This window comes from Curtobacterium sp. BNK-1 (assembly GCF_048685235.1).
Classification (GTDB): Bacteria; Pseudomonadota; Gammaproteobacteria; order Enterobacterales; family Enterobacteriaceae; genus Pantoea; species Pantoea agglomerans.
In genome coordinates this window covers 2521708-2579378 of sequence record NZ_JBLQTJ010000001.1, presented here as the reverse complement: position 1 = coordinate 2579378, position 57671 = coordinate 2521708, and the positions used below count along the sequence as shown (strand labels likewise).

Annotated in this window: 51 protein-coding genes (2 of these 51 only partly in view); 40 read left to right on the top strand and 11 right to left on the bottom strand. The window is 55.0% G+C overall.

The genetic code is table 11. The features are described 5' to 3' along the window. The 14 genes from pdxB to hisP form a co-directional block, all read left to right on the top strand. On the top strand, positions 1 to 675 hold the 3' portion of the coding sequence (gene pdxB / locus ACMGGP_RS12100; RefSeq protein WP_033778724.1) for a 4-phosphoerythronate dehydrogenase PdxB. It extends 459 nt beyond the left edge of the window; 675 of the gene's 1134 nt are visible here — the last part of the coding sequence; its start codon lies beyond the left edge, outside the window; its stop codon occupies positions 673 to 675. A 302-nt stretch (positions 676 to 977) separates the two neighbouring features. Next, positions 978 to 1985, top strand: coding sequence for an aspartate-semialdehyde dehydrogenase (locus ACMGGP_RS12095; RefSeq protein ID WP_022625082.1), 1008 nt, complete (start codon positions 978 to 980; stop codon positions 1983 to 1985). A gap of 2 nt (positions 1986 to 1987) precedes the next feature. Beyond that, positions 1988 to 2791, top strand: coding sequence for a tRNA pseudouridine(38-40) synthase TruA (gene truA / locus ACMGGP_RS12090; RefSeq protein WP_008926481.1), 804 nt, complete (start codon positions 1988 to 1990; stop codon positions 2789 to 2791). A gap of 29 nt (positions 2792 to 2820) precedes the next feature. Continuing rightward, positions 2821 to 3483 (top strand): DedA family protein, encoded by a 663-nt coding sequence (locus tag ACMGGP_RS12085; RefSeq protein WP_010257990.1) that lies wholly within the window; start codon positions 2821 to 2823, stop codon positions 3481 to 3483. Between the two features lie 144 nt (positions 3484 to 3627). Further along, a complete protein-coding gene (accD, locus tag ACMGGP_RS12080) occupies positions 3628 to 4542 on the top strand; it encodes an acetyl-CoA carboxylase, carboxyltransferase subunit beta (protein ID WP_191921455.1) in 915 nt (304 codons plus the stop codon). Positions 4543 to 4672: 130 nt separating this feature from the next. Beyond that, positions 4673 to 5905, top strand: coding sequence for a bifunctional tetrahydrofolate synthase/dihydrofolate synthase (folC, locus tag ACMGGP_RS12075; RefSeq protein WP_498798472.1), 1233 nt, complete (start codon positions 4673 to 4675; stop codon positions 5903 to 5905). Continuing rightward, positions 5895 to 6683: a cell division protein DedD gene (dedD, locus tag ACMGGP_RS12070; RefSeq protein ID WP_187492447.1), complete on the top strand. Its 789-nt coding sequence runs from the start codon at positions 5895 to 5897 to the stop codon at positions 6681 to 6683. Before folC ends, dedD begins: the two co-directional genes overlap by 11 nt. Before the next feature lie 265 nt (positions 6684 to 6948). After that, complete coding sequence (cvpA, locus tag ACMGGP_RS12065; RefSeq protein ID WP_003854265.1) at positions 6949 to 7434, top strand: colicin V production protein; 486 nt, start codon at positions 6949 to 6951, stop codon at positions 7432 to 7434. Positions 7435 to 7471: 37 nt separating this feature from the next. Beyond that, the gene (purF, locus tag ACMGGP_RS12060; RefSeq protein WP_010258001.1) at positions 7472 to 8989 is read left to right on the top strand and encodes an amidophosphoribosyltransferase; all 1518 of its coding nucleotides are present in this window, start codon (positions 7472 to 7474) and stop codon (positions 8987 to 8989) included. Positions 8990 to 9101: 112 nt separating this feature from the next. Further along, on the top strand, positions 9102 to 9671 hold the full coding sequence (locus tag ACMGGP_RS12055; protein WP_010258003.1) for a UbiX family flavin prenyltransferase: 570 nt from the start codon (positions 9102 to 9104) through the stop codon (positions 9669 to 9671). Positions 9672 to 9930: 259 nt separating this feature from the next. Further along, positions 9931 to 10713, top strand: coding sequence for a lysine/arginine/ornithine ABC transporter substrate-binding protein ArgT (gene argT / locus ACMGGP_RS12050; RefSeq protein WP_010258004.1), 783 nt, complete (start codon positions 9931 to 9933; stop codon positions 10711 to 10713). Positions 10714 to 10892: 179 nt separating this feature from the next. After that, the gene (locus tag ACMGGP_RS12045) at positions 10893 to 11582 is read left to right on the top strand and encodes a histidine ABC transporter permease HisQ (protein WP_010258006.1); all 690 of its coding nucleotides are present in this window, start codon (positions 10893 to 10895) and stop codon (positions 11580 to 11582) included. After that, positions 11575 to 12291, top strand: a complete 717-nt coding sequence (locus tag ACMGGP_RS12040; RefSeq protein WP_010258010.1) for an ABC transporter permease — start codon at positions 11575 to 11577, stop codon at positions 12289 to 12291. The genes ACMGGP_RS12045 and ACMGGP_RS12040 overlap by 8 nt, the downstream gene beginning before the upstream one ends. An 8-nt stretch (positions 12292 to 12299) precedes the next feature. Continuing rightward, the gene (hisP, locus tag ACMGGP_RS12035; RefSeq protein ID WP_010258014.1) at positions 12300 to 13073 is read left to right on the top strand and encodes a histidine ABC transporter ATP-binding protein HisP; all 774 of its coding nucleotides are present in this window, start codon (positions 12300 to 12302) and stop codon (positions 13071 to 13073) included. A 135-nt stretch (positions 13074 to 13208) separates the two neighbouring features. On the opposite strand, the gene ACMGGP_RS12030 is transcribed toward hisP, so the two are convergent. After that, positions 13209 to 14156: a sugar-binding transcriptional regulator gene (locus tag ACMGGP_RS12030; protein ID WP_010258017.1), complete on the bottom strand. Its 948-nt coding sequence runs from the start codon at positions 14154 to 14156 to the stop codon at positions 13209 to 13211. Between the two features lie 196 nt (positions 14157 to 14352). Between ACMGGP_RS12030 and dalD the strand changes: the two genes are divergently transcribed. Genes dalD through ACMGGP_RS12015 form a run of 3 tightly spaced genes read left to right on the top strand, consistent with a single transcriptional unit; the run spans position 14353 to position 18521 of the window. Further along, positions 14353 to 15741 (top strand): D-arabinitol 4-dehydrogenase, encoded by a 1389-nt coding sequence (dalD, locus tag ACMGGP_RS12025; protein ID WP_010258020.1) that lies wholly within the window; start codon positions 14353 to 14355, stop codon positions 15739 to 15741. A 2-nt stretch (positions 15742 to 15743) separates the two neighbouring features. Continuing rightward, positions 15744 to 17213 carry a xylulokinase gene (xylB, locus tag ACMGGP_RS12020; RefSeq protein WP_498798471.1) on the top strand — a complete coding sequence of 490 codons (1470 nt, stop codon included), beginning with the start codon at positions 15744 to 15746 and terminating at the stop codon, positions 17211 to 17213. Between the two features lie 27 nt (positions 17214 to 17240). Further along, a complete protein-coding gene (locus ACMGGP_RS12015; RefSeq protein WP_397323691.1) occupies positions 17241 to 18521 on the top strand; it encodes an MFS transporter in 1281 nt (426 codons plus the stop codon). 33 nt (positions 18522 to 18554) lie between these two features. Here the strand turns inward: ACMGGP_RS12015 and ACMGGP_RS12010 are convergent, their stop codons facing one another. After that, positions 18555 to 19451: a TIGR01777 family oxidoreductase gene (locus ACMGGP_RS12010; RefSeq protein WP_010258028.1), complete on the bottom strand. Its 897-nt coding sequence runs from the start codon at positions 19449 to 19451 to the stop codon at positions 18555 to 18557. Positions 19452 to 19633: 182 nt separating this feature from the next. On the opposite strand from ACMGGP_RS12010, the gene yfcF reads away from it, so the two are divergent. Both yfcF and yfcD read left to right on the top strand, forming a co-directional pair. Continuing rightward, on the top strand, positions 19634 to 20275 hold the full coding sequence (yfcF, locus tag ACMGGP_RS12005; RefSeq protein WP_010258032.1) for a glutathione transferase: 642 nt from the start codon (positions 19634 to 19636) through the stop codon (positions 20273 to 20275). 108 nt (positions 20276 to 20383) lie between these two features. After that, a complete protein-coding gene (yfcD, locus tag ACMGGP_RS12000; RefSeq protein ID WP_010258035.1) occupies positions 20384 to 20908 on the top strand; it encodes an NUDIX hydrolase YfcD in 525 nt (174 codons plus the stop codon). Positions 20909 to 21023: 115 nt separating this feature from the next. Here the strand turns inward: yfcD and pta are convergent, their stop codons facing one another. Then, positions 21024 to 23171, bottom strand: a complete 2148-nt coding sequence (gene pta, locus ACMGGP_RS11995; RefSeq protein WP_010258038.1) for a phosphate acetyltransferase — start codon at positions 23169 to 23171, stop codon at positions 21024 to 21026. Positions 23172 to 23241: 70 nt separating this feature from the next. After that, positions 23242 to 24444: an acetate kinase gene (gene ackA / locus ACMGGP_RS11990; protein ID WP_010258040.1), complete on the bottom strand. Its 1203-nt coding sequence runs from the start codon at positions 24442 to 24444 to the stop codon at positions 23242 to 23244. Between the two features lie 337 nt (positions 24445 to 24781). On the opposite strand from ackA, the gene yfbV reads away from it, so the two are divergent. The 3 genes from yfbV to ACMGGP_RS11975 all read left to right on the top strand — a co-directional run bounded on the left by yfbV (position 24782) and on the right by ACMGGP_RS11975 (position 26547). Beyond that, entirely contained in the window at positions 24782 to 25234 is a 453-nt protein-coding gene (gene yfbV / locus ACMGGP_RS11985; RefSeq protein WP_045139796.1) for a terminus macrodomain insulation protein YfbV, read from the top strand. Between the two features lie 142 nt (positions 25235 to 25376). After that, on the top strand, positions 25377 to 25874 hold the full coding sequence (locus ACMGGP_RS11980; RefSeq protein WP_250488630.1) for a YfbU family protein: 498 nt from the start codon (positions 25377 to 25379) through the stop codon (positions 25872 to 25874). Positions 25875 to 25887: 13 nt separating this feature from the next. Then, positions 25888 to 26547, top strand: coding sequence for a sugar phosphatase (locus tag ACMGGP_RS11975; RefSeq protein WP_498798470.1), 660 nt, complete (start codon positions 25888 to 25890; stop codon positions 26545 to 26547). Between the two features lie 29 nt (positions 26548 to 26576). On the opposite strand, the gene yfbR is transcribed toward ACMGGP_RS11975, so the two are convergent. Then, positions 26577 to 27176, bottom strand: a complete 600-nt coding sequence (yfbR, locus tag ACMGGP_RS11970) for a 5'-deoxynucleotidase (protein WP_010258048.1) — start codon at positions 27174 to 27176, stop codon at positions 26577 to 26579. Positions 27177 to 27251: 75 nt separating this feature from the next. Next, positions 27252 to 28469 (bottom strand): pyridoxal phosphate-dependent aminotransferase, encoded by a 1218-nt coding sequence (locus tag ACMGGP_RS11965; protein WP_010258051.1) that lies wholly within the window; start codon positions 28467 to 28469, stop codon positions 27252 to 27254. 960 nt (positions 28470 to 29429) lie between these two features. On the opposite strand from ACMGGP_RS11965, the gene lrhA reads away from it, so the two are divergent. From lrhA to ACMGGP_RS11890, 15 genes are all read left to right on the top strand, one after another. Further along, entirely contained in the window at positions 29430 to 30353 is a 924-nt protein-coding gene (gene lrhA, locus ACMGGP_RS11960; protein WP_010258055.1) for a transcriptional regulator LrhA, read from the top strand. A 638-nt stretch (positions 30354 to 30991) separates the two neighbouring features. After that, complete coding sequence (locus tag ACMGGP_RS11955) at positions 30992 to 31435, top strand: NADH-quinone oxidoreductase subunit A (protein WP_010258058.1); 444 nt, start codon at positions 30992 to 30994, stop codon at positions 31433 to 31435. Between the two features lie 15 nt (positions 31436 to 31450). Next, positions 31451 to 32128, top strand: a complete 678-nt coding sequence (locus tag ACMGGP_RS11950) for a NuoB/complex I 20 kDa subunit family protein (RefSeq protein WP_003854245.1) — start codon at positions 31451 to 31453, stop codon at positions 32126 to 32128. 113 nt (positions 32129 to 32241) lie between these two features. After that, a complete protein-coding gene (nuoC, locus tag ACMGGP_RS11945) occupies positions 32242 to 34041 on the top strand; it encodes an NADH-quinone oxidoreductase subunit C/D (RefSeq protein ID WP_010258063.1) in 1800 nt (599 codons plus the stop codon). Positions 34042 to 34043: 2 nt separating this feature from the next. Beyond that, on the top strand, positions 34044 to 34559 hold the full coding sequence (gene nuoE / locus ACMGGP_RS11940; protein WP_010258066.1) for an NADH-quinone oxidoreductase subunit NuoE: 516 nt from the start codon (positions 34044 to 34046) through the stop codon (positions 34557 to 34559). Then, a complete protein-coding gene (gene nuoF / locus ACMGGP_RS11935; RefSeq protein ID WP_010258069.1) occupies positions 34556 to 35902 on the top strand; it encodes an NADH-quinone oxidoreductase subunit NuoF in 1347 nt (448 codons plus the stop codon). The genes nuoE and nuoF overlap by 4 nt, the downstream gene beginning before the upstream one ends. A gap of 112 nt (positions 35903 to 36014) precedes the next feature. After that, positions 36015 to 38738 (top strand): NADH-quinone oxidoreductase subunit NuoG, encoded by a 2724-nt coding sequence (gene nuoG, locus ACMGGP_RS11930; RefSeq protein WP_022625073.1) that lies wholly within the window; start codon positions 36015 to 36017, stop codon positions 38736 to 38738. Further along, positions 38735 to 39712, top strand: a complete 978-nt coding sequence (nuoH, locus tag ACMGGP_RS11925) for an NADH-quinone oxidoreductase subunit NuoH (RefSeq protein WP_003854240.1) — start codon at positions 38735 to 38737, stop codon at positions 39710 to 39712. The genes nuoG and nuoH overlap by 4 nt, the downstream gene beginning before the upstream one ends. 11 nt (positions 39713 to 39723) lie before the next feature. Continuing rightward, positions 39724 to 40266, top strand: a complete 543-nt coding sequence (gene nuoI / locus ACMGGP_RS11920; protein ID WP_003854239.1) for an NADH-quinone oxidoreductase subunit NuoI — start codon at positions 39724 to 39726, stop codon at positions 40264 to 40266. Positions 40267 to 40276: 10 nt separating this feature from the next. After that, complete coding sequence (gene nuoJ, locus ACMGGP_RS11915) at positions 40277 to 40828, top strand: NADH-quinone oxidoreductase subunit J (protein WP_010258075.1); 552 nt, start codon at positions 40277 to 40279, stop codon at positions 40826 to 40828. Next, positions 40825 to 41127 (top strand): NADH-quinone oxidoreductase subunit NuoK, encoded by a 303-nt coding sequence (gene nuoK / locus ACMGGP_RS11910; RefSeq protein WP_003854236.1) that lies wholly within the window; start codon positions 40825 to 40827, stop codon positions 41125 to 41127. The genes nuoJ and nuoK overlap by 4 nt, the downstream gene beginning before the upstream one ends. Continuing rightward, positions 41124 to 42959 (top strand): NADH-quinone oxidoreductase subunit L, encoded by a 1836-nt coding sequence (gene nuoL / locus ACMGGP_RS11905; RefSeq protein WP_010258078.1) that lies wholly within the window; start codon positions 41124 to 41126, stop codon positions 42957 to 42959. Before nuoK ends, nuoL begins: the two co-directional genes overlap by 4 nt. A gap of 210 nt (positions 42960 to 43169) precedes the next feature. Beyond that, on the top strand, positions 43170 to 44690 hold the full coding sequence (gene nuoM, locus ACMGGP_RS11900) for an NADH-quinone oxidoreductase subunit M (RefSeq protein ID WP_010258081.1): 1521 nt from the start codon (positions 43170 to 43172) through the stop codon (positions 44688 to 44690). Between the two features lie 6 nt (positions 44691 to 44696). Next, a complete protein-coding gene (gene nuoN / locus ACMGGP_RS11895; RefSeq protein WP_010258083.1) occupies positions 44697 to 46154 on the top strand; it encodes an NADH-quinone oxidoreductase subunit NuoN in 1458 nt (485 codons plus the stop codon). Positions 46155 to 46278: 124 nt separating this feature from the next. Then, a complete protein-coding gene (locus ACMGGP_RS11890) occupies positions 46279 to 46737 on the top strand; it encodes a GNAT family N-acetyltransferase (protein ID WP_498798469.1) in 459 nt (152 codons plus the stop codon). Positions 46738 to 46770: 33 nt separating this feature from the next. Here ACMGGP_RS11890 and ACMGGP_RS11885 read toward each other — a convergent pair whose 3' ends face one another. Continuing rightward, complete coding sequence (locus ACMGGP_RS11885) at positions 46771 to 48429, bottom strand: glucan biosynthesis protein D (protein WP_022625071.1); 1659 nt, start codon at positions 48427 to 48429, stop codon at positions 46771 to 46773. A gap of 335 nt (positions 48430 to 48764) precedes the next feature. On the opposite strand from ACMGGP_RS11885, the gene elaB reads away from it, so the two are divergent. Together elaB and ACMGGP_RS11875 are read left to right on the top strand one after the other, a co-directional pair. Continuing rightward, on the top strand, positions 48765 to 49076 hold the full coding sequence (elaB, locus tag ACMGGP_RS11880) for a stress response protein ElaB (RefSeq protein WP_010258091.1): 312 nt from the start codon (positions 48765 to 48767) through the stop codon (positions 49074 to 49076). A 239-nt stretch (positions 49077 to 49315) separates the two neighbouring features. Beyond that, positions 49316 to 50512, top strand: a complete 1197-nt coding sequence (locus ACMGGP_RS11875) for a nicotinamide mononucleotide deamidase-related protein YfaY (RefSeq protein WP_301250178.1) — start codon at positions 49316 to 49318, stop codon at positions 50510 to 50512. Between the two features lie 350 nt (positions 50513 to 50862). On the opposite strand, the gene yfaE is transcribed toward ACMGGP_RS11875, so the two are convergent. The 4 genes from yfaE to ubiG all read right to left on the bottom strand — a co-directional run bounded on the left by yfaE (position 50863) and on the right by ubiG (position 55866). Then, positions 50863 to 51126: a class I ribonucleotide reductase maintenance protein YfaE gene (yfaE, locus tag ACMGGP_RS11870; protein WP_498798468.1), complete on the bottom strand. Its 264-nt coding sequence runs from the start codon at positions 51124 to 51126 to the stop codon at positions 50863 to 50865. Next, positions 51126 to 52256: a class Ia ribonucleoside-diphosphate reductase subunit beta gene (gene nrdB / locus ACMGGP_RS11865; RefSeq protein ID WP_010258096.1), complete on the bottom strand. Its 1131-nt coding sequence runs from the start codon at positions 52254 to 52256 to the stop codon at positions 51126 to 51128. The genes yfaE and nrdB overlap by 1 nt, the downstream gene beginning before the upstream one ends. 72 nt (positions 52257 to 52328) lie before the next feature. Next, positions 52329 to 54614 (bottom strand): class 1a ribonucleoside-diphosphate reductase subunit alpha, encoded by a 2286-nt coding sequence (gene nrdA / locus ACMGGP_RS11860; protein WP_010258098.1) that lies wholly within the window; start codon positions 54612 to 54614, stop codon positions 52329 to 52331. Between the two features lie 526 nt (positions 54615 to 55140). Continuing rightward, positions 55141 to 55866: a bifunctional 2-polyprenyl-6-hydroxyphenol methylase/3-demethylubiquinol 3-O-methyltransferase UbiG gene (gene ubiG, locus ACMGGP_RS11855; RefSeq protein ID WP_010671459.1), complete on the bottom strand. Its 726-nt coding sequence runs from the start codon at positions 55864 to 55866 to the stop codon at positions 55141 to 55143. 177 nt (positions 55867 to 56043) lie between these two features. On the opposite strand from ubiG, the gene gyrA reads away from it, so the two are divergent. After that, a protein-coding gene (gene gyrA, locus ACMGGP_RS11850) for a DNA topoisomerase (ATP-hydrolyzing) subunit A (protein ID WP_498798467.1) crosses the window boundary here: on the top strand, positions 56044 to 57671 show its 5' portion. The gene runs 1045 nt beyond the window's last position; the window shows 1628 of its 2673 coding nt (coding positions 1–1628); it begins with the start codon at positions 56044 to 56046; its stop codon lies off the right edge, out of view.

The following is a 57671-nucleotide window of genomic DNA, read 5'->3' as shown; positions in this document are numbered from 1 at the left end:
GACGAGGGGGATTTCCTGTCGCTGGAGGCTGTGACAGAGCAGGCTGATATTCTGACGTTCCATACGCCGCTGTTTAAAGAGGGCCCGTATAAAAGCTGGCATCTGGCGGATGCGGCGCTGCTGATGGCGCTAAAGCCTAATACTATTCTGATCAACGCCTGTCGCGGCCCGGTGGTGGACAACAGCGCGCTGCTGGAGGTGCTGAAAATGCGGCACGATCTTAGCGTCGTGCTGGATGTCTGGGAGCCGGAGCCGGATCTGTCGCTGGCGCTGCTGGATAAGGTCGATATCGCCACGCCGCACATCGCGGGCTACACGCTGGAAGGCAAAGCGCGCGGCACCACCCAGGTGTTTGAAGCCTGGTGCGACTTTATTGGTCAGCCGCAGCAGGTGCCGCTCAGCACCTTACTGCCGGTGCCGGAATTCAGTGAAATCACCCTGAATGGCCCGCTGGATCAGCCAACGCTGAAACGCCTGGCGCATCTGGTGTATGATGTGCGCCGCGATGATGCCCCCCTGCGTAAAGTGGCGGCGAAACCCGGCGAGTTTGATCGCCTGCGCAAGCAGTATCAGGAGCGCCGCGAGTGGTCATCGCTGCAGGTGAACTGCGATGACGCCACAACCGCTGAGCTGCTGAACCAGCTGGGCTTTAACGCAATCATCTCCCCGGAATAGCGGGCGCTGCAGGTCAGGCGCCCTGGCGCGGTTTCCGCACTGAATTAATCAGTGAACGGAAGGCGGGCGCTGCTGGCATGTCTGCATGACGGCGGGTTCTGGGGGGATATACCCAATGGATTTCGGGTTGCATTGAGGCGGCAAGAGAACGAATCCCGATGCGCTTACTCAGGTAAGTGATTCGGGTGAGTGAACGCAGCCAACAAAGATGCAACGTGAAAGACGACGGGGATAAATCTGAATCCCTGGGCGGTGAATATCACCGCCTTCTGTTTTTATGTCATTGTCTGGAGTAAACCAACATGTCTGACGGCTGGAATATTGCGCTACTTGGCGCGACAGGCGCAGTAGGGAACGCTGTACTGGAACTGCTGGCGGAACGCCAGTTCCCGGTTGGTGAATTATATTTGCTGGCCAGCGAAAACAGCGCGGGCGAAATCAAACGTTTCGAAGGCCGCTCGGTGCGGGTCGAAAATGCGGAGACGTTCGACTGGTCACAGGCGCAGCTGGCCTTTTTCGTGGCGGGACGTGACGCCTCGGCGCGCTTTGCCGATGAAGCGGCCAATGCCGGTTGTCTGGTGATCGACAGCAGCGAGCTGTTTGCGCTGGAACCCGATGTGCCGCTGGTGGTGCCAGATGTGAATCCGCAGGTGCTGGCAGATTATCGCAATCGCAACATCATCAGCGTGGCGGACAACCTGGTAAGCCAGCTGCTGACCGCAATTAAACCGCTGGTGGATGCGGCCGGATTGAGTCGTTTACAGGTGACTAACCTGATCTCAGTCTCCAGCTACGGCAAAGTGGCTGTCGATGCGCTGGCCGGGGAAAGTGCCCGCCTGCTGAACGGTATTCCGGCCGATGAACACCATTTTGGTCGTCAGCTGGCGTTTAACCTGATGCCACAACAGGCCGACGCAGAAGGCAGCGTGGAGAGTGAGCGTCGCCTGATTGATCAGGTGCGTAAGGTATTGCAGGACGAAGGCTTACCGATTGCGGTCAGCAGCGTACAGGCTCCGGTGTTCTACGGTAATGCGCAGATTGTGCATATCGAAAACCTGCGCCCGCTCTCTGCGGAAGAAGCGCGTGCCGAACTGGCGCTGGCGTCAGATATTCGTCTGAGCGAAGAGGATGAAGTGCCGACGCCGGTCACGGATGCCTCAGGCAACGGCGAACTGAGCATCGGCGCTGTGCGCAACGACTACGGTATCCCGGAGCTGCTGCAGTTCTGGTCAGTAGCGGACAACATTCGTTTTGGCGGCGCGCTGATGGCGGTGAAAACCGCTGAGAAACTGGTTCAGGAGTATCTGTAACCATGTCCGATGGTCAGACGCAAAAACTGGCGCTCGGCATCGAGTATGACGGTAGCCGTTACTACGGCTGGCAGCGTCAGAATGAAGTCCGCAGCGTGCAGGAGAAGGTAGAACGCGCGCTGTCGAAAGTCGCCGATCATCCGGTCAGCATTTTTTGTGCTGGCCGCACCGATGCAGGCGTACACGGGACGGGGCAGGTGGTCCATTTCGAGACCACCTCGCAGCGGCCTGATGGCGCCTGGACGCTGGGCGTCAACGCTAATCTGCCGCCGGATATTGCGGTGCGCTGGGTGAAAGCGGTGCCGGATGAATTTCATGCCCGCTTCAGCGCCACGGCCCGACGCTATCGCTACCTGATCTACAATCAGCGTCTGCGTCCGGCGGTGCTGGCGCAGGGCGTGACGCACTTTTACCATCCTCTGGATGCAGAGAAAATGCAGCGCGCCGGGCAATGTTTGTTAGGCGAGAATGATTTCACCTCATTCCGCGCGGTGCAGTGCCAGTCGCGTACCCCGTGGCGCAACGTGATTCACCTCAACGTGACGCGTCAGGGTCCCTACGTGATTGTGGATATCAAAGCCAATGCCTTTGTGCATCACATGGTGCGCAATATCGTGGGCAGCCTGATGGAGATAGGCTGCGGCAATAAGCCGGAGTCATGGATGGCAACGCTGCTGGCGGCGAAGGATCGGACATTAGCCGCAGCCACAGCCCGGGCAGAGGGGTTGTATCTGGTGGCGGTGGATTACCCATCCCACTTTGCGTTACCACAGCCGTCGATGGGACCGTTGTTCCTCGCGGATTAATTCACTTTCAGGACTTAAAAGGGCGCGCCATGGAGTTTCTCCATTTTCTGGTTGATTTTATTCTGCACATTGATGTGCATCTTGCCGAACTGGTTGCACAGTACGGTATCTGGATTTACGCTATTTTGTTCCTGATTTTGTTCTGCGAAACCGGTCTGGTGGTGACGCCCTTCCTGCCGGGTGACTCGTTGCTGTTTGTGGCGGGCGCACTGGCGGCGTTGCCGGGTAACGATCTTAATGTGCATGTGATGGTGGCATTATTAGTGGTGGCCGCGGTTCTGGGCGACGCAGTGAACTACACCATTGGCCGCCTGTTTGGCGAAAGGTTGTTCAGTAACCCGAACTCGAAGATTTTCCGTCGCAGCCATCTGGATAAAACCCATGCGTTTTATGCCCGTCATGGTGGAAAAACCATTATCCTGGCGCGCTTCGTGCCGATCGTGCGAACCTTTGCGCCGTTTGTTGCCGGTATGGGCCATATGTCCTATCGCCACTTCGCGCTGTTCAACGTAACGGGTGCGCTGCTCTGGGTGCTGCTGTTCTCCTATGCCGGCTACCTGTTTGGCGATCTGCCGGTGGTGCAGGAAAACCTGAAGCTGCTGATTGTGGGCATTATCCTGGTCTCGATTCTGCCAGGTGTGATTGAAGTCTGGCGTCATCGCCGTCAGGCTAAGCAGCAGAAGCAGCCGTAAGGCTGCGCTCAGGGGTAAGACCAGATTTTTATCCACAGTCTGAACAGGTTGTGGTTTAATGAGCGACATTTACCGTCTGCTGAAGCGGTTTTCAGCAGTATCAAGACGACTGGACCAGGTCAGTTTTAAACAGAAAGGTCATCAATGAGCTGGATTGAACGCATTCTTAATAAAAGCACCGGAACGCCTGTGCGCAAAGCCAGTATCCCGGAAGGGGTCTGGACCAAGTGTGACAGCTGTGGTCAGGTGCTCTACCGCGCCGAGCTGGAGCGTAATCTTGAGGTCTGCCCGAAGTGTGACCATCACATGCGGATGCACGCCCGTGAGCGCCTCGGCAGTGTCCTCGATCAGGGCACGATGGTTGAGCTGGGTAGTGAACTTGAACCTAAAGATCTGCTCAAGTTCCGTGACTCCAAAAAGTACAAAGATCGTCTGATCGCGGCCCAGAAAGACACCGGTGAGAAAGATGCGCTGGTGGTCATGAAAGGTCAGCTGCACAGCATGCCGGTTGTTGCGGCGGCCTTTGAATTTGCCTTTATGGGCGGTTCAATGGGCTCTGTGGTCGGTGCGCGTTTTGTACGTGCGGTTGAGCAGGCGTTAGAAGATAACTGCCCGCTGATCTGCTTCTCCGCCAGCGGCGGGGCGCGTATGCAGGAAGCGCTGCAGTCGCTGATGCAGATGGCGAAAACCAGTGCGGCACTGGCAAAAATGCGTGAGCGCGGTCTGCCTTATATTTCCGTGCTGACTGACCCGACTATGGGTGGTGTTTCGGCCAGTTTTGCCATGCTGGGCGACCTCAATATCGCGGAACCTAAAGCACTGATCGGCTTTGCCGGCCCACGCGTTATTGAGCAGACCGTGCGTGAAAAACTGCCGCCGGGCTTCCAGCGCAGTGAGTTCCTGATTGAAAAGGGCGCGATTGATATGATCATTCGCCGTCCGGAAATGCGCTACAAACTGGCAAGCCTGCTGGCAAAAATGATGAACCTGCCGGCACCGCTGCTTGACGGTGAACAGTCCGCTCCGGCGACGACTGAATCGGAAAGCAACGAGGCCTGACAGGAGATAGAGAGGTGCGTCCAAAGCACCTCTTACCAATGCACCGTATACCGCAGCAGCAGCCTGCCAGGTATAAATAAGCAAAACGGGACATATGGACAATCTTCACCTTCCCCAAGCCACGTCGCCTTTGGCCACGTGGCTTTATTATCTTGAGCACCTGCATACTCAGGCCATTGAACTGGGTCTGGACCGTATTCGTCAGGTAGCGCTTCGTCTCGACCTGCTGAAACCCGCTCCTTTTGTCTTTACCGTGGCCGGTACCAATGGCAAAGGCACCACCTGTCGCACCCTGGAAACGCTGCTGATCGCCGCGGGCTACCGCGTTGGCGTGTACAGCTCACCGCATCTGGTGCGCTATACCGAGCGCGTGCGGGTTCAGGGAGAGGAGCTGAGTGAAGCGCAGCACTGCGCCAGTTTTGCGGAGATTGAAGCCGGACGTGCAGATATTTCGCTGACCTATTTTGAATTTGGCACGCTCTCTGCGTTGAATCTGTTCCGCCAGGCGCAGCTGGATGTCGTGATCCTCGAAGTCGGCCTAGGCGGACGGCTGGATGCGACAAACATTGTGGATGCCGATGTCGCGGTGGTCACCAGCATTGCACTCGATCACACCGACTGGCTTGGCCCGGATCGCGAAAGCATTGGGCGTGAAAAAGCCGGTGTGTTCCGGGCGGGGAAACCTGCGGTAGTGGGTGAACCGGATATGCCGCAGAGTATTGCCGTGGTCGCACAGGAAAAAGGTGCGCAGCTGTTGCAGCGCAACCGTGACTGGTCGTGGCATGCGCAGGCAGAAAGCTGGTCACTGCGTGATGCGACGGGTGAGCTGAACGATCTGCCGCTGCCGCAGGTGCCGCTGCCTAACGCGGCGACCGCGCTGGTGGCGCTGCGGGTCTCCGGGCTTGAGGTCAGTGAGGCGCAGATTCGCGCCAGCCTGCCGCTGGCGATGCTGCCAGGCCGTTTTCAGACCCTCAGCGAATCACCGCGCGTTATTCTGGATGTCGCCCATAATCCGCATGCGGCAGCGTATCTGGCGTCGCGGCTGGCGGCACTGCCGAAACGCGGCAAAGTGCATGCCGTGGTGGGCATGCTGCATGATAAAGATATCGCCGGAACGCTGGCGGCGCTGGCACCGGTGGTCGATGCCTGGTACTGCGCGCCCCTTGAGGGTCCGCGCGGCGCCAGTGCTGAGCAACTGCTGAACAACCTGCCGCAGGGCGAGGCTTTTAGTTCGGTTGAGCTCGCCTGGCAGCAGGCACGCCAGCGGGCAGCGCCGCAGGACATTGTGCTGGTCTGTGGTTCATTCCACACCGTTGCACAGGTCATGGAATCGATTGAAACGGAGAAAGGACGTGGCAAGTAAGTTTCAGAACCGTTTAGTCGGCACCGTTATTCTGGTCGCCGTTGGCGTGATTGTGCTGCCAGGGCTGCTGGATGGTCAGAAAAAGCATTACAAAGAGGAGTTCGCCGCCATTCCGCTGGTGCCGAAACCTGACGATCAGCAGGACAGCGAAATGGTGCCGCCGGTAACCCAGTCGCTGCCGGCACAGCCGCCGGAAGGCGCGGGCAATGCGGTCAGCAGCAGCAATGGCAATGGCAACGGTAAAACCAACGCTACGGCAGAGCAGGGTCGGACTCAACCGGAAGACGAGAGCGATCCGGTAGTGGTCTCGCCGCCGCCGGTTCATCAGTCTGTGCCCGCACAGACGGTGACGAAGCCGAAGGTCGTTGAGCAGCAGAAACCGAAAGTAACAGAGCAGCCTAAGCAGAAGCCGGTCGAACAGCAGAAGCCAAAAGCCGTGGAGCAGCCTAAACCTAAACCGGTTGAACAGCCTAAAGTGGTCGAACAGCCGAAGCAGGAAGAGCCGCCGAAAACGGCAGAGACGACAGCGCCGGCAGGGCAGGCTTATGTGGTGCAGTTAGGTGCGCTGAAAAACGCCAGCAAAGTGAATGAGATTGTCGCGCAGCTGCGGCTGTCGGGCTATCGCGCCTTTACCGTGCCTTCAACGCCGGTACAGGGTCAGATCACCCGCATTTACGTTGGGCCTGATGCGTCGAAAGCCAAAATGCAGAGTGCGGTTGGCGAGCTGAAAAGTATCTCAGGACTGGGCGGTGTCGTGAAACCCTACAGCGCCCGCTAAAACGGGCGATTGGCGCTGCCGATAGCAGTAACAGGCAGCGTCTTTTACCCCTCAGACAGCGCGTTTAATGCGCGCTGCCGCGAAAAAAATTGACGATTTTCAACGGCCTGTCCGGCCGAGAATCACCCGGGCGATAGCGTTTTTTTTCATCGCCTTTTTTATGGATGCAGAAAAAGAAAACCGCTACGCAAACGTTTTCTTTTTCTGTTAGAATGCGCCCCGAACTGTATGCAGGGGTGCAATTGCACTGGCGCTGGAAGAGTTCATGATCTGGATTGATTACGTCATTATTGCGGTAGTTGGTTTTTCGGCTCTGGTCAGCCTGGTCCGTGGGTTTGTCCGTGAAGCCTTATCTCTTGTTACCTGGGGATGCGCGTTTTTTGTCGCCAGTCATTACTACGCCTACCTTGCAGTCTGGTTTACAGGTTTTGACGACGAACTGGTTCGTAACGGTATCGCTATCGGTGTGCTGTTTGTGGCGACCCTGATTGTGGGGGCCATTGTGAACTACGTTATCGGCACGCTGGTGGAAAAAACCGGCCTGTCGGGAACCGACCGGGTGTTGGGCGTCTGTTTCGGGGCATTGCGTGGTGTGCTGATCGTAGCCGCTTTGCTGTTCTTCCTCGATACATTCACTGGGTTTTCCAAAAGTCCGGACTGGCAACAGTCTCAACTCATTCCCGAGTTCAGTTATATAATCAGGTGGTTTTTTGATTACCTGAAAAGCACGTCGAGTTTTTTACCCCGGTGATGTGACCGGGAGTGCGGCTTAATGAGGAAATGACAACATGTGCGGTATTGTCGGTATCACCGGTTTCATGCCGGTCAACCAGTCGATCTATGACGCGTTAACGGTGCTCCAGCACCGCGGGCAGGATGCCGCAGGCATTTGTACTATCGATGCGCTGAAATGTTTTCGCCTGCGAAAGGCAAACGGCCTGGTCAGCGACGTTTTCGAAGCACGCCACATGCAGCGTCTGCAGGGCAATATGGGGATCGGTCACGCGCGTTATCCAACCGCGGGAAGCTCCAGTGCCTCTGAAGCGCAGCCATTCTATGTAAACTCCCCGTATGGCATCACCCTGGCGCACAACGGTAACCTGACCAACGCCCATGTGCTGCGTAAGCACCTGTTTGAAAAGGGCCGCCGTCACGTTAATACCACCTCAGATTCTGAAATCCTGCTGAACATCTTTGCGCAGGAGTTAGATCGTTTCCAAAACGATCCGCTGACAGCCGACAACATCTTTGCTGCGGTTGCTGCCGTGCATCAGCAGGTGCGCGGAGCCTATGCGGTAGTGTCGATGATTATCGGCCACGGCATGGTCGCCTTCCGTGATCCTAACGGTATCCGTCCGCTGGTGCTGGGCAAGCGCGTTATCGCTGATGGCCGCACCGAATATATGGTCGCCTCCGAGAGCGTGGCGCTGGATACGCTGGGCTTTGAGTTCATCCGTGACGTTGCACCGGGTGAAGCGGTTTATGTGACTGAGGCGGGCCAGCTGTCTACCCGCCAGTGCGCTGAAAATCCGAAAAGCAATCCGTGCCTGTTCGAGTATGTCTATTTTGCACGTCCCGACTCCTTCCTCGACAAAATCTCGGTCTACAGCGCCCGTGTCCGTATGGGCACCAAGCTGGGTGAGAAAATTGCGCGCGAGTGGGAAGATCTCGATATCGACGTTGTGATTCCGATTCCTGAAACCTCCACCGATATCGCGCTGGAAATTGCACGTATTCTCGACAAACCCTATCGTCAGGGCTTCGTGAAGAACCGGTACGTTGGACGTACTTTTATCATGCCGGGCCAGCAGTTACGTCGCAGCGCGGTGCGCCGCAAGCTCAACGCTAACCGCGCCGAATTCCGTGATAAAAATGTGCTGCTGGTGGATGACTCTATTGTTCGCGGTACCACCTCAGAGCAGATCATTGAGATGGCGCGTGAAGCGGGCGCAAAAAGGGTTTATCTGGCGTCAGCGGCGCCGGAAATTCGTTTCCCGAACGTCTACGGTATCGATATGCCCAGCGCCACGGAACTGATTGCGCATGGCCGTGAAGTGGAAGAGATTCGCCAGCTGATTAAAGCCGATGCGCTGATCTTCCAGGATCTTGACGATCTGATCGAAGCGGTTCGCGAAGAGAATCCGGACATTGCACAATTTGAGTGCTCGGTGTTCAACGGCATTTACGTGACGAAAGATGTCGATCAGCAATATCTGGAGTATCTCGAGTCGCTGCGTAATGATGATGCCAAAGCGCTTCAGCGGCAGAACGAAGTCGAAAACCTCGAGCTGCACAACGAAGGCTGATACCTTCAGCAGGCGGGCAGCATAAAACAGGGCGGGAGCAATCCCGCCCTGTTTGTTTTCAGAAACCCGCAGGCCGCGTATGATGGCCCATTGGCTGAAATAAGGTTGGAATATGAAACGACTCATCATTGGCATCTCTGGCGCAAGCGGGGTGATCTATGGCGTGCGCATGCTGCAGGTGTTGCAGCAGGTGGAAGAAGTAGAAACGCATCTGGTCATGAGTCAGGCGGCGCGTCAGACGCTGGGACTGGAGAGCGATTATTCGCTGCGTGACGTGCAGGCGCTGGCCGATGTGGTGCATGACGTGCGCGATATTGCAGCAAATATCTCATCTGGATCGTTTAAAACGCTGGGCATGGCGATTTTACCCTGCTCAATGAAAACGCTCTCTGGCATCGTCCACAGTTACAGTGACTCGTTGCTGACCCGTGCGGCTGACGTGGTGTTAAAAGAGCAGCGTAAGCTGGTGCTGTGCGTGCGCGAAACCCCGCTGCATGTTGGCCATCTGCGAATGATGACCACCGCCGCAGAGCTGGGTGCCATTATCATGCCACCCGTGCCGGCATTTTATCATCGGCCTGAAACGATCGATCAGCTGATCGATCAGACCGTTAACCGAGTTATCGACCAGTTTGATATCGAATTATCGGAAGATCTCTTCACGCGCTGGCAGGGTGCATAAAGTTCCGCTGGCGCACTTATTTAGTGCATAAGCGCGCCTCGGATCACTCTTCGTGCATTTGACGCACCAAAAGTTAACAACGTCGCTTTTTCTCTTTTACTTCACTGCTATATTCCCCTCACAAACACAGCGTTTTCGCCTGTCTCACATCACGCTAACAGCGTGGTTAACTTGCAGAACTGGCATGAAACATGCAAATTACTTTGCGCAAACACATCACGAACCACATAACAAAAAGCACTTCACTTGAGGGTAATCTATGAAAAAGCGTGTTCTGGCTCTTTCCCTGATGCTGGGCTTATCCAGTGCTGCCAGCGTTTTCGCGGCGGTTCCGGGTTCAATCCGTATCGGCACAGATCCAACTTACCCACCGTTTGAGTCGAAAAACGCGCAAGGCAAGTTAGTGGGCTTCGATATCGACCTCGCTAACGAAATCTGTAAACGTATTCATACCCAATGTACCTATGTTGAGAGCGACTTTGATGCGCTGATCCCTTCGCTGAAAGCGAAGAAAATTGATGCCATCATCTCCTCACTTTCCATCACAGCGAAACGTCAGGAAGAGATCGCCTTCTCGGAAAAACTCTACGCCGCGAACGCGCGTTTAGTCGCGCCGAAGGGATCGAAAATTGAGCCGACCATTGAGTCCCTGAAAGGCAAAAACATCGGTCTGCTGCAGGGCACCACCCAGGAAACTTACGCCAATCAGAACTGGCGGCCAAAAGGGGTGAACGTCACACCTTATGCAAACCAGGATCTGGTCTATCAGGATCTGAATGCCGGTCGTATTGATGCTGCCTTCCAGGATGAAGTGCAGGCCAGCGAAGGGTTCCTGAAGCAGCCGGTCGGTAAAAATTACGCCTTCGCCGGTCCGGCCGTGAAAGATGACAAGATTTTTGGCGTCGGTACCGGCATGGGACTGCGTAAAGATGACAGCGAACTGAAAGCCGCCATCGACAAAGCCTTTGCTGACATGCGTAAAGATGGCACCTACGACAAGATTGCGAAGAAATACTTCGATTTCAACGTGTACGGCGACTAACCATCCTGTCGCTTTACCCTCTGTGTCCGTTTTGCCGGGTCTGAGCCGGTTCTGCCAGGTGCAGAATCGGGTTCTTTTCCGCTAATAGCGGATGGCATCTGCAACAGAGAGGTAAAGCTAAACTGCCCGTCTCGCTTGCGGGCAGCGTTTCGTTTTCACCCCACGACAGGACCCTCTCGATGCTGTATGGCTATTCTGATGTAATTCTTCGGGGCACGCTGGTGACGCTGGAACTGGCGCTCACTTCCGTCGTGCTGGCAGTGCTGCTGGGCCTGATTGGCGCAGGCGCGAAACTGTCGCGCAGCCGGCCACTGGCGATGATTTTTGAAGGCTACACCACGCTGATTCGTGGCGTGCCAGACCTTGTACTGATGCTGCTGATCTTCTACGGTCTGCAGATTGTCCTCAACCAGATAACCGATGCGCTGGGCATGGCGCAGTTTGATATCGACCCGATGGTCGCCGGTATCATCACGCTCGGCTTTATCTATGGTGCCTACTTCACCGAAACGTTCCGCGGCGCCTTTATGGCCGTGCCTCAGGGGCAGATTGAAGCAGCAACCGCGTTTGGCTTTACCGGCGCGCAGGTGTTCCGCCGCATTCTGTTTCCGGCCATGATGCGCTACGCGCTGCCAGGCATCGGCAACAACTGGCAGGTGATTCTGAAAGCCACCGCGCTGGTCTCGCTGCTGGGGCTGGAAGATGTGGTGAAGGCGACGCAGCTGGCAGGAAAAAGTACCTGGCAGCCGTTCTACTTCGCCATTGTGGCCGGTGTGATTTATCTGGTATTCACCACGCTGTCAAACGGTGTGCTGTGGTGGCTGAACCGGCGCTATACGGTGGGTGTGAAGAGGGCGAGTTATGATTGATATTATTCAGGAATACTGGAAATCGCTGCTCTGGACTGACGGTTATCGTTTTACCGGTGTAGCTATCACCCTGTGGCTGCTGATCCTCTCGGTCACCATTGGCGGATGTCTGGCAATCCTGCTGGCGATAGCGCGGGTTTCCCCTAACCGGTTTATCAGCTTTCCGGTCTGGCTCTTCACCTACGTCTTTCGCGGCACGCCGCTCTATGTGCAGCTGCTGGTGTTCTACTCCGGCATGTACACGCTGGAGATTGTGAAAGGCACTGAACTGCTGAATGCCTTTTTCCGCAGTGGTCTGAACTGTACGCTGCTCGCCTTTACCCTCAACACCTGCGCCTACACCACGGAAATTTTTGCCGGTGCGATTCGCTCGGTGCCACACGGTGAAATTGAGGCGGCACGGGCGTACGGCTTCTCTACTTTTAAACTTTATCGCTGCATTATCCTGCCATCGGCGCTGCGTACGGCACTGCCGGCCTACAGCAACGAAGTGATTCTGATGCTGCACTCCACGGCGCTGGCCTTCACCGCCACCGTGCCGGATCTGCTGAAAATCGCGCGGGATATTAACTCGGCGACCTATCAGCCGTTTACCGCCTTTGGTCTGGCGGCTGTGTTGTACCTGATTATCTCTTACGTGTTGATCAGCCTGTTCCGCCTGGCGGAACGTCGCTGGCTGGCCCACGTGAAACCCTCTTCATCGCATTGAGTAGAACTATGGCTGACAATAAATTAAGCGTCACCGAATTGCATAAGCGTTACGGTGAACATGAAGTGCTGAAAGGGGTCTCGTTAACTGCTAAAGCGGGCGATGTGATCAGTATTATTGGATCGTCCGGCTCAGGGAAAAGTACCTTTTTACGCTGCATCAACTTCCTCGAAAAACCGAGTGAAGGCAGCATCATGGTGAATAACCAACAAATCACCTTAGTCCGTGACAAAGATGGTCAGCTCAAAGTGGCTGACAAAGAGCAGCTGCGCGCGTTACGTACCAGCCTGACCATGGTGTTCCAGCACTTTAATCTGTGGAGTCACATGACCGTGCTGGAAAACGTGATGGAAGCGCCGATTCAGGTGCTGGGGCTGAGTAAAGCGGCGGCGCGTGAGCGTGCCATCAAATACCTCGATAAAGTCGGAATTGATGCGCGGGCGCAGGCAAAATATCCGGTTCACCTCTCCGGCGGTCAGCAGCAGCGTGTGTCGATTGCGCGCGCGCTGGCAATGGAGCCAGAAGTGTTGCTGTTTGACGAACCCACTTCGGCGCTTGATCCGGAGCTGGTCGGGGAAGTACTGCGCATCATGCAGAAGCTGGCGGAGGAGGGCAAAACCATGGTGGTCGTGACTCACGAGATGGAGTTTGCCCGTCACGTCTCCAGTCATGTCATTTTCCTGCATCAGGGTAAAATCGAAGAGCAGGGGCCGCCTGCGGAACTGTTCGGCAGCCCGAAAAGCCCACGTTTACAGCAGTTCCTCAAGGGATCGCTGAAGTAACGGTTAGATGTTAGTTAAGGTGAGGGAATCAGGGCACCGGCGTAACGTGCCCTGCGCAGAATAAGTGCGAGCCGCGTTTGAGATTTTGCGTCATCTCTGCGTTCTGCCCTCGCACTCTGCATCCATGCTGAGATATCACTTTTGCAGTAGCTTCAGCGCCGTATCCTCATCGGTCACCAGTCCCGATACCCAGCCGCCCTGTAATGCGGCACGGATTGCTGGATACTTGCGCTCGCTACCCGCAAAGCCAATAATTTTACGCTGAGTCCGGCTTTCCAGTCGCACGCTGGTCAGTAGCTCATCCGTTTCGCCCCATACCCGCTCACCCTGCTGATTGAAAAAGTGACCGAGCATTTCGCCCACCACGCCGCGCCCATTTAGCGCCTCGACCTGCGCATCTGTGATGAATCCCTCGGCATTCAAAGGACAGCCCGGCATCACTTCGCCAATACCCACAAAAGCCACGTCCGCCTGTAATGCGCGATCAATGACGCGCTGGTAAACCTTATGCTGAACCCACATCGCTTTATCCTCTGGGGTGTCGGCGTATAAGGGCGCAGGGATAAAGAAATACTTACCTTGCATCTTTTCGGCCATCTTCAACGGTACGTCATAGCGTGTACCGGAATCATCCCGCGCGATTGCACCAATCATGGAAACGCAATGATGCTGCGGGCGATCAACCCAGGGTAGCGCATCGATCATTGAGCGCAGGGTTTTACCGGAACCAATACCGAACACCTGAGGCGTTTCCTCATTGATGAATTGTGTCATCACCGCCGCGCCTTCAACTGCCAGCATTTGTTGAATAGCCTCATCATTCAGACTGGCAGATGGCACAACGCGGCACAAATCCAGACCAAACTTCGCCTGTACCTCACGCGCCAGCTGCAGACAGTGTGTGACGGGATGATCAATTTTTACGTTCACCATGCCCATTTCACGTGCACTGGATACCAGCCGCTGCGCTACCTGTCGTGACAATCCCAATGCCTGCGCAATCTCCTGCTGTGTCACGCCTGCGACGTAATACATCCATGCGGCACGTGCGGCCAGCTCCTGCTTTTTTTCTTCTCTGCTCATCACGATGTTCCGTCGAATTTGAGGGGACATCTTAACGCCGTGCGGGTCGAAAAGCACTAACTGAGCAAAAGCCCAGGATGGGAGCAAAAGTATTATTTGTGACTCGGCTCGCAGAAGGATCTTAGTAATAGGCACTATGCTACAGTTCATCGGGCAAATGCCCTTAGGTGTGGCAAATGTTTAAATTGAGGCGATTATGAACAACCAATCAGTGTGGATGCACATCGGCGCGGGATCTTTTCATCGGGCACATCAGGCGTGGTATCTGCATAAACTGCGTGAGCAGGGTGATGAAAGCTGGAGCATCGCGCTCGGCAATATACGTAATGACGCAGTGCCGCTGCTCAATCAGCTCGCGGCGCAGCAGGGAGAATATGTGCTGGAAACCGTGACGCCTGCAGGTAAGCGCGACTACGAAACCATCACTTCGCTGCGCAAAATTTTGCCCTGGGACAGTGATATCAGTGCGTTGATCGAGCAGGGGGCCAGCGCGGAAACACGTGTGATTAGCTTTACCGTGACCGAAGCGGGTTACTACCTGACGCCCGCGTTTACCCTGGATCTCAATCAGGCAGATGTGAAAGCCGATCTGGGTGGAGATATCCGCACCCTCTACGGCGCACTCAGCCATATTCTGACACAGCGTGTTGCGCAAGGCGGTCCGCCTGTTACGCTGTTGAACTGCGACAATCTGCGGCACAATGGTGAGCGTTTCCGTGACGCCTTCCTGGCGTTTCTTACGGCCAAAGGCGATACCGCGCTGGCCGACTGGGTGCGCACGCAAACCCGTTCACCGAATACCATGGTTGATCGCATTACACCCCGTCCTACTCCGGAGGTGGCAGAACGCGTGCAGGCGGCGACCGGCAAACAGGATGGCGCAGCAGTAATGGCCGAATCTTTTATTCAGTGGGTCATTGAGGATGATTTTATTGCCGGGCGCCCGGCGCTGGAAAAGGTCGGTGTTGAACTGGTGGAATCGGTACTGCCGTGGGAAGAGGCAAAAATTCGCATCCTCAATGCGACACATGCTGCGATTGCCTGGGCGGGCACACTGATTGGTCTGAACTATATCGATGAGAGCACCAGCCATCCGGCGATTTATCAACTGGCTCACGACTATGTGACCCAGGATGTCATTCCTTCTCTGTCTCCCAGCCCGCTTGATTTAGCGGATTATCGTGACGTGGTGCTGGCCCGCTTCAGTAATCCTTACATTAAAGATACCAATCAGCGCGTCGGTGCCGATGGTTTATCCAAAATTCCCGGCATGGTGACGCCAACCCTGCAACAGTGCTACCAGCGCGGTGCGCAGCCCACCGCAACGGCGGTGATTCCGGCACTGTTCTTCCTGTTTATGCAGCGATGGGCCGATGACAATTTACCCTATTGCTATCAGGACGGTGCGCTACAGGTCGATACGCTACGTAAGCAGTTCGCCAGCGCCGATCCGCTCCATGCATACCTGAGTGATAGCGCGCTGTTTGCGGAACTGGCATCTGATAAGGCGTTTCATGAGTTAGTCACCCGCCGTGTTGCGAGTTTGCAGCAGTGGCTGAAACAGCCTGAACTGGCGGCGGTGTAATTATGTATCTCGGCATTGATATTGGTACCTCAGAGCTTAAAGCGCTGATCATTAATACGCACGGTGAGATTGTGGCGGCTCAGCACGACACGCTGAGCGTGCAGCGTCCCCATCCCCACTGGGCTGAACAGGATCCTGAATGCTGGTGGCAAGCCTGCAGCGAGGTTCTGGCGGGATTACGTCATCAGTTTCCTCTGGCATGGGCCGCGATTCGCGCTATTGGATTATCGGGACAGATGCACGGGGCCGTGTTGCTGGATGCCGGGGGGAAGGTGCTGCGTCCGTGTATCCTCTGGAACGACACGCGCAGTGCACCGCAGTGTGAAAGGCTACGGAAGAGCAATCCCCGGATAATGGAAATTAGCGGCAATATGATTATGCCCGGCTTCACTTTGCCGAAACTGCACTGGGTCGCGGAAAATGAGCCAGAAATTTTCAGCCGCATCGATAAGATCCTGCTGCCGAAAGATTACCTGCGCTGGCGTCTTACCGGGCGCTTTGTCAGTGAGCCTTCGGATGCTGCCGGAACGCTGTGGCTCGATGTCTCCCGGCGTGACTGGTCGGAAGAACTGCTGGCCATCACCGGACTGAAGCGTGCCCAAATGCCTGAACTGGTAGAAGGCAGTGCCATAAGTGGACGCCTGCAGCCGACGCTGGCGAGCGAGTGGGGTTTATCTACTGCGGTTACTGTCGCGGGAGGCGGCGGTGACAATGCCGCATCGGCAGTCGGTGTGGGGGCGGTGAATCCCGGTGATGCGTTTATCTCATTGGGTACCTCCGGTGTGATTTTTGTCGTAAACGACCGCTTACGGGCTGACCCTCAATGCGGGGTGCACGCCTTTTGCCATGCGTTACCGGGCCGCTGGCACCAGATGAGTGTGATGCTTAGCGCCGCCAGTTGTCTGCGCTGGTTGTGCAATCTGCTGTCGGTCAGTGAAAGCCAGCTGATGGAGGAGATGGTCCAGCTCAGTGATGAGCAAGTGCGTAGCGCCCCGGTTTTCCTGCCCTATCTGTCTGGTGAACGCACACCACATAACGATCCTGACGCATCCGGTTCTTTCTTCAATCTGCGCCATGAAACCCCGCGCGCCTTGCTGGGCTATGCGGTGGTTGAAGGCGTGGCATTTGGGCTGGCTGATGGGTTGAGTGTGCTCGGCGATGCCAGGCATCACATTCAGCAGTGCAGCCTGACCGGTGGTGGCGCACGTAGCACATTGTGGGCTCAATTGATTGCCGATGTGCTGCAACTGCCCATTGTTACCCATCCCGCCAGCGCATCTGGCGCGCTGGGTGCGGCACGTTTAGCGTGGCTGGCTGATGGCGGCCTTGAGCATGAGGTGTGTCTGAAGCCGGCTGTGCAGGCACGCTACCAACCGGACGAGACGCGCGGTGCCGTGCTGCAAAAGCGGCTATGTCTGTTCCGGGAACTCTACATCCAGCAACAACAGGTGCGCAGTTTGCTGCCTGCATAACGACTAACCAGACAGAAGGTAATTGTGATGCAATCGAACGAATACTGGTTTGGCTTACCGAAAAAGATGTTCTGGGGTTTCCTCGCTATCGCAATCTTTATGGCGGGTGATGGCTTTGAAATGGCGTTTCTGTCGCGCCATATCACCGATATGGGCTTTACGCCCGCGCAGTCTGCAGTCGTATTCACCTTCTATGGCTTAGCGGCAGCCCTGGCGGCCTGGGCATCTGGCGTGGTAGCCGAGTTGATCACACCGCAGCGCGCGATGATGATTGGCTTTGTGTTATGGATCGTGATGCATACGCTGTTTATGTCGCTGGGGCTTGGCCTGCGCAACTATCCGCTGATGGTGCTGTTCTACGGCATTCGCGGGCTGGCTTATCCGCTGTTTATCTACTCTTTCATGATGATGCTGGTGCAGGTCTTACCGCGCGAAAAACTGCCGGCGGCGACCGGCTGGTTCTGGGCGATGTATTCTGTCGGCATCGGGGTGATTGGCAGCTATCTGCCAAGTCTCACCATTCCGATGCTGGGGGAAACGGGGACGCTGTGGCTGGCTATTATCTGGGTGGCCTGTGGTGGGATCCTCGCATACTTCAGCCTGCGCAAGGTACCGGTGGATCGCTCTCGTGTGAATTTGCCGATGCGTGACAAGATGACAGAGATGGCGCGTGCCGTGACCATCCTGTTCACCAATCAGAATGTGTTTTATGCCTGCCTGATTCGCATCATCAACACGCTGTCGCTGTTTGGTTTCGCCATTATCATGCCACTGCTGTTTGTCGATCGTCTCGGCTTTACCATCTCTGAATGGCTACAAATCTGGGCGGTGTTCTTCTTTGTCACTATATTTACGAATATCTTCTGGGGCCTCACGGGAGAGAAGCTGGGCTGGATCCGTCAGGTGCGCTGGTTTGGTTGCCTGGGGATGGCCATCTCCAGCCTGACCTTTTATTATCTGCCGCTGTATGCGGGTCATAACTTCTGGGTCGCATTAATCCCTGCGGTAATGCTGGGAATTTTTGTCGCGGCGTTTGTACCGATGACCGCTGTATTTCCCACGCTGGAACCGCATCATAAAGGCGCTGCGGTCTCTATTTACAACCTCTCCGCTGGACTCAGTAACTTTGTGGCACCGGCTATCGCCTCAGTCATGCTGCCGTTCTTCGACATTGTCGGTGTGGTATGGGCCTATACCGGGCTATACGTGTTCGCTGGCGTGCTGACCTTTATTATTCGTGTGCCACAACCGGGGCATACGCGTGAAGAGAAGGTAGTGAAGTCGCGTGTAGCAGAGCAGCGTAACTAACGAAACATACGGCGGCCCAGGGCCGCCGTATGTTTATCCTGCGACATCCTGCAACGCTTCCTGCAAATCGTACCAGCGGAAGCCAAAGCCTGAGGCTTCCAGCCGTTTTGGCAGCACATGCTGTCCTCCCAGCACCAGTACCGACGATTCGCCCATCATCAGTTTAATGGCGCTGGCAGGCGTGCGCATAAAGGCCGGACGATGCATCACCCGGCCCAGCGTGGCGGCAAACTGCTCGTTACGCACCGCGTAGGGAGCGACCATATTGAACGGACCCCGCAGATCATCATGCTCCAGCAGCCAGATAATGGCGTTTAGCATGTCATCAATGTGAATCCACGGCATGTACTGTTTACCACTGCCAATCGGCCCGCCGATGCCGAGTTTAAAGGGCAGCTTCATTTTGCTGAGTGCGCCGCCCTCAGACGCCAGCACCACGCCGGTTCGCAGCAGGCAGACGCGGGTGCGTTCGCTTTCAGCCGCGAGCGCCAGCTGCTCCCAGCGGGCGCAGAGCTGATGAGTAAACTCATCCTGACCCTGATCCTCTTCAGTCAGTACCAGATCGCCGGTGTTACCATAAAAGCCGGTTGCCGAACCTGAGATCAACACGGACGGTGGTGTGGCGCTGGCGTTGATCAGTGAGACGATCTGCTCGGTTATCTGCCAGCGGCTTTCACACAGCTGCTGTTTATGCGGCTCCGTCCAGCGTTTGTCGGCAATAGGTTCTCCCGCCAGATTAATGACCGCATCGATCGTATCCAGGTTCGACTGTTGCGCCAGCCCTGACCAGAGCGCGACCTCTTCGCCCAGTTTTTCACGTGCGCTGACCACGTCACGCGTCACCACACTGATCTGATGCCCCAGCTGTTGCAGGCGCGGAATCAGGTGACGGCCAATCAGTCCCGTGCCACCGGTAATAAGAATGTGCATGTTGCGGCTCCCTTGATTTTTTTGTTATTTGCATCTTTCAGCATAGAAGAGTCGAGCCACTCTATCGTGAGTCGCGTCGCGCTTTCTTATTCCGGAGGCAGAGATCGGATCAGCTCAGCGTTGCCTTCCCAAATAAAAATCGGTAAACATGATGCAACCCTGACAGCCAATTGAGGTAACCGATGAATTATCCGTCCATCACCCTGTGGTCAGATTCATCATTTTTCAGTCCTTACGCCATGTCGGCCTATGTTGCTCTTACCGAAAAAGGGATCCCTTTCCAGCTGAAGCGCGTCGATTTGTCGCAGAATCAGCAATACGCCGCGGCTTACCGCGAGCTGTCGCTGACCTGCCGGGTCCCGACCCTGCAGATTGATGCGTTCCTGTTAAGCGAATCCTCGGCGATTACCGAATATCTTGAAGAGCGCTTTCCGGCGCCCGAATTTGAGCGCCTCTATCCCCGCGACCGCGAGAAGCGTGCCCGCGCCAGAGAGATCCAGGCCTGGCTGCGCAGTGACTTCCTGTGGATACGCCAGGAGCGTCCCACAGAAGTGCTGTTTGCCGGTGAGCGCTTTGCGCCGCTGACCGCATCAGCGCAGCAGGCGGTGGATAAACTGGTTATGGCCGTCGATCGCCTGCTGCCGGACGGGCAACAGAACCTGTTTGGCGAGTGGTCAATTGCGGATACCGATCTGGCGGTGATGCTTAACCGGCTGGTATTGCATGGCGATCCTTTGCCCGCGCGTCTGCGGGATTATGCTGAGTTTCAGTGGCAGCGAGCCTCAGTACAGCTGTGGTTAGCAGAAAGTGGTAAAAATCGGTAACAGCCAGGGCTTGCTCAGGCTGCCGGAAGTGATTACCTTACGCCACATAAAAATAAAGACGTGGCAAACTGCGTACCCAAGTGTACGCCAAACAGGAAAGGGTTACGGATGGTGGATCAAACTGCGGGTGACGGCATCGAGTGGGTCGATATCGTAAACGAAGAGAATGAAGTTGTTGCTCAGGCAACACGTGCGCAGATGCGCGCTGAGTGCCTGCGTCACCGCGCTACCTATATTGTGGTTCATGACGGTATGGGCAAGATTCTGGTGCAGCGTCGCACAGAGATAAAAGATTTTATGCCGGGCAAACTGGACGCAACCGCAGGCGGCGTGGTGCAGAGCGGTGAAGATATGCTGGAGTCTGCGCGACGTGAAGCGGAAGAGGAGTTAGGGATTGCCGCGGTGCCGTTTGCTGAGCATGGCAAATTCTACTTCGAAGATCAGCACTGTCGCGTCTGGGGCGGTCTGTTCAGTTGTGTGTCACATGGGCCATTCGCCATGCAGGAATCGGAAGTCGATGAGATTATCTGGATGACGCCCGATGAGATCACCGCACGTTGTGATGAGTTCACTGACGATTCGCTTAAAGCGCTCTCTCTGTGGATGAGCCGCAACGGCGATAACCGGGCCTGAACCTGAAAACGGGCGCTTTAACGCGTCTCAGCGATCCGCATTAAAGCCTCCGGCTCTGTTACCGGCAAAAAAAAGGCATGCCCTGGGGCATGCCTTTTGCGTTCTTACCTGACGCTTAGCCTTGTTCAGCCTGCTGAGACTGAATAGCGGTTAAGGCGATGGTATAGACGATGTCATCAACCAGCGCACCGCGCGACAGGTCGTTAACCGGCTTACGCATACCCTGCAGCATCGGCCCGATTGAGATCAGATCGGCTGAACGCTGTACCGCTTTATACGTGGTGTTACCGGTGTTCAGATCCGGGAAGATAAAGACGGTGGCGCGACCGGCAACCTGTGAATCTGGCGCTTTCGACTTCGCCACATCTTCCATGATCGCGGCGTCATACTGCAGCGGACCATCAATGACCAGATCAGGACGTTTTTCCTGCGCGATACGCGTTGCTTCACGCACTTTTTCAACGTCGCTGCCTGCACCTGACGTGCCGGTAGAGTAGGAGATCATCGCAACACGTGGATCGATACCAAAGGCTTTAGCAGAGTCGGCTGACTGAATAGCGATCTCAGCCAGCTGCTCAGCGGTGGGATCCGGGTTAATCGCGCAGTCACCGTAAACCAGCACCTGCTCCGGCAGCAGCATAAAGAACACCGATGAAACCAGTGAGCTGTTAGGCGCAGTTTTGATCAGCTGCAGAGGCGGACGAATGGTGTTGGCGGTGGTGTGAACCGCACCTGAAACCAGGCCATCCACTTCGCCACTTTCCAGCATCATGGTGCCCAGCACCACGTTATCTTCCAGTTGTTCCTGGGCGACCACTTCGGTCATCCCTTTGCTCTTACGCAGCTCAACCAGACGCGGCACGTAGTTTTCACGCACCTGTTCCGGATCAACAATCTCAACCCCTTTGCCCAGTTCGACACCCTGAGCCGCAGCAACACGCTGAATCTCATCCGGGTTGCCTAACAGTACGCAGGTGGCGATACCGCGTTCAGCACAGATAGCAGCCGCTTTAACCGTACGCGGCTCGTCACCCTCTGGCAGCACGACGCGTTTGCCCGCTTTACGCGCCAGCTCAGTCAGCTGATAGCGGAAGGCCGGTGGCGACAGGCGACGGCTGCGCTCTGACGTGGCGGTCAGTGACTCAATCCAGTCGGCATTAATGTAGCTGGCAACATATTCCTGCACTTTCTCGATGCGCTGCGTATCGTCAGCGGGCACTTCAAGATTAAAGCTCTGCAGGCTCAGAGAGGTCTGCCAGGTATTGGTTTTCACCATGAACACCGGCAGGCCGGTCTGGAAGGCACGGTCACAGAGGCGCGCGATGCGATCGTCAATCTCGTAGTTACCGGTCAGCAGGATAGCGCCAATCTCAATGCCGTTCATGGCGGCCAGACAGGCGGCGACCAGTACATCCGGGCGGTCTGCGGAAGTCACCAGCAGTGAGCCTGGACGGAAATGCTCCAGCATGTGCGGGATACTACGGGCGCAGAAGGTGACCGATTTAACCCGGCGGGTCTGAATCTCACCTTCGTTGATGATGCGCGCATCCAGGTGGCGGCACATATCGATTGCGCGGGTGGCGATCAGATCAAAGCTCCACGGCACGCAGCCCAGCACCGGCAGCGGGCTGTCTGAGAACAGCTGCTTAGGATCGATATTGGCGATGCTGGCTTTTGACGAGTCATCAAAAATTTCTGACAGATCAGGGCGGGTACGCCCCTGATCATCGACCGGCGCGTTGAGTTTATTGATGATCACGCCAGTGATATTTTTATTCTTCTGACCGCCGAAGCTGCTTTGCGTCAGTTCAATGCGCTCTTTCAGCTGTGCCGGAGAGTCATTGCCCAGCGCCATCACGAAGACGATTTCCGCATTCAGGGTTTTCGCGATTTCATAGTTCAGCGCGTTGGCGAACTGATGCTTACGGGTAGGGACCAGACCTTCAACCAGCACTACTTCCGCATTCTGCGTGTTGGCATGGTAACGGGAGATGATCTCTTCCATCAGCACATCCTGCTGGTTCGATCCCAGCAGTGATTCAACACGTGACATCTGCAGCGGTTCAGCGGCAGGAATCGAAGAGTTCTTACGGATAATAGTGGTGGTTTGATCCGGCGTATCGCCGCCGGTACGCGGCTGAGCAATCGGCTTAAAGACGCTAAGTCGAACGCCTTTGCGCTCCATGGCGCGGATAACGCCGAGGCTGACGCTGGTCAGGCCGACGCTGGTGCCGGTCGGAATGAGCATAATTGTACGTGACACGTTTGAACCTCTCAGTAATGGCAGGGTGTCAAAAACAACTCCGTCAGCCTGAGCTGACGGAGAGAAGTGTTTACGCAGTCAGACGCGCGGCGTCCTGGGCGATGACCAGCTCTTCGTTGGTCGGGATCACCAGCGCCGGGCGGGTGCCTTCTTTATTGATATAACCAGACTTGCCGAAACGGGCCGCCAGGTTGCGATCGTGATCGACGTCAAAGCCCAGCAGTGCCAGTTTTTTCAGTGAGAGTTCACGAACCATCGCGGCGTTTTCACCGATGCCGCCAGTAAATACCACGGCGTCCAGGCGGCCATCCATCAGCGCAGTGTAGCTGCCGATATATTTCGCCAGGCGATGACAGAAGACATCCATTGCGCGCTTCGCATCTTCTTTGGTGGTGTAGTTATCTTCCACGTAGCGGCAGTCGCTGGTGACTTCAGTCAGACCTAACAGGCCAGACTCTTTGGTCAGCAGTTTATTGATGGCATCGACGCTCATACCCAGCGTATCGTGCAGGAAGAAGATAATTGCCGGGTCGATGTCGCCACTGCGGGTACCCATCACCAGGCCTTCCAGTGGGGTCAGGCCCATTGAGGTGTCCACACACTCGCCGTTGCGAATGGCAGAGACAGAACCGCCGTTACCGAGGTGGCAGGTAATAATATTCAGTGACTCAAGCGGCTTGTTGAGCATTTTGGCCGCTTCATGGGTCACATAGAAGTGGCTGGTACCATGCGCGCCATAGCGACGAACGCCATGCTCTTTATACAATTTGTACGGCAGCGCATAGAGATAAGACTCTTCCGGCATTGTCTGATGGAAAGCGGTGTCAAATACCGCGACATTCTTATCTGACAGGTGCGGGAAGTTTTTCATCGCTTCATCAATACCGATCAGATGAGCCGGATTGTGCAGCGGTGCAAAAGAAGAGGCGTCTTTGATGCCCTGTACCACTTCTTCAGTGATGATGACTGACTGAGTCAGCTTCTCGCCGCCATGAACGATACGATGGCCGATTGCAGCAATTTGTGCCGAAAGCTCAGGTTTTTGTGCCAGAATGGTTTTAACGATAAAGTTCAGCGCTTCACTATGCGCTGCGCCAGCACCCAGAGGCGCTTCCTGTTTTTCGCCTTCCAGCTTCCATTTGATGCGGGCTTCAGGAAGGTGGAAACATTCCGCCAGGCCAGACAGGAATTCTTCACCGCTGGCAGGGTTGAGGATGGCAAACTTAAGGGAAGAGCTGCCACAGTTCAGAACCAGAACTAACTTACTCGACATGGAAGTACCTATTTTTTGAGAGTGGCTAAATAAAACGCAATCAGACTAACAGCGTAGCCCATGAAAGCTGGTAGATTAATGACAAACATCATGCGGTAGACAGAATTCTGCATTTCCGCAAAAAATTTCGGCAATCTTACGCGAAAATTTGAAGATTGCCTCGTCTGAACCTGGCTCAGGCCTCTTCCCAAAAGCGCAATCCGCTTCCGGAAAGGGGGTAAAACGGCGTCAGAATAGCTGGAGTCACCTTTAAAGACAAAAATAATTGAAGGATGTCACGTAAAGTTGTGTAGTTATAACTATTTTTTAATTTTTACAGTATTAGTTGAGGTGAGCCATGGCGAATGAATCTGGCAGTACCAATTGGTTTCGGATGTTTCAGCGCGGCCAACACTATATGAAGACCTGGCCGGCTGATAAGCGCCTGGCACCTATGTTCCCGGAAAACCGTGTTTCATCGGCAACGCGTTTTGCTATTCGCTTTATGCCCCCTTTGGCGATTTTTACGCTGACCTGGCAGATCGCGATGGGCGGTCAGTTAGGCCCGGCCGTGGCGACCGCGCTGTTTGCCTGTACCCTGCCGATGCAGGGATTATGGTGGCTGGGAAAGCGTTCTGTGACGCCGCTGCCGCCGACGCTGCTTAACTGGTTTCATGAAGTTCGTGCCCGGCTGGAAGAAGCGGGGCAGGCGATAGCGCCAGTAGAAGGCAAGCCGACCTATCAGGCGCTGGCCGATCTGCTAAAGCGGGCGTTCAAACAACTCGACCGCACTTTCCTCGACGATCTCTGACCTATCCCGGGCTGGCGGTAAAATATTTACCGCTAACCTGCGGCCAAATCAAAGAATGGTGATACGGCGATTTCCGTGTCGCTAACGCTGTGCAATGATTTCTCCATTGTCGATTAACTGAGCGGTCTCTGACCGGGAGTAAATGATGGAAATGACCCATGCGCAGCGTTTGATTCTCACTAATCAGTACAAAATGATGGCCATGCTTGAGCCGGAAAATGCGGAGCGTTTTCGCCGTTACCAGACCATCATCGAGCGCGGTTATGCGCTGCAGATGCGGGAGCTGGACAAAGAGTTTGGCGAACTCAGCGAAGCGATCTGCCGGACGGTGATCGATATTATGGAAATGCATCACGCTCTCCACGTCTCCTGGTCGAACCTTAAAGAGAAAGGTGAGCTTGAAGAGCGGCGTCTGGCCTTTCTGGGCTTCGATGCGGCAACGGAAGCGCGCCTGCTGGGTTATGTCCGTTTTATGGTCAATACAGAAGGGCGTTATACCCACTTCGATTCCGGCACCCATGGTTTTAATGCGCAGACCCCAATGTGGGAAAAGTATCAACGGATGTTAGCTTTGTGGCAGACTTGTCCGCGCCAGTACCATTTAAGTGCAAACGAAATTGCGCAAGTGATTAATGCCTGATGAGGAGGAGCGCGTGACCTACAGAGGTTTTCTATTTGATTTAGACGGCACGCTGGTGGATTCACTGCCAGCGGTTGAACGAGCCTGGAGCCAGTGGGGTGCCCGTCATGGCATCGCGGCTGATGAGATTCTGGATTTCATTCATGGCAAACAGGCGATCACCTCTCTGCGTCATTTCATGTCAGGCCAGTCGGAAGAGGCTATTCAGGCAGAGTTTGTTGCGCTGGAGCAGGCTGAAGCGGCGGACACCGACGGTGTGCAGGCGCTGCCAGGGGCCAACGCGTTGCTGAACCGGCTGAACGAACTGCAGATTCCCTGGGCGATTGTCACTTCCGGTTCAGTGCCGGTCGCACATGCACGTCATAAAGCCGCAGGCTTACCGAAGCCTGCCGTGTTTATTACCGCTGAACAGGTGGCTAAGGGCAAACCGGAGCCCGATCCCTACCTGCTTGGCGCGGAGAAGCTGGGATTAGCGGCGACATCGTGCGTGGTTGCAGAAGATGCACCTGCCGGAATCTTATCCGGCCTGAATGCTGGCTGTGCGGTGATTGCCATCAATGCGCCGGCGGAGACACCCCGGCTGGATGAGGTAGCGCTTCAGCTCGACTCACTGGCGTCACTGGTGATAACCCGCGAGTCTGACGGCAGCTTTACCTTCCGTCAGCAGGCTTAAGGGCTGGCCCGGCGGCCAGACCGCCGGGCTTAGAGTGGCGTATCCTGCGAGATTTCATCCAGTGACAGGCTGAAGCTCGGAATAAACACCTCAACGAAGTAATCCATCTCCGGTGAACGCCGAAGTGCCAGGGTCTTTTCCAGCCGCGCTTTGGCCAGTAAAAATTCGTTGTTCCCGGCAGACAACTCCTCAAGACATTTTACATATGCACAGAGCGCATCCGCCTGTTTCACAACAGCCTGCTCCTCTTCGCTGTGCAGATGCTCATCGATCAGCGGGCGATAGATCGCCTGAAACTCTTCAGGCAGCATCTCAATCAGCTTCTGCTGAGCAATCTTCTCGATTTTCTTATATTCGTGGGCGATCTGCGCGTTGTAATACTTTACCGGAGTCGGTAAATCGCCGGTGAGCACTTCACTGGCATCGTGGTAAAGCGCCAGCATGGCAATGTGATCGGCATTAAGCGACCCGTTGAATTTAAGGTTTTTGATCACGGCCAGGGCATGCGCCACCATGGCGACCTGCAGACTGTGTTCGGAGACATTTTCGGTGCGCACATTGCGCATCAGCGGCCAGCGGTTGATCAGCTTAAGACGGGAGAGATGAGCAAAGAAGTGACTTTGTGTCATGAGCGTTCCTGTTGGCTGGCGGGGGAGAGACAGGTTCTGGCTCTCCCCAAATAGCGTCAGTATACGCGGGCCTGATTATTGACGATAGCCTTGCAGGAAGCGGCCAAACTTATTGATCGCCATCTCAAGATCATCCACACGAGGCAGCGTAACAATGCGCAGGTGATCGGGCCATGGCCAGTTAAAGGCACTGCCCTGAACCAGTAGCACCTTCTCCTGTAACAGAAAATCCAGCACCATCTTCTGATCGTCGAAAATGTTGAATTTTTTGGCATCGATTTTCGGGAACATATAAAGCGCGCCCTGCGGCTTCACACAGCTGACGCCTGGAATATCGTTGATCAACTCCCAGGCGCGCTGCCGCTGCTCGTAGAGACGACCACCCGGCATGATAAATTCGCTAATGCTCTGGTAGCCGCCCAGCGCCGTCTGAATCGCATGCTGCGCCGGTACGTTGGCACACAGGCGCATCGAGGCGAGCATCTCCAGTCCTTCTATATAGCCTTTAGCATGTTTCTTCGGCCCGTTCAGTACCATCCAGCCCTGACGGAAACCGGCAACGCGATAGGTTTTAGAAAGGCCATTAAAGGTAACAGTCAGCAGATCGGGTGCCAGCGCTGCGATGCAGTGATGCTGTGCATCGTCATAGAGGATCTTGTCGTAGATCTCATCGGCGAAAATAATCAGGTTATGCTGACGCGCAATTTCAACCACCTCTAACAGCAGCTCTTTGCTGTAGACCGCGCCAGTGGGGTTATTCGGGTTGATAATCACGATGCCGCGGGTACGAGGCGTTATCTTGCTGCGGATATCATCGAGGTCAGGGAACCAGCCTGCTGATTCGTCACAGAGATAGTGCACTGCTTTACCGCTGGAGAGGGAAACCGCAGCCGTCCATAACGGATAGTCGGGGGCCGGCACCAGCATTTCGTCGCCGCTGTTCAGTAACGCCTGCATCGCCTGCACGATGAGTTCTGAAACACCGTTGCCAATGTAGATATCTTCTACGGTGACATCGCGCATGTCGCGCGCCTGGTAGTGCTGCATGATCGCTTTACGGGCGGAATAGAGCCCCTTGGAGTCACAATAGCCCTGAGAGCTGGGAAGGTTACGAATAACATCGACCAGTATCTCATCCGGTGCTTCAAAACCAAACGGCGCCGGGTTGCCAATGTTCAGCTTCAGAACTTTGTTACCTTCTTCTTCGAGGCGCTTAGCCTCTTTCAGTACCGGGCCACGGATGTCATAGCAGACGTTATCGAGTTTTCCGGATTTATCAATTTGAAAAGTCATTGTTACCGCCTTAATGGGCAGAATCCTTTTGGCTGCCACAGAAATCCAACCAGCACAATGTACTCTCCTGACAGTCACAAAAGAAGGGTGCCGCCCCGTTTTGGCGGGTTCAACAACTTTTTGCCCGGTGCGCAGCGTAAAAAATATTTGTTGTCGCGTAAACTGGTTAATAAAACCATAAATTTGCATTAATGCAGGATTTTAACTTGTCCAAAGCGCTGCTGAACCGACATATGGCTTTAGCATCATGAACGCTATCTGGAAGTTATTGAAATGGAACTTTTCTTTGCACCTGAAATATACACTTAGAGAAATAGTTAAAGGATATTTTATAAATGTTCAAATTATGGACGATTTTATAACGTGCCTGAAGATTACGCCTTAACGCTGCTTAAGAGTGGCGTGTTTAAGGCCTTGTGTTCGCCGGAAAAGTGCCAAAAGCAGAGCTTCATATGGCACCTTTATTGCAGGATTGTGAGCCGTACTTAACACTTCCTCACTAAATTTCAGAACGCTGAAGGCTTAAAAAGTGATCAATAATGTGGCATAAGGGTCTGGAAATGCCTTTAGCACAAAATTTACAGCGCTTTTCACAAAATCATTTCCATTTTGAAGTCAAAAATGATTAAGTATAATTTATTATTTAGTGCACTTTGCCGCTTCGCTTTGATAGCCAGTAAAGTGCGCTTTCTATCCCACACGATTCTTTCTGATGGGAATAAGACAACTACGCAGCTTCCTGCATTTGCGCACCCAGCGCCATCGGTTCAGAAGTTGTATCTGTCTTGAATAGCACTATGACCCTTCAGAGGACTCAACAGTGCAGGATCCACATAAACTTTTTTTGTGTCAGTCTTCACACAGGACTGTCATTGAGCACCATTACTGCTTATCACTTTGATAAGCTTGTGATAACACCAGGGTAGTAGTTCGTAAAAATCTTATAAGTGAAGAAAAAACATGACTAATGCAAATCGTCCGATACTGAATCTCGACCTCGATCTGCTGAGAACCTTCGTTGCCGTTGCGGATTTGAATACCTTTGCAGCTGCTGCTGCAGCGGTCTGCAGAACCCAGTCAGCAGTCAGTCAGCAGATGCAGCGTCTGGAACAATTGGTAGGTAAAGAGCTGTTTGCCAGACATGGACGTAATAAGCTTCTGACAGAGCACGGTATCCAGCTTTTAGGCTATGCGAGAAAAATTCTTCGTTTTAACGACGAAGCCTGCACATCTCTGATGTACAGCAACATTCAGGGCGTGCTGACTATTGGCGCCTCTGATGACACCTCTGACACTATTCTGCCGTTCCTGCTAAACCGGGTGACCTCGGTGTATCCGAAACTGGCAATCGATGTGCGGGTTAAACGTAATCCGTTTATGATGGAAATGCTCAATCAGGGTGAAGTGGACCTGGTTGTGACGACTTCCAGCCCGGGCAATTTTACCTATCAGGTACTGCGTACTTCACCTACCTTGTGGTACTGCGCAGCGGATTATATCTTCCAGCGTGGCGAAGCCATTCCACTGGTATTGCTGGATGAGCCAAGTCCTTATCGTGATATGGCTATCGATCATCTCAACGAAGCGGGCATCCCGTGGCGTATCTCTTATGTCGCTTCCACACTGGCTGCAGTACGCGCAGCGGTGAAAGCGGGACTGGGCGTGACGGCACGTCCGGTCGAGATGATGAGCCCGGAACTGCGTGTTATGGGTGCAGCTGAAGGACTGCCGGTACTGCCGGATACGCAATATCTGCTGTGCCGTAATCCAGACAGCGATAATGAACTGGCGCTGGCTATCTTCAATGCCATGCAGTCCACCAATGATCCTTATAACCTGAGCAATAATCCCGACGGTTCACTGTTGCTGGATGACGAAGAGTAATTTCGCTAACGTGTTGTACTCAATACCTGCGTGATTGCCTTAATAAACGCTTATAAATAAGCCTCTCCTTCCCTGAAAAGAACGAGAGGCTTTTTTGTGCCTGACCCTCGTCCGATGTTCCTTACTGCTCATCTGCCTCTCCTGACCCGACTAAAAAAGTTTCACCACCTGCTTAATTGAAACATCCAGACCAAAAAACCGAACGCTTTGTTCCGAATTACCGTTTCAGGTGGGGAAAATTAACGCATAAAGGGCAAAAGTGTGTTCTGGATCAAAAAAATAGCCCTGGAAAGGGGAGGGAAAATTCAGTGATACCTGTCAAAATATGTTTGTTAAATGCACGATCCATGCATGTGAATACCCGCTACACTAAAATTAACCCTACAGACTGAAGCGATTTAGCTGGAAAGCGGGGCATCATTTGTTAATAATATGATGCAGGTGTGAAATAATGTTTGGATACTTTTGTCAAAGTTGACAAAAGGTTATAGAAAGGAGTAAAAAACCCCATAAAATAGCTGCTTATTACGTAATAACAGCGACATTTGAAAGGTTTTTATCCTTCCCTTGAATCGATGTGGTCAGTTTGCTGCGGGAAACGCGTGCAGGATGCCAGCGCCACTTTTGATGAGTAAGCAATGAGTATGTCAACTACCACCGAAATCATCGCTCAGCACTGGGCGTTTATCGTATTTATCGTTATTGCCTTTGGCCTGTGTGCTTTCATGCTGACCGGAGGATGGCTGCTTGGCGGCAGAGCGCGCGCCCGCTACAAAGACACGCCATTCGAATCGGGCATTGAATCCGTTGGTGATACCCATATCCGCCTGTCGGCGAAATTTTATCTGGTTGCGATGTTTTTCGTCATCTTCGACGTCGAAGCCCTCTTTTTATACGCATGGGCGACTTCAATCCGTGAAAGCGGTTGGATCGGCTTTGTGGAAGCCGCAATTTTCATTTTGGTGCTCCTGGCGGGTCTGGTCTATCTGGTACGCATTGGCGCACTGGACTGGGCTCCAGCTCGCCGTCGCGTGGTGGTCAAAACCACTACGGTCAGCCACACCAATCCTCATAAGCAGTAAAAGAGAGGCAATAAGATGGACTATACGCTCACCCGCATAGACCCGAACGGTGGTGAGAACGACCGTTATCCTCTGCAAAAGCAGGAAATCGTCAGCGATCCGCTGGAGCAGCACGTTCATCGCAGCGTTTATATGGGCAAACTCGAAAATGCCCTGCATGACATGGTGAACTGGGGGCGTAAAAACTCCCTCTGGCCTTATAACTTTGGCCTGTCCTGTTGTTACGTTGAGATGACAACATCGTTCACCGCGGTCCACGACGTGGCACGTTTTGGCGCCGAAGTTATGCGCGCTTCGCCACGTCAGGCCGATTTCATGGTCATTGCCGGTACGCCGTTCACCAAAATGGCCCCGGTTATTCAGCGTTTGTACGATCAGATGCTGGAACCAAAATGGGTGATCTCCATGGGTGCCTGCGCTAACTCTGGCGGCATGTATGACATCTATTCCGTGGTGCAGGGTGTCGATAAATTCCTGCCGGTCGATGTTTATATTCCTGGCTGTCCGCCACGTCCTGAAGCGTATATGCAGGCACTGCTGCTATTGCAGGAGTCGATCGGCAAAGAGCGCCGTCCGCTCTCATGGGTGGTTGGCGATCAGGGCGTTTATCGCGCCAACATGCCATCTGAGCGTGAAAGAAAACGCGGCGAGCGCATCGCAGTCACAAACCTGCGCAGCCCGGACGAAGTTTAAAACCGTATGGATGGAAAACAGCGCCTGCAGCAGAACATCACAATTTAATGCATGGCCCCATCCTGACGCCTTCATTTGAGTGCCTGAGACCAGGCCGGAATGGTGAGTAACGTATGACAGATTTGACCACGCAAGATCTCGCTCAGCCTTCATGGCAAACCCGTGATCACCTTGATGACCCGGTGATCGGCGAGTTGCGTAACCGTTTTGGGCCGGATGCCTTCACTGTTCAGCCAACCCGTACCGGTATTCCGGTGGTGTGGGTGAAGCGTGAACAGATACTGGAAATTATCGAGTTCCTGCGTAAATTACCCAAGCCTTACGTCATGCTGTATGACCTGCATGGCGTGGATGAGCGTTTACGTACCCACCGTGCAGGCCTGCCTGCGGCGGATTTTTCCGTTTTCTACCACCTGCTGTCGATTGAACGCAACCGCGACATCATGCTCAAGGTGGCACTCTCTGAAAACGATATGCATCTGCCGACCATCACCCGCCTTTTCCCGAATGCCAACTGGTATGAGCGTGAAACCTGGGAGATGTTTGGTATCACCTTTGATGGTCACCCGCATCTGACGCGCATCATGATGCCGTCGACCTGGGAAGGCCATCCGCTGCGTAAAGATTACCCGGCGCGCGCCACCGAATTCGATCCGTTTACGCTGACCAAACAGAAAGAAGATCTGGAGATGGAAGCGCTGACCTTTAAGCCTGAAGACTGGGGCATGAAGCGCAGCACCACCAACGAAGACTTCATGTTCCTGAACCTCGGGCCTAACCACCCGTCGGCGCACGGGGCATTCCGCATCATTCTGCAGCTGGATGGTGAAGAGATTGTCGACTGCGTGCCTGACATCGGCTATCACCACCGTGGTGCCGAAAAGATGGGCGAGCGTCAGTCGTGGCACAGCTACATTCCTTACACTGACCGCATCGAATACCTCGGCGGCTGCGTAAACGAAATGCCGTACGTACTGGCGGTGGAGAAACTGGCCGGTATCGTGGTGCCCGATCGCGTTAATGTGATCCGCGTGATGCTCTCTGAGCTGTTCCGCATCAACAGCCACCTGCTTTATATCTCCACCTTTATTCAGGACGTCGGGGCCATGACGCCGGTGTTCTTTGCCTTTACCGACCGTCAGAAAATCTATGACGTGGTTGAGGCGATTACCGGTTTCCGTATGCACCCGGCGTGGTTCCGCATCGGTGGTGTCGCGCATGACCTGCCGCGAGGCTGGGAACGTCTGCTGCGTGACTTCCTCGACTGGATGCCAAAACGTCTTAAAGAGTATGACAAAGCGGCACTGCGCAACAGCGTACTGATTGGCCGTTCCAAAGGCGTTGCCGCTTACAATATGGAAGAGGCGCTGGCATGGGGCACTACCGGTGCTGGTCTGCGTGCTACCGGTCTCGACTTTGACGTACGTAAATGGCGTCCCTACTCCGGCTACGAAAACTTCGATTTTGAAATCCCGGTCGGCGACGGCATCAGCGATGCATACAGCCGCGTCATGCTGAAAATGGAAGAGATGTGGCAGTCGCTGCGCATTCTTGAGCAGTGTCTCAACAACATGCCAGAGGGTCCGTTTAAAGCGGATCATCCGCTGACAACGCCGCCACCGAAAGAGCGCACGTTGCAGCACATTGAAACGCTGATTACGCACTTCCTGCAGGTTTCGTGGGGGCCGGTGATGCCAGCCAATGAGTCGTTCCAGATGATTGAAGCGACGAAAGGGATCAACAGCTACTACCTGACCAGCGATGGCAGCACCATGAGCTACCGCACCCGCGTGCGTACGCCGAGCTTCCCGCATCTGCAGCAGATTCCTTCAGTAATCCGTGGCAGCCTGGTATCCGACCTGATCGTATATCTGGGTAGTATCGATTTTGTTATGTCAGACGTGGACCGCTAATTATGCACGATCAACACATTGCCATTAAAACGATCGACCCTAACGAGGTCTTCGTGCTGAGCGCGGAAGAGCATCACGCCATTGAGCACGAAAAACACCACTATGAAGATGCGCGTGCAGCCTCGATTGAAGCGCTGAAGATCGTGCAGAAACAGCGCGGATGGGTGCCGGACGGCGCCATCAATGCGATTGCCGAGGTACTGGGTATCCCGGCGAGTGATGTTGAAGGTGTGGCGACATTTTACAGCCAGATCTTCCGTCAGCCGGTTGGCCGTCATGTGATCCGTTACTGTGACAGCGTGGTCTGTCATATCACCGGTTATCAGGGCATCCAGTCAGCACTGGAACAGCAACTGAATATCAAACCGGGTCAGACCACTGCCGATGGCCGCTTTACACTGCTGCCAACCTGCTGTCTGGGTAACTGCGATAAGGGGCCAACGATGATGGTGGATGAAGACACGCATGTGCATCTGACGCCGGAAGGCATCCCTGGTTTGCTGGAGCAGTATCAATGACAATTAAACAGATCATTCGCACTGCAGAAACCCATCCGCTGACCTGGCGGATGCGTGACGACAAGCAACCTGTCTGGCTTGACGAATATCGCAGTAAAAACGGCTATGCCGGTGCGGAAAAAGCGCTGAAAAGCATGTCGCAGGATGAAATCGTTGCGGCAGTCAAAGATTCAGGCCTGAAAGGGCGCGGCGGTGCGGGCTTCTCCACCGGGCTGAAGTGGAGCCTGATGCCGAAAGATGAGTCGATGAATATCCGTTACCTGCTGTGTAACGCCGATGAGATGGAGCCGGGCACCTATAAAGACCGCCTGCTGATGGAGCAGATGCCTCACCAGCTGGTGGAAGGAATGCTGATCAGCGCCTTTGCGCTGAAGGCTTACCGTGGCTATATCTTCTTACGTGGCGAATACATTGAAGCCGCGGTGCATCTGCGTCGTGCGATTGCTGAAGCGACGGAAGCGGGCTATATCGGTAAAAATATTCTCGGTACCGGCTTCGACTTTGAGTTGATCGTCCACACCGGCGCAGGTCGTTATATCTGCGGCGAAGAGACGGCACTGATTAACTCACTGGAAGGCCGTCGTGCAAATCCGCGTTCGAAACCGCCATTCCCGGCGAGTGCGGGCGCGTGGGGCAAACCGACCTGCGTGAACAACGTGGAAACCCTCTCCAACGTTCCGGCGATTCTGGCCAACGGCGTGGAGTGGTACAAAAACATCTCTAAAAGCGAAGATGCCGGTACCAAAATGATGGGCTTCTCCGGACGGGTTAAAAATCCCGGCGTCTGGGAGCTGCCATTCGGTATCACCGCACGTGAAATTCTTGAAGATTATGCGGGCGGTATGCGTGACGGACTGAAGTTCAAAGCCTGGCAGCCCGGCGGGGCAGGGACTGACTTCCTGACCGACCAGCACCTGGATCTGCCCATGGAGTTTGCCAGCATCGGCAAAGCGGGCAGTCGTCTGGGTACGGCGCTGGCGATGGCGGTCGATCACGAGATCAACATGGTCTCGCTGGTGCGTAACCTGGAAGAGTTCTTTGCCCGCGAGTCGTGCGGCTGGTGTACACCGTGTCGCGATGGCCTGCCGTGGAGCGTCAAAATTCTGCGCGCGCTGGAGCAGAAGCAGGGTCAGCCAGGCGATATCGAAACCTTACTGCAACTCTGCCGTCAGCTTGGCCCGGGTAAAACCTTCTGTGCGCACGCGCCGGGTGCGGTTGAGCCCCTGCAGAGTGCGATTAAATATTTCCGTGAAGAGTTTGAAGCCGGCATGGCACCGCAGGTGTTTGGCAATACCCGCGCCATTGGCGGGATCCAGCCAAACCTGCTGAAAGCGCGCTGGTAATTCGCCGAAGAACACGGAACAGGCCTGGTGCCGCCGCCCCGACAATGTCGTGCGTCGGGGCAAGAATATGATTAACGCTCGTCTCTGACGAGCCTTACGGAAGCATGTCACTATGGCTACAATTCATGTAGACGGTAAAGAGTATGATGTGAACGGAGCGGACAACCTGCTACAGGCATGTCTCTCTCTGGGCCTTGATATTCCTTACTTTTGCTGGCATCCGGCGCTGGGAAGCGTTGGGGCCTGCCGCCAGTGTGCGGTAAAGCAATTCCAGAATGCCGAAGATACCCGCGGCCGTCTTGTCATGTCCTGCATGACGCCGGCCTCTGACGGCACATTCATCTCCATCGATGATGGCGAAGCGAAAGAGTTCCGCGAAAGCGTGGTGGAGTGGCTGATGACCAACCACCCGCACGACTGTCCGGTGTGTGAAGAGGGCGGTAACTGTCACCTGCAGGATATGACAGTAATGACCGGCCACAGCTTCCGCCGCTATCGCTTCACCAAACGTACCCACCGTAATCAGGATCTCGGCCCGTTCATCTCCCATGAGATGAACCGCTGTATCGCCTGTTACCGCTGCGTGCGTTACTACAAAGATTATGCCGATGGCAAGGATCTGGGTGTCTACGGCGCACACGACAACGTCTACTTCGGTCGTCCGGAAGATGGCACGCTGGAGAGCGAATTCTCCGGTAACCTGGTTGAAATCTGCCCGACCGGCGTCTTCACCGATAAAACGCACTCCGAACGCTATAACCGTAAATGGGATATGCAGTTTGCGCCGAGCATCTGCCAGCAGTGCAGTGTGGGCTGTAACACCAGCCCGGGTGAGCGTTATGGTGAGTTACGCCGTATCGAAAACCGTTATAACGGCACCGTAAACCACTATTTCCTGTGTGACCGTGGCCGCTTTGGCTATGGCTACGTGAACCGTAAAGATCGCCCACGCCAGCCGATGCTGCTGCGCGGCAACGACTGGGTGACGCTGAACGCAGAGCAGGCGGTCAATGCCGGTGCAGATTTGCTGCGTCAGGCGAAAAAAGTGATCGGTATCGGCTCGCCGCGCGCCAGCATCGAAAGTAACTTTGCGCTGCGTGAACTGGTCGGTGCAGAGAACTTCTCTACCGGCATGCCAGCGGGCGAGCAGGCCCGGCTTGAACTGATGCTGAAAATTCTGCGTGAGGGCGGTATCTATACGCCATCGCTGCGTGAAATTGAAAGCTACGATGCGGTGCTGGTGCTGGGCGAAGATCTGACCCAGGTTGGCGCACGCGTGGCGCTGTCAGTGCGTCAGGCCGTGAAAGGCAAAGCGCGCGACATGGCTGCCGCTCAGAAAGTAGCAGACTGGCAGATCGCCGCGATCCTGAACATCGGACAGAATGCGAAACATCCGCTGTTTATCACCAACGTCGATGAAACCCGTCTGGATGATATCGCGGCATGGAGCTATCGCGCACCGGTTGAAGATCAGGCGCGTCTCGGTTTCGCTATCGCCAGTGCGCTGGATGAAACCGCTCCGGCGGTGACCGATTTCGACAGCAAACTGAACGGCAAAATGGATGTCATCGTGCAGGCGCTGGCCGGCGCGAAAAAACCGTTAATTATTTCCGGGACCCATTCCGGCAGCAGCGCGATGATCGAAGCGGCTGCCAACGTGGCCAAAGCGCTCAAAGCGCGCGGTGCCGACGTCGGGATTACGCTGCTGGCGGGACACGCCAACAGCGTGGGTCTTGGCCTGATGGGCGGCAATCCTCTGGAGAGCGCGCTGGAGCAACTGAGCAACGGTGAAGCCGATGCGCTGGTGGTACTGGAAAATGACCTCTATCGCCATGCACCGAAAGCGCTTGTTGATGCGGCGCTGGCCCAGACCACTAACGTGATTGTGGTTGATCATCAGCGCACCGCGACGCTGGAGAAAGCGGGTCTGGTGTTATCAACCGCCAGCTTCGCCGAAAGTGATGGCACCTCGATCAACCATGAAGGCCGCGCACAGCGTTTCTTCCAGGTTTACGATCCTTCCTATTATGACAACAACGTAGTGATGCTGGAGAGCTGGCGCTGGCTGCATTCGCTGCACAGCACGCTGGAAAGCCGTCACGTCGACTGGACGCAGCTGGACCACGTGATCGATGCGGTGGTCAGTCATCTGCCACAGCTGGCCGGAATCAAGGATGCGGCACCGGATGCCAGCTTCCGTATTCGTGGACAGAAACTGTCGCGTTCACCGCACCGTGCCAGTGGCCGTACCGCGGCGCGCGCCAATATCAGCGTGCACGAACCGCGTCAGCCGCAGGATCAGGACACGATGTTCGCCTTCTCAATGGAAGGGAACAACCAGCCAGGCGCACCGCGTTCGCAGATTCCGTTTGCCTGGGCACCGGGCTGGAACTCACCGCAGGCGTGGAACAAGTTCCAGGTTGAAGTGGGCGGCAAACTGCGTAATGGCGATCCGGGTGTACGGCTGTTTGAAGCCAGCGCAGCCAGTCTGCCCTGGTTCAGCAACGTTCCGGCGGCATTCGTCAGTGAAGCGCAGTGGCGCGTGGCCCCTCTCTACCAGCTGTTTGGTAGTGAAGAGATGTCACAGCGTTCACCGGTCTTCCAGCAGCGTATGGCACCGCCTGCACTGGTGATTAACCCGGAAGATGCAGCGAAGCTGGGCGTCAACAATGGCGCGGCGGTTGAGTTCATCTGTGCCGGTGAGACAGTGCGTCTGCCGGTCCGTTTCTCGGCGTCACTGCAGGCGGGACAGATTGGTCTGCCGCTGGGCATGCCGGGCGTTCCGCCATTCCTGGCGAACGGTAAAATCGACACTCTGCAGGAGGCGGCGCAATGAGCTGGTTAACACCGGACGTTATCGACATTCTGCTGGCCATTGTTAAAGCCATCGTGATTCTGCTGGTGGTTGTGGCCTGCGGCGCGTTCATGAGCTTCGCCGAGCGTCGTCTGCTCGGCCTGTTCCAGAACCGTTACGGACCAAACCGCGTAGGCTGGGGCGGCTCGCTCCAGCTGGTAGCGGACATGATCAAAATGTTCTTTAAAGAGGACTGGGTTCCGCCGTTTACCGACCGCTTTATCTTTACTCTTGCGCCGGTTATCGCCTTTGTTTCACTGCTGCTGGCCTTTGCTATCGTGCCGGTTTCGCCAACCTGGATGGTGACAGACCTGAATATCGGTCTGCTGTTCTTCCTGATGATGGCGGGCCTTGCGGTCTACGCGGTGCTGTTTGCCGGCTGGTCGAGTAATAACAAATACTCGCTGCTGGGTGCGATGCGCGCCTCGGCGCAGACCCTGAGCTACGAAGTGTTCCTGGGTCTGTCGCTGATGGGCGTGGTAGCGCAGGCGGGCTCGTTCAATATGAACGATATCGTCAACAGCCAGACGCACCTGTGGAACATCATTCCGCAGTTCTTTGGTTTCGTGACCTTCTGTATTGCTGGCGTGGCGGTGTGTCACCGTCATCCGTTTGACCAGCCAGAAGCGGAGCAGGAACTGGCGGACGGTTATCACATCGAATATGCCGGTATGAAGTTCGGCCTGTTCTTTGTCGGCGAATATGTGGCGATCACCACCGTTTCAGCGCTGATCGTAACGCTGTTCTTTGGTGGCTGGCACGGCCCATTCCTGCCGCCGTTCATCTGGTTCGCCCTGAAAACGGCGTTCTTTATGATGATGTTCATCCTGATTCGTGCTGCGCTTCCGCGTCCGCGCTACGACCAGGTGCTGTCATTCGGCTGGAAAGTGTGTCTGCCGTTGACGCTGTTGAACCTGCTGGCGACTGCCGCAGTGATTCTCTACACAGCGCCGTAAGGGGTTAACAAATGACTTTGAAAGATATTGTCGTAGGCTTTGGCACGACAGTTCGCAGTATCTGGCTGATCGGGCTGCACGCCTTTGCCAAACGTGAAACTCAGATGTATCCGGAAGAGCCGGTTTATCTGCCACCACGCTATCGTGGCCGTATCGTGTTAACCCGCGATCCGGATGGTCAGGAGCGTTGCGTCGCCTGTAACCTGTGTGCGGTTGCCTGTCCGGTTGGCTGTATCTCGCTGCAGAAAGCTGAAACCAAAGATGGCCGCTGGTATCCGGAGTTCTTCCGCATCAACTTCTCACGCTGCATCTTCTGCGGCATGTGTGAGGAAGCCTGTCCAACCACGGCGATTCAGCTGACCCCCGATTTCGAACTGGGTGAGTTTAAGCGTCAGGATCTGGTGTATGAGAAGGACGATCTGCTGATTTCGGGGCCGGGTAAATATCCGGAGTACAACTTCTACCGCATGGCAGGTATGGCGATTGACGGTAAAGATAAGGGCGAAGCAGAAAACGAAGCGAAGCCTATCGACGTCAAAGGCTTATTACCTTAAGGAGCAAGGCATGGAATTTGCGTTTTATCTTTGCGGGCTGGTGGCGGTGCTGACGACGTTGCGCGTCATTACCCACACTAATCCGGTACATGCGTTGCTGTACCTGATCGTTTCGCTGTTATCGATCGCGGGCGTCTTCTTCTCTATGGGAGCCTATTTTGCCGGTGCGCTGGAGATCATCGTCTACGCCGGTGCCATCATGGTGCTGTTCGTCTTCGTGGTCATGATGCTGAACCTGGGCAAACAGACCGAGAAGCAGGAGCGTGAGTGGCTCAGCCCGTCACTGTGGATTGGTCCGGGTATCGTCTCGTTGCTGCTGCTGGTCGTAATGGTCTACGCCATCCTGACCGCCAACGATCAGGGCATCGATGGCACCATCATCGACGCCAAAGCGGTCGGCATCAGCCTGTTTGGTCCTTACGTACTGGCGGTTGAACTGGCCTCAATGCTGCTGCTGGCGGGTCTGGTCGTGGCGTTCCATATCGGTCGCGAAGAGCGTCAGGGCGAAGTCCTGAGTAACCGTAATGCTGACGCCGCTCAGGTGAAAAAGGAGAACGCATGATCCCGTTACAACATGGATTGATTCTTGCTGCCGTGCTGTTTGTCCTTGGACTGACGTCGCTGGTAATACGCCGCAATCTGCTGTTTATGCTGATCGGCCTTGAAATCATGATCAACGCCGCCGCCTTAGCCCTGGTGGTTGCCGGGAGCTATTGGGGTCAGGCCGATGGACAGGTGATGTATATCCTGGCGATCAGCCTGGCGGCAGCGGAAGCCAGTATTGGTCTGGCACTGCTGCTTCAGCTCTATCGTCGTCGTCAGACGCTGAACATTGATACTGTGAGCGAGATGCGCGGATGAATCTTCTCTATTTAACTGTCTTGTTTCCGCTGATCGGCTTTCTGCTGTTAGCGTTTTCGCGCGGTCGCTGGTCAGAGAACCTGTCGGCCACGATTGGTATGGGATCCGTGGGTCTGGCGGCCCTGACCACGGCGATGGTCGGTTTTGACTTCTTCGCCAACGGTCAGCAAGCCTACACGCAGGCGCTCTGGACCTGGATGCATGTCGGCAACTTCGACATGAAGGTGAACCTGACGCTGGATGGCCTGTCGCTGACCATGCTGTCTGTCGTGACCGGTGTCGGTTTCTTCATTCACATGTTCGCCTCCTGGTACATGCGTGGAGAAGAGGGCTACTCCCGCTTCTTCGCCTACACCAACCTGTTTATCGCCAGCATGGTTGTTCTGGTGCTGGCCGATAACCTGATGCTGATGTATCTGGGCTGGGAAGGGGTAGGCCTCTGCTCTTATCTGCTGATCGGTTTCTACTACAGCAATCCGGAAAACGGCAAAGCGGCGATGAAAGCGTTCATCATTACCCGCGTGGGCGACGTCTTCCTGGCATTTGGTCTGTTCATCCTCTACAACGAGCTGGGCACGCTGAACTTCCGCGAGATGATGGAGCTGGCACCTGCGCACTTTGCCGCAGATAACCATATGCTGCAGTGGGCAACGCTGATGCTGCTGGGTGGCGCGGTCGGTAAATCGGCTCAGCTGCCGTTACAGACCTGGCTGGCAGATGCGATGGCTGGTCCGACACCGGTTTCGGCACTGATCCACGCCGCGACCATGGTGACAGCAGGTGTCTACCTGATTGCCCGTAGCCACGGTCTCTTCCTGCTGACGCCGGAAGTGCTGCATCTGGTCGGGATTATCGGGGCGATTACCCTGGTGCTGGCAGGCTTTGCCGCGCTGGTACAGACCGATATTAAACGTGTTCTCGCTTACTCCACCATGAGCCAGATTGGCTACATGTTCCTGGCGCTGGGTGTTCAGGCGTGGGATGCAGCGATTTTCCATCTGATGACGCACGCCTTCTTTAAAGCGTTGCTGTTCCTCTCTTCGGGTTCAGTGATTCTGGCCTGCCATCACGAGCAGAACATTTTCAAAATGGGTGGCCTGCGTAAGAGCATTCCGCTGGTCTACACCTGCTTCCTGGTGGGCGGCGCGGCGCTGGCGGCACTGCCGCTGATTACGGCGGGCTTCTACAGTAAAGATGAGATCCTGTTTGGCGCACTGGCTAACGGTCACATCAACCTGATGGTTGCGGGTCTGGTGGGGGCGTTCCTGACCTCTATCTATACCTTCCGTATGATCTTCATCGTGTTCCACGGCGAAGAGAAAATTCATGCGCACGCCGGTAAGGGTATTACCCATCATCTGCCGCTGATTGTGCTGCTGCTGCTCTCCACCTTTATTGGTGCGCTGATCACGCCGCCGCTGGCAGGTGTACTGCCAGCCAATGAGTTCGGTGAAGCGGGCAAAGTGGGACTTGAAATCACCTCGGGCGTTGTAGCGATTGTCGGCATTCTGATCGCTGCCGCGCTGTGGCTGGGCAAACGTGAGCTGGTTACCCGTATCGCAAACAGTGCACCAGGCCGTTTCTTCGGCACATGGTGGTTTGCGGCCTGGGGCTTCGACTGGCTCTACGATAAAGTGTTCGTCAAACCTTATCTGGGTATTGCGTGGCTGCTGAAGCGCGACCCACTGAATGGCCTGATGAACCTGCCTGCGCTGCTGTCACGTATTGCCAACAAAGGCCTGGTAGTCAGTGAGAATGGCTACCTGCGCTGGTACGTTGCGTCAATGAGCGTGGGCGCCGTGCTGGTGCTGGCTCTGCTGCTGGTGATTTAAAGATTGATGAGCGGGGCAGGTTAGCTAATCTGCCCATTGAGAATGTCAAAAATTGTCCTGAGCAAGGGCGTTATCGTCGCGGCCAGTTTGGTTACCGCCAGCGCACAGCAACCGGAGCATACCGAGGTATGTGAGGATTGCGAGCACTGCCGGGAGCCAAAATGGCAAGTAAGATAGCCCGAACTAAGACAAAGAAAAGGGAAGTGTGCCGTGTTATTACCTTGGCTAATTATCATACCCTTCGTCGGTGGTCTGATCTGCTGGCTCACTGAGCGCCTCGGCGCGAAGGTGCCACGCTGGATCGCACTGATCACTATGGGGCTGACGTTGGCGCTTTCACTGCAACTCTGGTTGCAGGGAGGCTATTCACTGACGCAGGCAGCGGGCATTCCGCAGTGGCAGTCAAGTTTCTCCGTTCCGTGGATCCCACGCTTCGGCATCAGCTTCCATTTAGCCATTGATGGCCTGTCGCTGCTGATGGTGGTGCTGACCGGCCTGCTCGGTCTGATGGCGGTGCTCTGTTCCTGGAATGAGATTTCAAAGTATCAGGGCTTCTTCCACCTGAACCTGATGTGGATCCTGGGCGGCGTAATCGGTGTGTTCCTCTCCATCGACCTGTTCCTGTTCTTCTTCTTCTGGGAAATGATGCTGGTGCCGATGTACTTCCTCATCGCGCTCTGGGGTCATAAAGCATCGGACGGCAAAACCCGTATTTCCGCCGCGACCAAATTCTTCATCTACACCCAGGCTTCAGGTCTGGTGATGCTGATTGCGATTCTGGGCCTGGTGTTTGTCCACTACAACGCGACTGGCGTCTGGACATTCAACTACGAACAGCTGCTGCAGACCCCAATGTCGAGCGGTGTTGAATATCTGCTGATGCTGGGCTTCTTTATCGCCTTTGCGGTGAAGATGCCGGTGGTACCGTTGCACGGCTGGCTGCCGGATGCGCACAGTCAGGCGCCAACGGCCGGTTCTGTTGATCTGGCGGGTATCCTGCTGAAAACCGCAGCTTACGGTTTACTGCGTTTCAGTCTGCCGCTGTTCCCGAATGCGTCAGCCGAGTTTGCGCCAATCGCCATGTGGTTGGGCATCATCGGTATCTTCTACGGTGCCTGGATGGCCTTCTCGCAGACTGATATCAAACGTCTGATTGCTTACACCTCGATTTCGCACATGGGCTTTGTGCTGATTGCCATCTACACCGGCAGCCAGCTGGCGCTGCAGGGCGCGGTGATTCAGATGATTGCGCACGGTCTCTCCGCTGCAGCACTCTTCATTCTGTGTGGTCAGCTGTATGAGCGTCTGCATACTCGTGATATGCGTCAGATGGGTGGCCTGTGGTCGCGCATCAAATGGATTCCGGGTCTGTCGCTGTTCTTTGCCGTTGCCAACCTCGGTATGCCAGGCACCGGTAACTTCGTCGGCGAATTTATGATTCTGACCGGCAGCTTCCAGGTGGTGCCGATGATTATCATCATCGCGACCTTTGGTCTGGTGTTTGCCTCGATTTACTCGCTGGTGATGATGCAGCGCGCTTATTACGGCGAAGCGAAATCGAAAGATCCGCTGCCAGGCATGTCACCGCGTGAGTTTATGACCATCGGTGTTCTGGTGGTGCTGCTGGTGCTGCTGGGCGTCTATCCACAGCCGATTCTGGATACTTCGCACGCTGCCATGAGCAATATTCAGCAGTGGTTTACCGCTTCAATTTCAACTACAAGGCCGTAATTCGCCATGACAATAACTCCTCACCAATTGATTGCGTTGCTACCGCTGTTAATCGTCGGATTGACGGTGGTGGTTGTGATGCTGTCCATTGCCTGGCGACGCAACCACTTCGTTAACGCCACGCTAACGGTAGTTGGCCTGAACCTGGCGCTGCTCTCGCTGTACTTTGTCGGTCAGGTCGGAGCGATGGATGTCACGCCGCTGCTGCGCGTCGATGGCTATTCGATGTTCTATACCGCGCTGGTCATGCTGGCGAGTCTGGCGACCTGTACCTTTGCCTATCCATGGCTGGCAGGCTTCCCGGACAACAAAGATGAGTTCTACCTGCTGGTGCTGATTGCGGCACTTGGTGGCATCGTGCTGGCCAGTGCTAACCATCTGGCTTCGCTGTTCATCGGCATTGAGCTACTTTCGCTGCCGCTGTTTGGTCTGATTGGTTACGCCTTCCGCCAGAAACGTTCACTGGAAGCCGCACTGAAGTACACCATTCTTTCGGCGGCGGCCTCGTCGTTCCTGCTGTTTGGTATTGCGCTGATCTACGCCGACTCCGGTAACCTGAGCTTTGTGGCGCTGGGCCAGAGCCTGACTGACAGCATGATCCACGAGCCGTTGCTGCTGGTGGGTCTGGGTATGATGATTATCGGTCTGGGCTTTAAGCTCTCACTGGTTCCGTTCCACCTCTGGACCCCCGATGTTTATCAGGGTGCGCCTGCGCCGGTTTCAACCTTCCTGGCCACCGCCAGCAAGATTGCTATCTTCGGTGTCATCATGCGTCTGTTTATGTATGCGCCGGTGACCGACAGCGAAGCGGTGCGCACAGTGCTGGCCATGATCGCCTTCGTGTCGATTCTGTTCGGTAACCTGATGGCGATTTCGCAGAGCAACATCAAGCGTCTGCTGGGTTATTCCTCTATCGCCCACCTCGGTTATCTGCTGGTGGCACTGATTGCGGTGAAAGATCATCAGCTGTCGCTGGAAACGTCGGGCGTTTACCTGGCCGGTTATCTGTTCAGCAGCCTGGGCGCGTTTGGTGTGGTGAGTCTGATGTCCAGCCCGTATCGTGGCCCGGATGCTGACTCGCTCTACTCCTATCGCGGTCTGTTCTGGCATCGTCCTATTCTGTCAGCGGTGATGACGGTGATGATGCTGTCACTGGCGGGTATCCCGATGACGCTGGGCTTTATCGGTAAATTTTACGTTATCGCTTCAGGCGTCAGTGCGCACCTGTGGTGGCTGACCGGTGCTGTAGTCGCGGGTAGTGCGATTGGCCTCTACTACTATCTGCGCGTGACGGTGAGTCTCTACCTCAGCCCGCCGGAACTGCATACCCGTGATACCCCGGCTAACTGGGCATTTACGGCCGGTGGTGTGGTGGTACTGATCTCTGCCATTCTGGTGCTGCTGTTAGGTGTTTACCCGCAGCCGCTGATCAGACTGGTGCAGATGGCTCAGCCGCTGATGTAAGCGCGTTGCTGCGACTGACGAATCAGGCCTCCGGGCCTGATTTTTTTTTGCCTGTAAGAGAGTGTCACCAGCAGGTGCTGGCGACACCGCGCTGATGTAGAGTGTGTGGTTTAAAGGAGAGACCATGGACATTAACTGGCAGGATAAACACCATAGCGAACTGACCCTCTCACAGCTCTATGCAATGCTGGCGTTGCGCAGTGCCGTGTTTGTGGTGGAACAGCAGTGCGCTTACCTTGATGTGGATGGCAAAGATTTGCAGGCGGAAAACCGGCATCTGCTGGGAATGGCGGATGACCAGCTGGTGGCCTATGCGCGACTGCTCTCCCCGGAGGATGAGACCAGCCCGGTGAAAATCGGACGGGTGATTGTTTCAGATCGGGTTCGTGGTGCGCGGCTGGGGAATCGTCTGATGGAGCAGGCAATCAACAGTTGTCAGCAGCACTGGCCGGGCCGCGATCTGTTTCTCTCCGCGCAGGCGCATCTGGAAAGTTTCTATGGGCAGCATGGCTTTGTCGCGGTGGGGGAGAACTACCTGGAAGATGGGATCCCTCACGTTGATATGCTGAAGAACGCGCCATAAAAAAGGCGAGGCCTGAGCCTCGCCTTTTTTACATCAACCCACCGTCATCTGGCGGTCGTCGACATATTTACGCTGATCCGGCGCAGGCGGGAAATATTGATAGAGCCAGGTTTCACTCAGCGTCTCATCTTTGCTGCGCAGGAACAGACGCATCTCTACCGGCTCGGTGGAATCGCTATTTGGATACCAGTCAAACAGGATGCGATAGCCCTTAAGCGGATCGACATACAGAATCTCAACCTGCTTCACGCTACCGGATGAAACGGTAATCACCGGCTCAATACCTTTCGGCGCAGCCGCCTGCAGATCGCCACCAATAAAATCAATGGCGAAGCGGCGGCACCAGGTTTCCGGGAAGTGTTCGCCAGGCGCCCAGCCTTCCGGGAAACCACCGATACCGGTACGGGTTGCATCCACGCGCGCCAGACCGCTACGCACCGGCGGCAAACCACTCCAGTAAAGCTTGTAGGAGAAGTTCAGCTCGCTGCCCGCTTTGACCGGCTCAGCCGGTTGCCAGAAGCAGACCACGTTATCCAGCGTTTCACCCGTGGTCGGGATCTCCATCAGGTTGATCGCGCCTTTGCCCCACTTACCGACCGGCTCAACCCACAGGCTGGGACGTTTGTCATACCAGCCAATCACATCCTGATAATCTTTGAAGTCGTGATTAAGCTGCAACAGGCCAAACCCACGCGGATTCTCATCTTCATAGGCGTTGAACTGCAGACGCTGAGGATTATTCAGCGGGCGGGCAATCCATTCGCCTTTACCGGTCCACATCGCCAGGCGATCGGAGTCATGGATCTGCGGATGGTAAGTGTTGCACATGCGGCGTTCGTTGGTGCCGCAGCTGAACATACTGGTCATTGGCGAGATGCCAATCTGACGGATCTCTTTACGGGCAAACAGGTGGTTTTCCACCTCCATCACCACGCGTTTCTCTTCGCAGTGGATGATGAATTTATAAGCACCGGTGACGCTGGCACCATCCAGCAGGGCGTAGCAGGTAAAGGTGGTATCTTCCGCTTTTGGCGTTTCAAACCAGAAGGCGGTGAAATCGGGAAACTCCTCCTGGCCATTGCTGAAGGTGTTGATCGCTACGCCACGCGCCGAGAGGCCGTACTGGAAAGTATCGTCAACGGCACGGAAGTAGCTTGCGCCAAGGAAGGAGACGATGTCGCGACGGGCCAGTTCCGGTTTTTTAAAGGCGCGGAACCCGGCGAAGCCGAGGTCAGTTTTGCCCTCCAGCTGCTTCGTATCGACCCTGGCGTCGTTGTAGTTGAACAATTCGGGACGGAAGTGAATTTCGCGTGCTTCGCGACTCTCACCGTCAACAGAGAACATGCGGATGCGCCGCTTGAAGCCCATACCGACATGGAAGAACTGAACGTCCAGTTGACGATCGGGCAGGTTGTTCCAGAGTGAGTGGTTGGCGTCGTACTGTATTTCGTTGTACGCCTGCGGGGTCAATGTGGCCAGCGTCTCCGGCAGCGCGCCCGGTGCTCCGCCCCAGGGTTTTTTCGCCAGTGCAGCCGCGTTTTTCTTCAATACGTCGAAATCGAAGCGTACGGCGGTTCCGTCAGCAATGCCATCTTCTGCCCATGCGGATTGCGCAAACAGCGTTGACAGGCCGGTCATGCCGCTGACGGCGGAGAAGGCCATTGACGCTTTCATAAACATTCTTCGATTCATGCCAGAGATTATTCCTTAGCTGTTCGAGGGTGTCGTGACTGTCGTGCAAAATGCACTTTCATGGCCCGATAATCACAGGCAACAGAGGGGTACGACAGTAGGGTTACTGGAAAATTCAGTCACAACAAAATTTATCAGATTAATCAAAGAAGCGAAGCGAAATTCCGCGGTTGCCGCTGCGTCTTACACTTCTTTGCGTAGCGAAACGGCGCACAGCCTGCACTGAGCAAGATTAACAGATGAAAAATCAGGTGATTCCTGGAGCAGGAAATCAGCAGAGCGCCAGATTATGACTATAGTTAATGAACTGCTTTGCAATTCACACGGAGGAAACGATGGTAAATCAGACAAATCAATTCGAAACGGGCCTCGATGACGATATTGCGTTACTGACTGAAACGCTGGAAGAAGTTCTTAAGGCATCAGGTGATCCGGCCGATCAGAAGTACATTGAGCTTAAGAGCAAAGCCGAACAGGCGCTGAACGATGTGAAATCCCGTGTCAGCCAGGCGTCCGATAGCTACTACTATCGCGCTAAACAAGCGGCTTACCGTGCAGACGACTACGTGCACGAAAAACCGTGGCAGGGTGTCGGTATCGGTGCAACAGCCGGTCTGGTACTTGGTCTGCTGCTGGCGCGTCGTTAATCGCGATTCGCTGACTTAGTTGTAGCAGACAACTGTAGTAAAAAAGCGGCGGGGTAATCCCGCCGTTTTTATTGGTTTTTAACTCCCTGAACACCTTCACCTCCCTTGTTCCTGCTTCACCCTCGCTATCTTTATGCGCAACGTGCCTGAGACGCAATGGTCACAATCCCTGGTGATGCCGATTGTGTCTGGCGGGAGGAGTTCGTACAGTAAAGCAAACGTGAAAAGGAGAACTCAACGTGATTAGAGTAGAGATGCTGTCGACCGGGGATGAGGTGCTGCATGGCCAAATCGTCGATACCAACGCAGCCTGGCTGGCGGATATGCTGTTCCAGCAAGGGTTGCCTATGACCAGCCGTACCACGGTAGGAGATTCACTCGAATCGCTAATCGCCACGCTACAGGCGCGCAGCCATGAGGCAGACGTGCTGATTGTGAATGGCGGTCTGGGGCCGACCAGTGACGATCTCAGTGCGCTGGCAGCCGCCAGAGCCTGTGGCGTTGAGCTTGAGGTGCAGCAGGAGTGGCTGGAACAGATGGAAGCCTGGTTCGCCAGCCGGGGACGCGTGATGGCGGCCAGCAATCGCAAGCAGGCGGAAATCCCGGCCAATGCGGAACTGATTGATAATCCGGTCGGTACCGCCTGTGGCTTTGCCCTGCAACTCAATCGCTGCTGGATGTTCTTCACGCCTGGTGTGCCGTCTGAATTTAAAGTGATGGTAGAGCAGCAGATCATCCCCCGTCTGAAAGCGAAATTTTCGCCGCCCGAGCCACCGATTTGTCTGCGGCTGACCACCTTTGGTCGTGGTGAAAGCGATATTGCCGCTGAACTGGAGCCGCTGGCGCTGCCGGAAGGCGTGGTCATGGGATATCGCTCGTCCATGCCGATCATCGAGATCAAACTCACCGGCCCAGCCAGTCAGCGGGTGGCGATGGAGCAGGTGTGGCAGCAGGTGCGCCTGCAACTGGCGGAGTGCACCATTTTTGAAGGCACCGAAGGCTTACCGGCGCTGCTGGCACGTGAGCTGGAGCAGCGCGGTGAGCAGCTGGCAGTCAGTGAGCAATACACTGCCGGACTGCTTTACTGGCAGTTGGCTGGCGCCAGCGTGCCGCTGCGTGGGGCTGACATCCTGCCATCCCGGCAGGAGACGCTTGAGCAGCAGGTGATCCGCACCCGCGAACTTGCTGCACTGCAGCAGGCCGCGCTGGCGCTCTCTGTTGGCAGCCTGGAGCAGGAAGAGATTTCGGTGGCGCTGCATACGCCGGATGGCAGCTTTGGTCAGCGCGTGAAGTTCAGTACCGGTCGCCATAATCTGGAGACGCGGCAGAAGGTGGTGGCGATGATGGCGATGAACATGCTGCGCCGCTGGTTACACGGCAGCGAAGTGAGCACCGGTCACGGCTGGATTGATGTGGTTGAAACTGTCAGACAGTAATATCAGTGAAAATAAAACGGGCGCCTGAGGCGCCCGTTTCGTTTCAGAATGCTGACCAACTTAGCCTTGGTGGATTTTAGATCGAGCCTGCGAAGGGAACACGGTCAGATCGGAAAGACGCAAAAGCGTCATCCCTGACTGCTCGGCCCGCGCGATTACGCACCTCATCCCTGAGGTGCGCCCGTAGCCGGGCCAACGCTTTGCGTTGTTCAAAAACGCTCCCGGCGTTTTTATCCGGGCGGCGGGACGCTTTCCTATTCTGACCGTGTTCCCTGCGCTTCTGGCTGATCAATTGCTGTCAGGTTTACCCGTATTTAACTTGGGCAGCAATCTGACAAACGCCACCTCAATTATAACTCAAGCTCAATCTCGCCTTTGGCTTTGCAGCAGCAGGGCAGGATCTCATCCTGCTGCACAAAGGCCAGCGGCCGCTGTGGGTAATGCACTTCGCCTTTCAGCAGCCGCATCCGGCAAGAGCCGCAGTAACCTTCGCGGCACTGAAACTCCACGCAGAGATTGTTGGCTTCCAGCAGCGTCAGCAGATTGGTATGCTCGTCTGTGCATTCCAGCCGGGTGCCGGAACTGCGCAGAATAACAACGTCGCGGCTCATCATTAAAGCTGGAAGTCGTCGAAGTCGTTAGCGCCTACTTCAGAATCGATCTGACCCACCAGATAGGAGCTCACTTCCACTTCCTGCGGCGCAACCTGAACGTTGTCAGAGACCAGCCAGGAGTTAATCCATGGGATTGGGTTTGAGCGCGTCTGGAACGGCAAATCAAGGCCGACAGCCTGCATACGGATATTGGTGATGTACTCAATGTACTGGCAGAGAATATCTTTGTTCAGGCCGATCATTGAGCCGCCGCTGAACAGATATTCTGCCCACTCTTTCTCCTGCAGCGCTGCTTTCTTAAACAGCTCGAAGCACTCTTCACGGCACTCTGCCGCAATCTCTTTCATCTCCGGATCGTCTTCACCGCTGCGCAGCAGGTTCAGCATGTGCTGGGTGCCGGTCAGGTGCAGCGCTTCATCGCGGGCAATCAGCTTGATGATTTTGGCATTGCCTTCCATCAGCTCACGCTCAGCGAACGCGAAGGAACAGGCGAAGCTGACATAGAAACGGATCGCTTCCAGCGCATTGACGCTCATCAGGCAGATATAGAGCTGCTTCTTCAGGGCGCGCAGGCTGACGACAACCGGTTTGCCGTTGACCTGATGCGTGCCTTCACCCAGCTGATGCCAGTAGTTGGTCATCTCAATCAGATCGTCGTAATAGCGTGAGATATCCTGAGCACGCGCCAGAATCTGCTCATTGGTAACGATATCGTCAAAAACTACCGCCGGATCGTTAACAATGTTACGGATGATGTGGGTGTAAGAACGGGAGTGAATCGTCTCTGAGAACGCCCAGGTTTCAATCCAGGTTTCCAGTTCAGGAATCGAGATCAGCGGCAGCAGCGCGACGTTCGGGCTGCGGCCCTGAATCGAATCCAGCAGCGTCTGATACTTCAGGTTGCTGATAAAGATATGTTTTTCATGATCCGGCAGCGCCTGGTAATCGATGCGATCGCGTGAAACGTCGACCTCTTCCGGACGCCAGAAGAAGGAGAGCTGCTTTTCGATCAGCTTTTCAAAGATGTCATATTTTTGCTGGTCGAAGCGCGCCACGTTTACGGACTGACCGAAAAACATCGGCTCTTTCAGCTGATCATTTTTGTTCTGTGAGAAAGTGGAGTAAGCCATAAAAGTTGTCCAAAAGTAGACGAAGCCAGGCCTCGTGAAATGAATGAGGCGGGAGATTCTCCCGCCTGACCATTAGATCTTACAGGCGCCGCTCTCGCAGCCATCATCCTGGATGGAAGGTGCCAGGTCATCCTGCGCATCTTCAGCACCGTCACGGGTGTTTTGATAGTAGAGCGTTTTCACGCCGAACTTATACGCCGTCAGCAGATCTTTCAGCAGCTGTTTCATCGGCACTTTACCGTTGGTGAAGCGCGACGGATCGTAGTTGGTGTTGGACGAAATCGCCTGGTCGATGAATTTCTGCATCAGACCCACCAGTTGCAGGTAGCCATCGTTGTTCGGCATTTCCCACAGCAGTTCGTACTGATCTTTCAGACGCTCATACTCCGGTACGACCTGACGCAGGATGCCATCTTTCGACGCTTTGATGCTGATGTGACCGCGCGGAGGCTCAATACCGTTGGTGGCATTGGAGATCTGCGACGAGGTTTCAGACGGCATCAGCGCAGACAGAGTCGAGTTGCGCAGGCCGTGCGTTTTAATCTCTTCACGCAGGCTTTCCCAGTCGAGATGCAGCGGTTCGTTGCTGATCGCGTCCAGATCTTTCTTGTAGGTGTCGATAGGCAGAATGCCCTGCGCATAGGTGGTTTCATTGAACCACGGGCAGGCACCTTGCTCTTTCGCCAGCTCATTTGAGGCTTTCAGCAGGTAATACTGAATCGCTTCAAAGGTTTTGTGCGTCAGGCCATTGGCGCTGCCATCGGAGTAGCGCACACCATGCTTCGCCAGATAGTAGGCGTAGTTGATGACGCCGATACCCAGAGTACGACGACCCATCGCGCCACGCTGGGCAGCCGGGATCGGGTAGTCCTGATAGTCGAGCAGCGCATCAAGCGCGCGTACTGCCAGGGTAGCCAGCTCTTCCAGATCGTCGAGGCTTTCGATGGCGCCGAGGTTGAACGCAGAGAGCGTACACAGGGCAATCTCACCGTTTTCGTCGTTAACATCTTCCAGCGGTTTGGTCGGCAGGGCGATTTCCAGGCAGAGGTTAGACTGGCGAACCGGCGCGATGCTCGGGTCAAACGGGCTGTGGGTGTTGCAGTGATCGACGTTCTGAATGTAGATACGGCCGGTAGAGGCGCGTTCCTGCATCATCAGTGAGAAGAGATCGACCGCTTTAACACGCTGCTTACGGATGCTCTGATCCTGCTCATATTTGGTATAGAGGCGCTCAAACTCATCCTGATTGGCGAAGAATGCGTCATACAGGCCAGGCACGTCAGACGGGCTGAACAGGGTGATATCTTCGCCTTTCAGCAGGCGCTGATACATCAGCTTGTTGAGCTGTACACCATAGTCCATGTGACGCACGCGGTTGCCTTCAACACCACGGTTGTTCTTCAGCACCAGCAGGCTTTCGATTTCCAGATGCCACATCGGGTAGAACAGCGTGGCTGCGCCGCCACGAACGCCGCCCTGAGAACAGGACTTCACAGCGGTCTGGAAATGCTTGTAGAACGGGATACAGCCGGTATGGAACGCTTCACCGCCGCGAATCGGGCTGCCCAGCGCACGGATACGACCGGCGTTGATACCGATGCCGGCACGCTGAGAGACATATTTCACAATCGCGCTGGAGGTGGCGTTGATGGAGTCCAGGCTGTCGCCGCACTCGATCAGCACACAGGAGCTGAACTGACGCGTCGGGGTGCGTACGCCAGACATGATTGGCGTCGGCAGGGAGATTTTAAACGTCGAGATCGCATCATAGAAACGCTTAATGTAATCCATACGCGTGTCGCGCGGGTAGCCGGAGAAGAGGCAGGCGGCGACCAGAATGTAGAGGAACTGCGCGCTTTCGTAGATTTCACCCGAAACGCGGTTCTGCACCAGATATTTGCCTTCCAGCTGCTTCACAGCGGCATAGGAGAAGTTCATGTCACGCCAGTGGTCGAGGAACTCGTCCATCTGCGCAAACTCTTCCTGGCTGTAATCTTCCAGCAGGTGCCGATCATATTTGCCCATGTCGACCATTTTAACGACCTGGTCATAGAGCTTTGGCGGCTCAAACTGACCATACGCTTTTTTGCGCAGGTGGAAGATCGCCAGGCGGGCAGCCAGGTACTGATAGTCAGGGGCATCGCGGGAGATGAGGTCTGCTGCGGCCTTGATGATGGTCTCATGAATGTCAGAGGTTCTGATGCCATCATAGAACTGAATGTGAGAGCGCAGCTCAACCTGTGAAACTGAGACGTTGTTCAGCCCTTCAGCTGCCCAGTCCAGCACACGGTGAATTTTGTCGAGATCAATGCGCTCCTGGCGGCCATCGCGTTTAGTAACGAGCAGACTCTGGTTCATGTCGCGTTTTTACCTTTGCGTGAGTATCCAAAAATTAAAAGAAATCCCGGTTTATACACAGCCTATTCATTGTGAATAATGTGTGGATAAACACTACATCTAGGGGGTGATGGGAAAAGCCATAACTACATGGGGGCATATTTTAGTATTTTACGGCCGCTTAACAAGAGCAAAAAATGATGGCTGGAGGGGTTGTAATTCTTGCGAAATTTCTTAGCCCACGCCTTGTAAGGCCTGGCATCATGTCAACCAGATCACACTTTTTTTTCTTATTATGATCGGGCGCGTGTTTCTTATTCAATCCTCAGGATTCAGCAGGAAAAGGGATGAAAAATGGCTAAAAGCCGCTAGCGGGTTGCTGGTCAGCAGAGAATCGGATGCGGTAACGCTGAAGAGGATGGAGCCGGGATGATGTAACCTATTGGCAGACATCAGAATGCCTCTGGCGCGGTGAGTGCTGTGACCGGCACAGGGAGAACGGGCGCAGAAGAGGAGATGCCCGCCCTGATTCAGGCGGGCGGGTCACTCAGACGGCGCGGTGGGTGTGCACCATATAATTCACGTCAGTACCGGGAGCCAGTTTGAAGCGGTTGGTCACCGGGTTGTAATGCAGGCCAATGATGTGGCGTTCACGCAGGGCCGTTTCATCGACCCAGCCCAGCAGTTCGGAAGGACGGATAAATTTCTTCACGTCGTGGGTGCCGCGCGGCAGCATGCGCAACACATATTCCGCACCAAATATCGCCAGCAGCCAGGCTTTTGGATTGCGGTTCAGCGTAGAGAAAAAGACTTCGCCGCCGGGTTTGACCAGCTTCGCACAGGCGTGAACCACTGAGCGCGGATCCGGCACGTGCTCCAGCATCTCCATGCAGGTCACCACATCATATTTTCCGGCGTGCTGCTCCGCATGCTCTTCAACGGTCTGCTGCACGTAGTCCAGCGTCACTCCGCTCTCCAGGGCATGCAGGCGCGCCACGGCCAGCGGTTCCGCGCCCATGTCCAGACCCGTGACCACGGCGCCTTCGCGCGCCATGCTTTCGGCTAAGATGCCGCCGCCGCATCCGACGTCGAGCACGGTTTTACCGAACAAGCCGTTGCTATGCTGCGCGATATAGCCCAGGCGCAGCGGGTTAATGCGGTGCAACGGTTTAAATTCACCCTCCAGATCCCACCAGCGCGAGGCAACGGCCTCAAACTTGGCAATTTCCTGCGCATCGACGTTCTGCTGATGATTCTGCGGTTGTGCATTCATTGAATCGTAACTCCTGACAAAATGTGCCCACAGTATAAACGCTTAACCGCAGATGGCACACCTTTCAGGCGCAAGGAAAAGCGGGTGAAATCGGTGGTTAGCGTTCACCAGAGCATTGCAGTGTGATATACTTTCGCACCTTTAAAATCCGGGATTAAGTAGAGGGATAGCGGCTCCATGAGCGACCTTGCGAGAGAAATTACACCGGTCAATATCGAAGAAGAATTAAAAAATTCTTACCTCGGTTACGCCATGTCGGTCATCGTTGGCCGAGCTTTACCCGATGTGCGTGATGGCCTGAAGCCGGTTCATCGTCGCGTACTTTTTGCGATGAGCGTACTGGGTAACGACTGGAACAAACCCTATAAAAAATCTGCCCGCGTCGTCGGTGACGTTATCGGTAAATATCACCCGCATGGTGATTTCGCCGTTTACGACACCATTGTACGTATGGCCCAGCCTTTCTCCCTGCGTTACATGCTGGTGGACGGACAAGGCAACTTCGGTTCCATCGACGGCGACTCCGCCGCGGCGATGCGTTATACCGAAATTCGCATGTCGAAGATCGCCCACGACCTGTTAGCTGACCTGGAAAAAGAGACCGTCGATTTCGTACCGAACTACGACGGCACTGAGCAGATCCCTGAAGTTCTGCCGACCAAAATTCCTAACCTGCTGGTGAACGGCTCTTCCGGTATCGCCGTGGGTATGGCAACCAACATTCCGCCGCATAACCTGCGTGAAGTGATTAACGGCTGTCTGGCTTACATTGAAAATGAAGACATCAGCATTGAAGAGCTGATGGAGCACATTCCGGGGCCTGATTTCCCGACCGCCGCTATTATCAATGGTCGCCGTGGCATCGAAGAAGCGTACCGCACCGGACGCGGTAAAATTTATATTCGTGCGCGTGGCGAAGTGGAAGCCGATGCTAAAACGGGCCGCGAGACCATCATCATTCATGAGCTGCCGTATCAGGTTAACAAGGCACGCCTGATTGAGAAGATTGCGGAGCTGGTGAAAGAGAAGCGTGTCGAAGGCATCAGCGCACTACGCGATGAGTCTGATAAAGACGGCATGCGTATCGTGATTGAGATCAAGCGCGATGCGGTCGGCGAAGTCGTGCTGAATAATCTCTATTCACTGACCCAGTTGCAGACCTCGTTTGGTATCAACATGGTCGCCCTGCATCAGGGTCAGCCGAAGATCATGGCGCTGAAGGAGATTCTGGACGCCTTTGTTCGCCATCGTCGTGAAGTTGTGACGCGTCGTACTATCTTTGAACTGCGTAAAGCGCGCGATCGTGCGCATATCCTGGAAGGTCTGGCGATTGCGCTGGCGAATATCGATCCTATCATCGAGCTGATTCGTCGTGCACCAAACCCGGCAGAAGCGAAAGCGGGTCTGATTGCACAGTCGTGGGATCTCGGTAACGTGTCAGCGATGCTGGAACGTGCCGGTGATGACGCCGCGCGTCCGGAGTGGCTGGATCCACAATACGGCATCCGTGATGGTCAATACTATCTGACCGAGCAGCAGGCTCAGGCGATTCTGGATCTGCGTCTGCAGAAACTGACCGGCCTTGAGCACGAGAAGCTGCTGGATGAGTATAAAGCGCTGCTGGAGCAGATCGCTGAGCTGCTGCGCATTCTGTCGAACGCGGACCGTCTGATGGAAGTGATCCGCGAAGAGCTGGAGCTGATGCGTGATCAGTTCGGTGATGAGCGTCGCACAGAGATTACTGCCAACACGGCTGACATTAATATCGAAGACCTGATCAATCAGGAAGATGTTGTGGTGACATT

Coding starts and splice junctions, on each gene's coding strand:
- ACMGGP_RS12095 (WP_022625082.1), top strand. CDS start 978: ATGTCTGACGGCTGGAATATTGCGCTACTTGGCGCGACAGGCGCAGTA.
- truA (WP_008926481.1), top strand. CDS start 1,988: ATGTCCGATGGTCAGACGCAAAAACTGGCGCTCGGCATCGAGTATGAC.
- ACMGGP_RS12085 (WP_010257990.1), top strand. CDS start 2,821: ATGGAGTTTCTCCATTTTCTGGTTGATTTTATTCTGCACATTGATGTG.
- accD (WP_191921455.1), top strand. CDS start 3,628: ATGAGCTGGATTGAACGCATTCTTAATAAAAGCACCGGAACGCCTGTG.
- cvpA (WP_003854265.1), top strand. CDS start 6,949: ATGATCTGGATTGATTACGTCATTATTGCGGTAGTTGGTTTTTCGGCT.
- purF (WP_010258001.1), top strand. CDS start 7,472: ATGTGCGGTATTGTCGGTATCACCGGTTTCATGCCGGTCAACCAGTCG.
- ACMGGP_RS12055 (WP_010258003.1), top strand. CDS start 9,102: ATGAAACGACTCATCATTGGCATCTCTGGCGCAAGCGGGGTGATCTAT.
- argT (WP_010258004.1), top strand. CDS start 9,931: ATGAAAAAGCGTGTTCTGGCTCTTTCCCTGATGCTGGGCTTATCCAGT.
- ACMGGP_RS12045 (WP_010258006.1), top strand. CDS start 10,893: ATGCTGTATGGCTATTCTGATGTAATTCTTCGGGGCACGCTGGTGACG.
- ACMGGP_RS12040 (WP_010258010.1), top strand. CDS start 11,575: ATGATTGATATTATTCAGGAATACTGGAAATCGCTGCTCTGGACTGAC.
- hisP (WP_010258014.1), top strand. CDS start 12,300: ATGGCTGACAATAAATTAAGCGTCACCGAATTGCATAAGCGTTACGGT.
- ACMGGP_RS12030 (WP_010258017.1), bottom strand. CDS start 14,156: ATGAGCAGAGAAGAAAAAAAGCAGGAGCTGGCCGCACGTGCCGCATGG.
- dalD (WP_010258020.1), top strand. CDS start 14,353: ATGAACAACCAATCAGTGTGGATGCACATCGGCGCGGGATCTTTTCAT.
- xylB (WP_498798471.1), top strand. CDS start 15,744: ATGTATCTCGGCATTGATATTGGTACCTCAGAGCTTAAAGCGCTGATC.
- ACMGGP_RS12015 (WP_397323691.1), top strand. CDS start 17,241: ATGCAATCGAACGAATACTGGTTTGGCTTACCGAAAAAGATGTTCTGG.
- ACMGGP_RS12010 (WP_010258028.1), bottom strand. CDS start 19,451: ATGCACATTCTTATTACCGGTGGCACGGGACTGATTGGCCGTCACCTG.
- yfcF (WP_010258032.1), top strand. CDS start 19,634: ATGAATTATCCGTCCATCACCCTGTGGTCAGATTCATCATTTTTCAGT.
- yfcD (WP_010258035.1), top strand. CDS start 20,384: ATGGTGGATCAAACTGCGGGTGACGGCATCGAGTGGGTCGATATCGTA.
- ackA (WP_010258040.1), bottom strand. CDS start 24,444: ATGTCGAGTAAGTTAGTTCTGGTTCTGAACTGTGGCAGCTCTTCCCTT.
- yfbV (WP_045139796.1), top strand. CDS start 24,782: ATGGCGAATGAATCTGGCAGTACCAATTGGTTTCGGATGTTTCAGCGC.
- ACMGGP_RS11980 (WP_250488630.1), top strand. CDS start 25,377: ATGATGGAAATGACCCATGCGCAGCGTTTGATTCTCACTAATCAGTAC.
- yfbR (WP_010258048.1), bottom strand. CDS start 27,176: ATGACACAAAGTCACTTCTTTGCTCATCTCTCCCGTCTTAAGCTGATC.
- ACMGGP_RS11965 (WP_010258051.1), bottom strand. CDS start 28,469: ATGACTTTTCAAATTGATAAATCCGGAAAACTCGATAACGTCTGCTAT.
- lrhA (WP_010258055.1), top strand. CDS start 29,430: ATGACTAATGCAAATCGTCCGATACTGAATCTCGACCTCGATCTGCTG.
- ACMGGP_RS11955 (WP_010258058.1), top strand. CDS start 30,992: ATGAGTATGTCAACTACCACCGAAATCATCGCTCAGCACTGGGCGTTT.
- ACMGGP_RS11950 (WP_003854245.1), top strand. CDS start 31,451: ATGGACTATACGCTCACCCGCATAGACCCGAACGGTGGTGAGAACGAC.
- nuoC (WP_010258063.1), top strand. CDS start 32,242: ATGACAGATTTGACCACGCAAGATCTCGCTCAGCCTTCATGGCAAACC.
- nuoE (WP_010258066.1), top strand. CDS start 34,044: ATGCACGATCAACACATTGCCATTAAAACGATCGACCCTAACGAGGTC.
- nuoF (WP_010258069.1), top strand. CDS start 34,556: ATGACAATTAAACAGATCATTCGCACTGCAGAAACCCATCCGCTGACC.
- nuoG (WP_022625073.1), top strand. CDS start 36,015: ATGGCTACAATTCATGTAGACGGTAAAGAGTATGATGTGAACGGAGCG.
- nuoH (WP_003854240.1), top strand. CDS start 38,735: ATGAGCTGGTTAACACCGGACGTTATCGACATTCTGCTGGCCATTGTT.
- nuoI (WP_003854239.1), top strand. CDS start 39,724: ATGACTTTGAAAGATATTGTCGTAGGCTTTGGCACGACAGTTCGCAGT.
- nuoJ (WP_010258075.1), top strand. CDS start 40,277: ATGGAATTTGCGTTTTATCTTTGCGGGCTGGTGGCGGTGCTGACGACG.
- nuoK (WP_003854236.1), top strand. CDS start 40,825: ATGATCCCGTTACAACATGGATTGATTCTTGCTGCCGTGCTGTTTGTC.
- nuoL (WP_010258078.1), top strand. CDS start 41,124: ATGAATCTTCTCTATTTAACTGTCTTGTTTCCGCTGATCGGCTTTCTG.
- nuoN (WP_010258083.1), top strand. CDS start 44,697: ATGACAATAACTCCTCACCAATTGATTGCGTTGCTACCGCTGTTAATC.
- ACMGGP_RS11890 (WP_498798469.1), top strand. CDS start 46,279: ATGGACATTAACTGGCAGGATAAACACCATAGCGAACTGACCCTCTCA.
- ACMGGP_RS11885 (WP_022625071.1), bottom strand. CDS start 48,429: ATGAATCGAAGAATGTTTATGAAAGCGTCAATGGCCTTCTCCGCCGTC.
- elaB (WP_010258091.1), top strand. CDS start 48,765: ATGGTAAATCAGACAAATCAATTCGAAACGGGCCTCGATGACGATATT.
- yfaE (WP_498798468.1), bottom strand. CDS start 51,126: ATGATGAGCCGCGACGTTGTTATTCTGCGCAGTTCCGGCACCCGGCTG.
- nrdB (WP_010258096.1), bottom strand. CDS start 52,256: ATGGCTTACTCCACTTTCTCACAGAACAAAAATGATCAGCTGAAAGAG.
- nrdA (WP_010258098.1), bottom strand. CDS start 54,614: ATGAACCAGAGTCTGCTCGTTACTAAACGCGATGGCCGCCAGGAGCGC.
- ubiG (WP_010671459.1), bottom strand. CDS start 55,866: ATGAATGCACAACCGCAGAATCATCAGCAGAACGTCGATGCGCAGGAA.